Raw genomic sequence first — 55,782 nt, 5'->3', positions numbered from 1 at the left:
GAAGAAACATGCAAGATTTCGTGCATGCGGAAAGGCAACACGGCAGGCATCAAAGTTTTTCGGACAAACTGCCGTCAACAGACTCAGGAGCGCAAGCGACGCGGCGTTCCGCGAGGGAGCTGTATCGAAGTAGCAGAGATGCACACGAGGCGCGGCCCAGGTGAAGGGTCTTGAAATTTACGGTGAAGGCGCCACTTCCTTTTCGAAGCAGTATTCCAGCATAAGGAGTCACTATGAACCTGATCTACAACAGTGAGCAGTACAGCGTCGTCGAATTCGGTGCCGATTCCGACCACGAAGCCCTGCGCTTCGGCGGCTACGAGATCATGGACAAGTCCGGCCAGCGTGAAATCTACATCGATGGCCCGGCGGCCGAACTGTTCCGCAAGGATGTCCAGGAACTGATCGCGTCCGAACCCACCATGGACGATATCGACAACTTCCTGAGCCGTTACGACGTGATGATGCGTCATCCCATGACCTTGCACTGATCGGGTCAAGCACTCCCGCTTTACAGGCAATGACGCCGCGCCCCCCGCGCGGCGTTTTCTTTTGGTCAGCTTGCCATCAGCGGCGCGCACGCGGCGTCCATTAAAATGGCGTTTTGCCGCCTTGACCACCTTGTCGTGAATTCATCCCCCATCAGCAGCGCCCAGACCGGCGTGCATGAGCAACTGGCCACCCTGGTGGCGCGCCACGCCGATCCCGCCCATCCGTTCCGCAAACCCGTCACCGATTACAACCAGCGCGCCTTCGATGCCAGCATGGCGGCCTGGCGCGCCGCAGGCGAGCCGCCGCTGATCCTCGACACCGGCTGTGGCGTGGGCTTGTCGACGCTGCACCTGGCGGCGCGCTACCCGGATCATTTCGTCATCGGCATCGACCAGTCGGCCGACCGCCTGGCCCGCAACACGCATTGGGATGGTCCGGAACCGGCGAATCTCTGCTTCGTGCGCGCCGACCTGGTCGATTACTGGCGGCTGGCGCATGAAACCGGGCTGCGGCCGGCGCGGCACTACCTGCTCTACCCCAATCCCTGGCCCAAGATCGGCCACCTGGCCCGGCGCTGGCAGGGCCATCCGGTGTTTCCCTTCATCGTGGCGCTGGGTGGACAGCTGGAATGCCGCAGCAATTGGCAGATTTATGTCGAAGAATTCACTTCGGCCCTGAACCAGCTATCTGGCGGCACTTTCCGTACCGAAGCCTGGCAACCCGATCAGCCCATCACGCCCTTCGAGCGCAAATATCTCGCCTCAGGCCACACGCTGTGGCGCGTCGTGGCCGATCTGGATGCGCAGGCACTGACGGACCGCAGCGTATGACGCTTTCCGTCATCGCCCTGGTCCTGGCCGCTGCGCTGCTGCACGCTTCCTGGAACGCCCTGCTCAAAAGCAGCCACGACCGCCTGGCGTCACTCTCGCTCATGACCCTGGGCGCGGGGCTGGGCGCGATCCCGCTGGTGCTGTGGCGACCGTGGCCGCAAGCGGAGAGCTGGTTCTACATCCTGCTCTCGGGCCTGCTGCACACCGGCTACAACCTGTTCCTGATCCGCGCCTACCGCATTGGCGACTTCGGCCAGTCCTATCCGATTGCGCGCGGCTCCTCACCCTTGCTGGTGGCGCTGGGGGCGGCGGTCTTTGCAGGCGAGCAGTTGGGCATCTATACGGTGATCGGCATCGCCCTGGTCTCACTGGGCATCGTCAGCCTGGCCAACCTGCACGCCATGCGCCGGCGCGAGCACCTGTCCGGCCCGCTGGCGGCCCTGGCGACCGGGGCCTTCATCGCGGCCTATACCATCACCGACGGCATCGGCGCGCGGCTGGCGGGCGACGCCATCGCCTATGCGGGCTGGCTGTTCGTCGCTGACAGCATCCCGCTGGCCCTGCTCTACCAGTACAAGCATGGACGCTCGCCGGTGGTGCTCTCGCACAAGGACACCTGGATCGGATTGGCGGGCGGCGTGATGTCGCTGCTCGCCTATGGCATCGTGATCTGGGCCGTGACGCTCGCCCCGATGGGCATGGTCTCGGCGCTGCGCGAGACCTCGGTGCTGTTTGCGCTCCTGATCGGCACGCTGTTCCTGGGCGAGAAGCTGACGCTGCGGCGCGTGCTGTCCTGTGCGGTCATTGCGGCAGGAGCCATCGTGCTTGGGGCGCATCACTGAGCCTGCAACGAAAAACGCCGGGATTGCTCCCGGCGTTCTCGTTTGCGGCGTACTGCGTGATGGCTTACAGCACCTTGCGCAGGAAATCGCGCGTGCGCTCATGGACCGGTTCACCCAGCACCTGCTGCGGCGGACCTTCTTCCATGATGACGCCCTGGTCGATGAAGAAGACCCGGTCCGCCACTTCACGCGCAAAACCCATCTCGTGCGTGACCACCACCATGGTCATGCCTTCTTCGGCCAGCTGTTTCATGACGGTCAGCACTTCGCCCACCAGTTCCGGATCCAGCGCGGAAGTGGGTTCATCGAACAGCATCACCTTCGGTTCCATCGCCAGTGCGCGGGCAATCGCCACGCGCTGCTGCTGGCCGCCGGAAAGCTGGTTGGGGAAGGCATCGATCTTGTCCAGCAGGCCGACCTTCTGCAGCAGCTTCTCGGCCACCAGGACCGCGTCGCGGCGCGACAGCTTCCTCACCTGCATGGGCGCCATGATCAGGTTTTCCAGCACCGTCATGTGCGGGAACAGGTTGAAGCGCTGGAACACCATGCCCAACTCCGCGCGCAAGGCATTCAGGTTGACCTTGGGGTCATTGAGCTTGACGCCTTCGATGAAGATGTCGCCATCGCTGACTTCTTCCAGCCCGTTGAGGCAGCGCAGGAAAGTGCTCTTGCCCGAGCCCGAGGGCCCGATCACGCACACCACTTCGCGGGCGCGGATCTCGCAATCGATGCCGCGCAGGATGTGCGCCTGGCCGAAGCGCTTCTGCAGTTGATTGACCTTGATCATCGTGCTCATCGTGCATCTCCCTTGCCGTAACGTGCTTCCAGATGGCGTACCAGCGCCGCCAGCGCCAGCGTGATGACCCAGTAGATCACCGAGATGGTCAGGTACGGCTCCCAGTAGCGCGCGTAGGCACCCGAAACGGTACGCGCCGCATAGGCCAGTTCAGCCAGGCCGATGGCCGAAGCCAGCGAGGAATCCTTGACGATGGCAATCGCATTGTTGCCCAGCGGCGGCAGCATGCGGCGGAAGGCCTGCGGCAGCACCACGCGGCGCAGCGTGCCGAGGTAGCTCATGCCCAGCGAGCGCGAGGCTTCGCTCTGGCCACGGTCGATGGACTGGATGCCGGCGCGGAAAATTTCCGACACATACGCGCCCGAGTTGAGCGTGATGGCCAGCACCGCCGAGGCGAAAGCACCGTAGTGCGAGCGGATCTCACGCGCCAGGTCACCCGAGAGGATCAGGCCGCCGCTGGGGTTGATCAGCATCGGCATGAGCGCGAAGTGGATCAGCAGGATCTGCACGAACAAGGGTGTGCCGCGCAGGAAGCTGACGTAGAAGCGAATCGGCCACTGCACGCAGTAGCACAGGAAATATTTCCAGAAACCATGGCGTGCTTCGGCCAGGCGGCCCACGCCCAGCACCAGGCCCCAGCAGGTGCCGGCGATCACGCAGATGATCGCGGCCTTGAGGGTCATCCAGGTGCCTTCGACGAACAGCGGCGCGTATTCGCCGATGATTTCCCATTGGAAGAAGGAATGCATGATGAATCCGTTCAAACGGAGGTGTTGAGAAAAGCGGAGAAGCGGAAAAAAGCGGAACAGGCGATACCGGCGAACCCGGCAACACCAGCAGCCCACCCCGCAAGACGGCACGGGGCGGCGCTTTCAGGCGAGTGCCCGGCCTCTGGGCCGGTGCACCGGAAGGCTTACTTCAGCGGCAGGGTCGGCACTTCGCCGTCGAACCAGGTCTTGTAGATCTTGGCGTAGGTGCCATCGGCGACAATCTGCTTCAGGCCGGCGTTGATCTTGTCCAGCAGTTCCTTGTTGCCCTTCTTGACGGCGATGCCGAAGTACTGGCGCACGAACTTGGTGTCGCCGACCACCTTGAATTTCTTCTCGGGATGGCTCTTGATGTAGAACTTGATCACGCCCACATCGCCCACGGCCGCATCAACGCCACCGCGATACAGTTCTTCCAGCATCAGCACGGTGTTGTCGAAGCGGTGGATGGCGGTGCTGGCCTTGCCCAGTTCTTCGGAGACCACGATGTCACCGGCGGTGGAATTGACCACGGCCACTTGCGTCTTCTTCAGGTCGGCCAGCGAGGCGATCTTGGCATCGGCGTTGGTGATGATGACTTGTTCGGCCGGGAAGTACGGCAGCGAGAAGTCGACCATCTGGGCGCGCTTGTCGGTGATGGTGATGCCGGAGATGATGATGTCGCGGTCACCCTGGCCGAGGGTGGCGAAGATGCCTTCCCAGGGCGTGCTCACCAGCTGGATCTTGAAGTTGGAAGCTTGCGAGATCGCCTTGATCAGGTCGATGTCGAAGCCGACCAGTTCCTTCTTCGGGGTTTCGAATTCGAAGGGGCGATAGGTACCGCCAGCGCCGACCACGTAGGTCTGGTCAGCTGCGAAGCTGCTGCCGGCAGCACAGGACAGGGCCAGCGCGCTGGCGGCCACGGTGAAGAATTTCTTGAGAGACATGATGACTTCTTTCTGACGGAGGAGTAATCCGGGAGAGCAAGATGCGTGCGCACCCCGCTGTCGCCCCCGGCGTGCGAGTGCTTCCCGGCACGCGGGAATGCGGGGTCATTACCCTGCACCCGCCCACCGGACGCGACAAAACCCTGAATGATCGGGCATTGCCCGCAATCCTTCAACCTCCAATTGCAGACGATGAGAGCCATCAGCCAAACTCAGCGAATCAGTGTGGATTTTCCGAACAGACTTTCGACCAGGTCCACCACCACCTCCGCCGTCTGGTTGCGCACATCGCAGGCCGGATTGAGTTCCATCACGTCCAGTGAAGCGAGGCGGCCGGTATCGGCGATCATCTCCATGCATAGCTGCGCCTCGCGATAGGTCGGCCCGCCCAGCACCGCAGTGCCCACCCCTGGTGCCAGTGCGGCATCGAGGAAATCCACATCGAAACTCACATGCAGATGGGTCTCCGGGCCCATGCCGGCCAGCGCCTCCTGCATGGTGGTTCGCATGCCGTATTCATCGATGTGGCGCATGTCGAAGACGCGCACGCCCAGTTCGCGCAGGTGGCGCTTTTCTTCACGGTCCACGCTGCGGATGCCGATCTGGCAGATCTGCTGCGGCTGCATGGCCGGCGTCTGCCCACCCAGGCGAATGAGCGCTTCGGGCCCCATCCCCAGCAGACAGGCCACCGGCATGCCGTGGATATTGCCGGTCGGGGTGGACTGGCTGGTGTTGGCATCGGCATGGGCATCCAGCCACAGCACGCGCAAGTCCTTGCCATGCGTGCGACAGTGACGCGCCACGGCAGCGATCGACCCGACCGCCAGCGCGTGGTCGCCGCCCATGAGCAGCGGCACTTCACCCTCGGCCAGGCTGCCCGATACCGCATCGAAGACGGCCTGGTTCCACTGCACCACCTGTTCCAGATGGCGCAAGCCCTGTACCGGTGGCTGCTGCGGATTGGCCGGACCGCCCAGGTCACCGCCATCGATGACTTCCAGTCCATGCTGCTGCAGGCTGCGCTGCAGCTCGGCCACGCGCAGGGCGGCCGGTCCCATGGAGGCACCACGGCGGCTGGCGCCCACGTCGGTGGGGGCGCCCATCATCCTGATCTTGTTCATGCGTTTGCCTGCTCCTTGTAGGGAAGAACGGGGATGGCCAAGCCATACAAGTCTTTGGGGTTGTCCAGTACGGGGACCAGATCGATCTGCTGCGCGTGATGCGCATCGATATGGTCATCCAGGTAGCGCAGCGCCGAGAAATCTTCCAGCGCGAAACCGACCGAATCGAAGACCGTCACCTCATGGGCATCGCGGCGGCCCAGCGAGATGTCGGCCAGCACTTCCCACAATTCGGTCACCGCAAAGTCCGGCGGCATCTGCTGCACTTCCCCTTCGATACGCGATTGCGGTGCGAATTCCACCACCACGCGCGCTTTCTCCAGCACGCCGCGATGCAGTTCGGTCTTGCCGGGGCAATCGCCGCCGACCGCATTGAGGTGCATGCCCGCTTCGATCATGTCCGGATGCACGATCACTGCACGGCGCTTGTCGGCCGTCACGGTCGTGACGATGTCGGCCCCGGCCACCGCCTCGGCCGTGCTGCGCGCACGGATCAGCCGCAATGCAGGCCAATCGCGCAGATTACGCATCAGCTTGTCGGTGGCGCCCGGGTCGACATCGAACAGCCGCAATTCCGTGATGCCCAGCCGGGTATGGAAAGCGATGGCCTGGAACTCCGCCTGCGCACCATTGCCGATGAGCGCCATGCTGCGGCTGTCCGGGCGCGCCAGATGATGTGCTGCAAGTACCGAGGTCGCCGCCGTGCGCAAAGCCGTCGTCAAGGTCAGCTCCGAGAGCAGGCGCGGATAGCCGCTGGCCACCTCGGCCAGCACACCGAAGGCGGTAACCGTCAACAAACCCTGCGCCGTATTGGCGGGATGGCCGTTGACGTACTTGAAGGCATACCAGCGTCCATCCGAAATGGGCATCAGCTCGATCACCCCGCGCGCCGAGTGGCTGGCCACGCGCGCGCTCTTGTCGAATTGGGGCCAGCGCAGGAAGTCCTCGCGCAGATACTGCACCATGCCGCCGATCACCTCCGGCAAGGGATGCGTGGCCAGATGGGCTTGCAGGTCCGACGTTCCGATGTACTTGACCATGATGCATCAGCCTCTTGTGCAAAGGCTGCCTCGGCAGTGGCGATGGATGAAATCTTATCCACAACGAAGCGAAACAGGCTTTCGTTTTTCGTCATGATTTGCCATGATGACGAAATATTATTTCGTGGCGATGAATCTCATGGACAAGATCGACATCAAGATCCTGGAACTGCTGCAAGCCGACGGCCAGATCAGCAACGTCGACCTGGCCGAGCGCATCCACCTCTCGCCACCGCAGTGCATGCGGCGCGTGCGTGCGCTGGAGGAGCAGGGCGTGATCCGCCGCTATGCCGCCCTGGTGGCACCGGCCGAGGTCGGGCTCAATGTCACGGCCTTCGTCTCGCTGTCGCTGGACCGGGCGCAATTCAAGCAGGTGCGCGCAGTGGAAAAGGTGATCAAGGCCTTTCCTGAAATCGTCGAGTGCTACACCATCTCGGGCGACTTCGATTACCTGCTCAAGGTGGTCTCGCAGGATCTCAAGAGCCTGTCGCACTTCCTCACCGACCGCCTGATGCAGGTCCCCGGCGTGGCCGGGCTGCGCTCCATGATCTGCCTGGAAGAGGTCAAGCCGACCTCGCCACTGCCCATCACCCTGCCCCCGCGATAGGTCCGGGCACTCCACAAAAAAACAGGGCCGCCCCGAAGGACGGCCCTGTTTCTGCATCACGCGGCGTGTGCTATGCCGCTCAGATCTCCACCTTGGTGCCCAGCTCCACCACCCGGTTGGCCGGGATGTGGAAGAAGTCCGACGGCTTGGCACCGTTCTGGTACATCCAGGCGAACAGGCGCTCCCGCCACAGCGACATGCCCAGCAGCTTGCTCGGTACCACCGTGTCGCGCGCCAGGAAGAAGGAGGTATCCATCAGGTCAAAGTGATGGCCGAACTGCTGCTCGGTCAGCGTCATGACCTTCTGCACTTCCGGTGCTTCCTTGAAGCCGAAGGCGGCGCGCAGCAGGTAGACGTCGCCGCCCAGGTCCTTCATGGTCAGGCGCTCGCTGTCGGCCACGTAAGGCACGTCCCAGATGCTGATCTTCAGGAAGAACACGCGCTCATGCAGGATGCGGTTGTGCTTCAGGTTGTGCAGCAGCGCGACCGGGACGGTAGCGATGTTGCCGGTCATGAAGACGGCGGTCCCGCCCACGCGATGCGGCGGATGCGCCAGCAGGCCTTCGATGAAGGGCTCGATGGGAATGCCGTCATCCTTGATGCGCATGCGCAGCAGCATGCGGCCCGAGTACCAGGTCATCAGCAGGAAGAAGGCCGCGCCGCCGATGACCAGCGGGAACCAGCCACCCTCGGTAAGTTTGAGCAGGTTGGCCGCGAAGAAGGCCACGTCGACCACCATGAAGCAGCCGATGGCCACCACCACGGCCGGCATGCGCCACTTCCAGATGTGGCGCATCACCACGCCCAGCAACATGGTGGTGATCACCATGGTGGTGGTCACGGCCACGCCATAGGCGGCGGCCAGGTTGTCGGATTTCTTGAAGGCCAGCACCACAGCGACCACCAGCACCAGCAGCATCCAGTTGATCAGGGGAATGTAGATCTGGCCCTGTTCATCCTCGGAGGTATGCAGGATGCGCATGCGCGGCACGAAGCCCAGCAGGATGGCCTGGCTGGTCAGCGAGAAGGCCCCCGAGATCACCGCCTGCGACGCAATCACGGTGGCGCAGGTGGCCAGCACCACCATGGGCAGCACCAGCGGATCGGGGATCATCAGGTAGAAGGGATTCTTGATCGCATCCGGATTGGCGATCAGGTTGGCGCCCTGGCCGAAGTAATTGATCAGCAGCGACGGCATGACCGTAAATAGCCACGCGTAGCGGATCGGCTTGATGCCGAAGTGGCCCATGTCGGCATACAGCGCCTCGGCCCCGGTCAGCACCAGCACCACCGAGCCCAGTACGATGAAGGCCTGCAGCGAATGCTCCGCCATGAAGTGCACGGCGTAATACGGATTGATCGCCACCAGCACCTCGGGCGCCTTGACGATGTTGTAGAGGCCCAGCAGCGCCAGCGAGAAGAACCACAGGAACATCACCGGCCCGAAGAAGCGGCCCACCACGCTGGTGCCATGCCGCTGGATCAGGAACAGGATCACCACGATCACCAGCGTGAGCGGAATGACCGCATGCGCCGTACTCGGCGCGGCGATCTCCAGCCCTTCCACCGCAGAGAGCACGGAGATGGCCGGCGTGATGACGACGTCGCCATAGAACATGCAGGCACCGAAGACGCCCAGCATCATCAGCAGCTTGGCGCGCGGCGAACCTGAGATGGCTGAGCGCAGCGACAGCGCCATCAGCGCCAGCACGCCGCCTTCGCCGTTGTTGTCGGCGCGCAGCACGAACATCACGTACTTGATGGTGACCACGATGGAGATCGACCAGAACAGCATCGAGATGATGCCCAGCACCGCGCCCGGAGAAAAGGCGATGCCGTGGTCGGGGCTGAAACATTCCTTCAATGCGTACAGCGGGCTGGTACCGATATCGCCGAACACCACACCCAGCGCGGCCAGGGTAATCAGGTGGAATTTGGTCGACCGGAGGGAAAGGCCTGAATTGGTATGAGATGAACCCATCTTGCTCCCTTTGCTTCTTCAAATAGAGTGCCGGCGGACAGGTTCTGGGGGCAGACGCCACCCTCGGCGGGGAGGGCTGGCCACTGTCCGGGCAGGACGCGTACTTTAGCGCACTCTACCCGTGGTGCGCTCAAAATGCCGCAGACGTCACCCTGACGTTGCGCGCGCGCCTCTCGCCTGGCTTGCGGAACTTGACAGCCGCGCACGGACGCGGTTCCGGAATTGCACTGCCGCAAAAACCTTCATATCGCCTGGAACCGGCGTGGGACAAGGCTTTGCGGCCTATACAGCGGCCGCATATCGATATGCGGTAATCGAGTTTTTCTTTCTCCTCTGCCCTTTATATACTCCGAACGAATAAAGAACCGCGTTTTACCACCATGACGGTTCTAAGCCGAAGCCGCACATCCACTGCCGGATTCTCCACTGAAGCCGGCCGACCTCCACCGCACAGGACACCATGACTACACGACTCTCTTCCAAAGGGCGCCTGCGGCGTCTCTTTACCACCACCCTGGCGCTGTCGCTGCTGGGCGCGCCGCTGATGGCGCGCGCCGAAGGCCAGCTGCGCATTGCCGAGCAGTTCGGCATCGTCTACCTGCTGTTGAACGTGGCCCAGGACCAGCAACTGATCGAAAAGCACGGCAAGACCGCCGGGGTCGACATCAAGGTGGAGTGGCTCAAGCTCTCCGGCGGTTCGGCCGTCAATGATGCCCTGCTCTCGGGTTCGGTCGATATCGCCGGCGCCGGCGTGGGCCCGCTGCTGACCATCTGGGACCGTACCTATGGCAAGCAGAACGTGCGCGGCGTGGCCTCGCTGGGCAACTTCCCCTACTACCTGGTGAGCAACAATCCCAAGGTCAAGACCATCGCCGATTTCGGCGACAAGGACCGCATCGCCGTGCCTGCGGTGGGCGTGTCGGTGCAGTCGCGCGTGCTGCAGCTGGCCTCGGCCAAGCTGTGGGGCGACGCCCAGTACAACAAGCTGGACAAGATCAGCATCGCCGTGCCACACCCGGATGCGACTGCGGCCATCATCAGCGGCGGTACCGAGATCACGGGCCACTTCGGCAATCCGCCATTCCAGGAACAGGAACTGGCCGGCAACCCCAACGCGCACATCGTGCTGAAGTCCTATGACGTGCTGGGCGGCCCCTCCTCGGCCACCGTGCTGTACGCCACCGAGAAATTCCGCAAGGACAATCCCAAGACCTACGGTGCCTTCCTCGGCGCCCTGGATGAAGCGGCCAAGTTCATCAGCGCCAATCCCGAGAAGGCGGCCGACATCTACCTGAAGGTCAACAAGGGCAACACCGACCGCAAGCTGCTGCTGCAGATCATCAAGAACCCGGAAGTGCAGTTCAAGATCGCCCCGCAGAATACCTATGGCCTGGCCGAGTTCATGCATCGCGTGGGGGCCATCAAGAACAAGCCCGCCTCGGTGAAGGATTACTTCTTTGATGATGCGCACGTGCAAGGGGGCAGCTGAAATGGCCATTTCCCTGAAATCATATAAATCATTTACAGTCATGCTGGCCGGCGTCATCGCGCTGGGCAGCGCAGCCTCTGTCCACGCCGAAGGCACGATCCGCATCGCCCAGCAATTCGGCATCGGCTACCTGATCCTCGACGTGGTGCAGGACCAGAAGCTGATCGAAAAATACGGCAAGCAGGAAGGTGTGGACATCAAGGTCGAGTGGACCAGCCTGTCGGGCGCCACCGGCATGAACGAAGCCCTGCTGGCCGGGGCGCTGGACGTGGTCTCGGCCGGTGCGCCGCCGGCCCTGGTGCTGTGGGACCGCACGCGCGGGCGTCAGAACGTCAAGGCGATCGCCTCACTGGGCTCCATGCCCAACTACCTGCTGAGCAACAATCCCAAGGTCAGGACCATCAAGGACTTCAGCGACAAGGACCGCATCGCCGTCCCGGCCGCAGGCGTCGGCTTCCAGTCGCGCACGCTGCAGATCGAGACCGCCAAGGTGTTCGGCAAGGAAGACTTCAAGCGCTTCGACAGCATCAGCGTGAGCCTCTCGCATCCGGATGCCACGGCGGCCCTGATCGCGGGCGGCTCGGAAATCAATGCGCACTTCTCCAGCCCGCCCTTCCAGTACCAGGCGCTGGAAAACAAGAACGTGCACAAGGTCATCAGCTCCTACGACATCATGGGCGGCCCGGCGACCTTCAACGTGCTCTACACGACGCAGAAATTCCACGACGAGAACCCCAAGACCTACCGCGCCTTCTACAAGGCGCTGGTGGAAGCGGCCGAGTTCGTGCGCAACAACAAGGCCAAGGCGGCCGACACCTTCATCCGCGTGCAGAAGTCCAAGCTCTCGCCGGAGTTCGTGCGCAAGATCGTGGAAGACCCGGAAATCAACTTCACCGTCTCGCCCGAGCGCACCTTCGTCTATGCCGAGCAGCTGCATGCGCTGGGCGTGCTGAAGAATCGCGCCAGCAGCTGGAAGGATTACTTCTTCGAGGAAGCGTATGCACAACCCGGCAGCTGAAACCGCCAGCGTGAGCGCCGCAGCCAGCCTGCAGCCGCTGCTGCAGGTGGACCGCGTGAGCCTGCAATACCATACCGCCACGGCCGTGGTGCAGGCCACGCATGAAGTCAGTTTCGACGTGCATCCGGCGGATCGCTTCGTGCTGCTGGGGCCGTCGGGCTGTGGCAAGTCCAGCCTGCTCAAGTCGGTCGCGGGCTTCCTGCCACCGGCTGGCGGCGAGATCCGTCTCGACGGCCAGGTGGTGCATCAGCCGGGGCCGGACCGCATCGTGGTGTTCCAGGAATTCGACCAGTTGCCGCCGTGGAAGACGGTGCTGCAGAACGTGATGTTTCCGCTGCTGGCTTCGCGCACGCTGGGCAAGCGCGAAGCCGCCGAGCGCGCGCGCCATTACCTGGAGAAGGTTGGCCTGGCGCGCTTTGCCGATGCCTATCCGCATACGCTCTCGGGCGGCATGAAGGCACGCGTGGCGATTGCCCGCGCACTGGCGATGCAACCCAAGATGCTGCTGATGGATGAGCCCTTCGCCGCCCTCGATGCGCTGACCCGCCGCAAGATGCAGGAAGAATTGCTGGCGCTGTGGGATGAGGTGCGCTTCACCCTGCTGTTCGTGACGCACTCCATCGAAGAAGCACTGGTGGTGGGCAACCGCATCCTGCTGCTCTCGCCCCATCCGGGCCGCGTGCGCGCCGAGATCAACAGCCATCAATACGACTTGTCCAGCCTCGGCGGCGTGGGCTTCCAGCAGACCGCACAGCGCATTCACCGCCTGCTCTTCGATGAAGGCGGCGAGAACAGCGCGGCCAGCACAGCGGCACCGGTCATCAATTTCAGCGATGTCCGTTTTTCTTACTAAAGACCGAAATACGCCATGCCCCAGACTCCCCCGATCCGCGACGAATACGAACTGCCGCTGACTCCCCTGCCCGGCCTGGTACTGCAGCGCCAGTTCTCGCTGCCGCAGCGCATCTGGCAACAGGGCTGGGTGCGCAAGGGGGCCATCCTGCTGCTGCTGGCGTTGATATGGGAAGTCGTCGCGCGCTGGCAGAACAATGACCTGCTGCTGCCGACCTTCCTGCAGACCGCGCAGGCCTTCATCGATGGCCTCAAGACGGGCGAACTGTTCGGCAAGACCTGGCTGTCGCTGCAGGTGCTGCTGAAGGCCTATCTGCTGGGTATCGTGGCGGCCTTCGTGCTGACCACGCTGGCGGTGTCGACGCAATTCGGGCGCGACCTGCTGGGTACGCTCACCTCGATGTTCAACCCGCTGCCGGCCATTGCGCTGCTGCCCATCGCCCTGCTGTGGTTCGGGCTGGGCGAAGGCAGCCTGATCTTCGTGCTGGTGCATTCGGTGCTGTGGGCGCTGGCGGTCAATACCTATGCGGGCTTCCTGGGCGTCTCGGACACCCTGCGCATGGCCGGCCGCAACTACGGCCTGCGCGGCCTGGGCTTCGTGCTGCAGGTACTGGTGCCGGCCGCCCTGCCCTCCATCCTGGCGGGATTGCGCATCGGCTGGGCGTTCGCATGGCGCACGCTGATTGCTGCAGAACTGGTCTTCGGTGCCACCAGCGGCAAAGGCGGACTGGGCTGGTACATCTTCCAGAATCGCAACGAACTCTATACCGACAAGGTCTTCGCCGGGCTGGCCATGGTGATCCTGATTGGCCTGCTGGTAGAGAACCTGGTCTTCAATACGCTGGAACGCGTGACCGTAAAGAAGTGGGGCATGCAGCGCTGAGCGCGCTGCACGGCCAGGCTGGCTGTTGCTCAGGAGTTAGTTGCGTTTTCGGACTTACAGCAGCGACAGCTGGTTGGGATCCTCGCGCCGCCGCGATTGCGCCTTGCGGCGCGGGTCGATGACCTGGCCGATATCGCGGCCTTCGGTGGAAATGCCCTCGATGGCCAGCAGCAGTTTCTTGACGTGCAGTCCGCCGGCAAAGCCGGTCAGTTCGCCGCCGGTACCGATGACGCGATGGCAGGGCGCGATGATGGAAATGGGATTGCGGCCATTGGCAGCACCCACGGCGCGCACCGCCTTGTCGTTGCCGAGCTGGCGCGCGATATCGAGATAGGTGCGGGTCTGTCCATAAGGGATGTCGAGCAGAGCCGACCATACCTGGCGCTGGAATTCGGTGCCTTCAAAATGCAGCGGGATATCGAAGCTCTCGCGTTCGCCGGCAAAATATTCGCGCAGCTGATGTTCGGTTTCGATCAGGACCGGACGGTCTTCATCTTCCACCATCTCGCCCAGGCGCACGCGCAGGGCATCGTCGTCCTCCCACAGGATGGCCGCCAGGTGATCCCCCTTGGCCACCAGCTTGAGCAAACCGGCCGGGGAGGCCATCAGCTTGTACGCGTATTCCATTGGCATCTCTTTTGTTGCGTTGAGGGGGCTGATTCTACTGTGTTACCGCTTGAGGTCGTCAAGAATGTTCCAGAAACTTCGATGGCGAAATGGATGCTGGCAGTGGATCATCGCATCCTCATATCGCAATCGACACTACGCTCATGGACAAACCCCGCAGGCCGGTGCCCGACCCGTTCGGCATATGGAAATTGCTTCCAACCAAAACTGGCGATTATCAACAAACCCTACGCAGGGAATGGGATGACCGGAGCTTGCTGCAAGCAAAAAAAAAAGCGCCGATAACATCGACGCTTGCTTCACGATATTGAACGGCTTCACACCGTCAACACCGAATGCCCGCTCTCATTCAACGCGTCATACACCCGCGTGCATACGCGGCAAAACAGATGGCTGCGCTTGACATGGTGATGCCGCAGCACCAGCTGCAGCGCCACGCCTTCGCAATGCGGGCAAGCCTCGCGCATCGGGCCCACCGGCGTGACGTCGGCGGCCAGGTAGCCGTTGGGGGTCATGATGCCTTCCACGACTTCGCGCGGATCCAGCTCGACCAGCTTCAACAGCAGCGGTGCCGTGCGCTGGTAAGGGCGCGTGCGTTCGCGCGGGGGAACGAGGGGACTGAAGGGCAGGGGCGGGGACGATCGGACATCCGGTTGCCGGGTGGCCATGCTCATGGGTATCTCCTGGGTGAGAACTGCTGAGACTGTTCGGATCTGCGTGAGAAGGAAGGGCGCGCGCCACTTCCGGGTGCCGCATCCGCGCTGGCTGTTGTCTCCTGGTGGAAGCAGCTGGCGGCGCGACGAGTCTTTACTCTAGTCGGCGCAGCGACGGACTTCAATGGCCACTCGCAAAGAAATTTTGTGTTGTCTGGACTGCAATTGCTCAGGTACTGGTTATCATCGGCCAGGCAAAAAATTACGCGACGGATTTTCGAATTTGCAAGCAGAACGGCCCATGACTTTGCTTTCGCGGCATCCTGAGCGGCTGCATGCCCGAACTGCTACAAATCACCCCATTGGCTCTACAATCTCAGCATGACAACGCTCAACGACATCGAAGCCGCCGCCTTGCGGCTGCAAGGCCAGATCCTGGAGACGCCCTGTGTGGAATCGCGCACGCTGTCCCAGATCGTCGGCGCCCAGGTCTTCCTGAAATTCGAAAACCTGCAATTCACCGCCTCCTTCAAGGAACGCGGCGCCTGCAACAAGATGGTCGACGTCGCCGCCAGCGAAGGCGGTGCGCGCGGCGTGGTGGCCATGTCGGCGGGCAACCATGCGCAGGGCGTGGCCTATCACGCACAGCGGCTGGGCTTGCCAGCCACCATCGTGATGCCGCGCTTCACGCCCGGCGTGAAGATCGAACGTACACGCGGCTTCGGTGCCAATGTCGTGCTGCATGGCGACACCCTGGAAGCGGCCCGCACCCACGCCTACGAACTGGCCGAGAAAGAGGGCCTGACCTTCGTCCACCCCTATGACGACGAAGCCATCATCGCGGGCCAAGGTACGGTTGCGCTGGAGATGATGAAGGCGGTGCCGGACCTGGATTGCCTGGTGGTCTCCATCGGCGGTGGCGGCCTGCTGGCCGGCATGGCCGTGGCCGCGCGCGCCATCAAGCCGGAGATCGAGATCGTGGGCGTGCAGACACGCCGCTTCCCGACCATGTTCAATGCCGTCAAGGGTACGGAACACCCGGTCGGTGCCAGCACCATCGCCGAAGGCATCGCGGTCGGCACGCCCGGCACGCTGACCCGCGCCATCATCGCGCGCGAAGCCGACGAGCTGCTGCTGGTCGATGAAGGCGATATCGAACAGGCCGTGCTGATGCTGCTGGAAATCGAAAAGACCCTGGTGGAAGGGGCGGGTGCCGCCGGACTGGCCGCGCTGGTGCGCTATCCGGACCGCTTCCGTGGCAAGCGCGTGGGGCTGGTGCTGTCGGGCGGCAACATCGATCCGCTGTTGCTGACGGCCATCATCGAACGCGGCATGGTGCGCGCCGGACGGCTGGCCCGGGTCAAGGTCAGTTCACGCGACGTGCCCGGCACGCTGGCGCGCATCACCGGCATCGTCGCCGAGGCCGGTGCCAACATCGATGAAGTCCACCACCAGCGCGCCTTTACGCTCCTGGCCGCACAGAACGTGGATATCGAACTGGTGCTGCAAACCCGTGGCCGTCCGCATCTGGCCCAGGTGCTGCAAGCCTTGCGCGCGGCCGGCTTCGAGGCCGAAGAGCTGCACTGACCGCAAGCCTCGCCGCCGCGCCGGATCCCGGATTCAGCGGCGGCGATGGAACCGGATCTTCTGTTCCAGCGGCGGCAGGGCCTCACCGCTATCGCCACAGCCATCACACGCACCGCCACCACAGCCCCCGCTTTTGGCGGGCGGCAACCAGCGCCGGCCCAGCGCCTGCCACATCCCCGCACGACGACGCATCAGCCAGCTCGCCAGCCGCGCCTGCCAGCGCCAGCTTGCCGAGGGTGCCAGCTTGCGCAGCATGTAGAGCGCACTGGCCGTGACCAGCGCGGCAATGACCGCGTATTGCCACCACAGCGGGTGATTCATGCCAGCCACCTCGCGAGGTTGTAGGTCAGGAAGGACGCGGCATAGGCCAGTACGAACATGTAGCCGAAGGACAGCGCCACCATGCGCCAGGACTGCGTCTCGCGGCGGATGATGGCCAGCGTGGACATGCACTGCGGCGCAAAGGCGAACCACACCATCAGCGACAGCGCACTGGCCAGCGAGATGTGCGCAGCCAGCGCGCTTTGCAGCGCCGCGCCTTCTTCACCGCCCACCGCATAGACGGTGGCCAGCGTGGCCACGGCGGTCTCCCGCGCGGCGAAGGCCGGGATCAGCGACAGGCTGATCTGCCAGTTGAAGCCCAGCGGAGCGAACAGCATTTGCAGGCTGTGGCCGATATAACCGGCGATGGAATAGTCGATGGCGGCGCGGGTCGCGCCCTCCGGTGCCGAGGGGAAAGTGCAGATGGCCCACATCAGTACCGTCAGCGCCAGCATCACGCCGGTCAGGCGCTTGAGGAAGATGGCGCCGCGTTCCCACAGGCCCAGCGCAATATCGCGCCAATTCGGCAGGCGATAGGAGGGCAGCTCCATCAACAGCGCGCGCTCCTGGCGCGCATTGCCGATGCGCTTGGCCACCCAGGCCACCAACATGGCGGCGGCAATCCCCGCCACATAGAGACAGAACAGCGCCAGCCCCTGCAGGTTGAAGATACCCAGCACCGGACGATGCGGAATGAAGGCACCGATCAGCAAGGCATACACCGGCAGGCGCGCCGAACAGGTCATCAGCGGCGCGACCAGAATGGTCGCCAGCCGGTCACGCGGATCGGTGATGCTGCGCGTGCCCATGATGCCGGGAATGGCACAGGCGAAGCTGGAAAGCAGGGGAATGAAGGAACGTCCCGACAAGCCCACCGAGACCATCAGCTTGTCCAGCACGAAGGCCGCGCGCGGCAGGTAGCCGGATTCCTCCAGCAGCAGGATGAAGAAAAACAGCACCAGGATCTGCGGCAGGAAACCCAGCACCGTGCCCAGCCCGGCCAGCAGGCCATCGGTGACCAGCCCGCGCAAGGGCCCCTCCGGCAGCCACTCGCCGACCACGCCGCCGAGCGTGCCGAAACCATCGGCAATGGCGTCCGTCATGGGCTTGCCGATGGCATACACCGCCTGGAACACCAGGAACATGGTCAGCGCCAGCAATAGCACCCCGAACATCGGATGCAGGGCCACGCGGTCGATCGCATCATCGCGGCGGTCTGTCGGGGCCGGCATCACCACGGTATCGGCCAGCAGCGCGCGCACTTCCACGTGCAAGTCATCCGGTTCTTCGGCGGCCGGGGAGGGCACGGGGGCCTGCGTATCGATGGCCGCCACCAGCGCGCGCGTGCCGCCGCGCCTGACCGCGATGGTCTCGATCACCGGCATGCCCAGCCGCTGCGACAGCGCCGCCACGTCGATGCGGATACCGCGCCGGGCGGCTGCATCCATCATGTTCAGCGCCAGCACCATGGGCCGGCCCAGGCGGCGCACTTCCAGCACGAAGCGCAAGTGCAAGCGCAGGTTGGTGGCATCGGCCACGCAGACGATCAGGTCCGGCACCGCCTCGCCGGGATAGCGGCCAGCCAGTACGGCCTGCGTCACGCGTTCATCGGGGCTCACGGATTGCAGGCTGTAAGCGCCCGGAAGATCCACCACGCGCACATGGCGTCCGGAAGGGGCGGTGAAGGCACCCGACTTGCGCTCCACGGTCACGCCCGCGTAGTTGGCGACCTTCTGGCGCGCGCCAGTCAGCTGGTTGAAGAGGGCGGTCTTGCCGCAATTCGGATTGCCCACCAGGGCGATGTTGAGGGCGGCGCTGCTCATGCCGCCGCTCCCGCAGCCAGCGTCACGCGCTCGGCTTCGGCACGGCGCAGGGCAAATCGCGTCGAGCCGATCTGGACCACGATGGGATCGCCGCCAAAGGGCGCGCTGGCCACCACCCGCACCGGTTCACCGCGCACGAAACCGAGGTCGCGCAGGCGCGCTGCCACGGCATCGGCGGGTTGAAGGTCAGTCACCTGGTCGACGATGGCACCGACCCCCTTGGCTAGTTCAGTAAGACGCATGGTTTTTCTTCTGATCAGGATTCAGGAACGATTCTCATTATATTGCTTCACCCTGATGAACGCCTGACGGCTGCTGACCGCCAGCGCCCCGCCCGGCCTTGTCCGGCGCGGCTGCGGCGATATGCCACAGCCGCCGCCGCGCAATCCTCTCCAAAGTGTTGGATTAAAGATAATGAAAGAAACGCAACTTCATCATTTTCTTTTATCATCTGAACAATAATTTCGGCAATCATGTCGCTTCTTCGCCGAATCCCGTTGAAATTTCCATGCGTAAATTTTTGCAGCGCACTATACTTATTTTTGTTTCCACAGGGAAATGCATGACCGGCTGCGCAGGCCGGATGACTGGGAGCCGGAAGGGCCGCGTGGGGGTGGCCGGGCCGGTGCGATCGATTCAAGCAGCTTGCACGGGAGCAGGCCTGTCGGCCTGAGTGACAACAACAAGATGATTCCACATCCAGCAGGGCCCGCCGGATCCGACATGCCGCAGCCGATGCCGCTGCGCACGTTGCTGGCTGAAATCAGCGCATTGACGCTGCACGTACAGCAACTGAGCCGCATGGCCGGCGAGGCCAGCGCACTGATCGACAACAGCCAGAGGCCGGCACCCATTGCCCCGTCACCCTCAGGAGTCAGCAGCCAGGATGACGAGGCCGATGCCAGCCCCGCCCATCCATCCCCCTCGGTAGACCTGGAAGACGCCATCCTGCGCATCTTCGACGAGACCTTCGGGCCGCGCACCGACACCCTGGAACGCCAGATGAGCATGAGCCTGATCGCCGAGATCGGCCCGGCCGCCTTCGTGCAGAAGGTGCTGTGGGGCGAGGAGATCAGCGACATCGCGCTGACCATCGCGCTGGAGCGCATGCTGCCCGCGCTGGAACTGCTGGTGGAGGCGCATCCGCGCGCCTTCCTGCGCCAGGCCAACTCGGTGCTGGGGCGCTTCAAGTCCAACTAGGACGTTTATTCAACTCACTTGTCCGGCGCGCTGCGCTTGAGCGAACGCTGCAAGTGCGCCGCAAAGCGCGAGGCCGCAATCGACTGCCGGTGATAGGCCAGCGACAGCTGCGCGCGCGGTGCCGGCTCGCGGATGTCGATGTAGCGCACCTGGGCCAGCTGCACCTGTTCGATCGCCTCGGGCACGATGGAGATGCCCAGCCCCGCGGCCACCAGATTGATGGCCGAGGTCAGTTGCGGGGCCAGCTGGATCACCTGCGGATCGAAGCCGGCCGCCTGGCAGGCGCTGAAGATGTTGTCATAGAGCGCCGAGCCCTTGCCGCGCGGGACCATGATGAAATTCTCCCCGGCCAGATCCTGCAAGTGCAGCGACTTGCGCCGCGCCAGCGGATGAGAACGCGGCAGCGCCACCTTCAGTTTTTCCGCCGGCAGCTCGACCACGCCCAGCTCCGTCGAAGGCGTGGTGACGATCCGCACGAAGGCCGCATCCAGTTGTGAGGCGGCGATATCGGCCAGCAGCTGTTCGGTGATGCCTTCACTCAGGGAAATTTCCAGCTTGCGATGGCGTTCGCGGAATTGCTGCAAGGCGTGCGACACCAGCGGATGAAACACCGCCGACGAAGTAAATCCCATGCGCAACAACCCCACTTCGCCACTGGCCGCCTGCTGCGCGGCACGCAAGGCCTGCTCGGCATCGTCCACCGCTTTCTGCGCGTGCGGCAGGAACACGCGGCCGACCTCGGACAGCTCCACGCCGTGCGAGGTGCGCAGGAAGAGGGCACCGCCGATCTCGGCTTCCAGATCCTTGATCTGCATCGACAGCGGCGGTTGGCCGATGCCGACCTTCTCGGCGGCGCGCGTGAAACTGCGCTGTTCGGCCACGGCCAGGAAATAGCGGAGGTGTCGGAGTTCCATGTCGGGCGCCCTGTGAAGAGTGGCTGATATCTGTTTTATAGATGGCAAGCGTGCGTGCCATATATTGGACAATATAGCCGAATTATTCCAGACTGCCTCCCTCCACAACACACCCCGTGCGCCGGCCCATCCCTGGCGCGCGCATCGCCATGCAGTCCGTCTCCGATACCTCCACCACCGGCAGCAGCGCCCTCCACGGCAAGCCGGTCAAGCAACCCGCCACCGTTCTACCGCGCGGGGCCGTGCGCGGATCAGCCGCCTATCGCAACATCGTACTGGCCTTGTTCTGTTCCGGTTTCGCCACGTTCTCGCTGCTGTATTGCGTGCAGCCGCTGCTGCCCGCCTTCGCGCAGGAATTCGGCATCGGTGCCGCGAGCGCATCGCTGGCACTCTCGCTGTCGACCGGTTTTCTGGCGGTGTCGATTCTGCTGGCGGGCATGGTGTCGGAACGCTATGGCCGCAAGGAACTGATGTTCGCCTCGCTGGCCACCGCGGCCTGCTGCAACCTGCTGGCCGGGGTGGCACCAAACTGGGAACTCATCCTGGTGGTGCGTGCGGTGGAGGGCATCGCACTGGGTGGCGTACCGGCGGTAGCGATGGCCTATCTCGCGGAGGAAATCGATGCCAGCGGGCTGGGCTATGCGATGGGACTGTACGTGGGCGGCAATGCCTTTGGCGGGATGGTGGGGCGGGTGGCGATGAGCACCCTGTCCGAGCACATCGGCTGGCGTCATGCCATGCTGGCCATCGGCGCGCTGGATCTGGCGCTGGCGGTGGCCTTCGTGCTGATGCTGCCGGCCTCGCGCAACTTCGTGCGCAACGGCACGATGCAGTTGCGCGATCACGTCGCGCTGTGGAAGCGCCATCTCGGCCATGCGCGCCTGCCGCTGACCTTCGGCATCGCGGCGCTCAACATGGGCATCTTCGCCACGTCGTACAACTATGCGGGCTTCCGTCTGATGAGCCCGCCGTTCTCGCTCTCGGCCACGCTGACCGGGCTGATCTTCAGCGCCTACATCTTCGGCATCGTGTCCTCTTCCTGGGCCGGTTCGCTGGCCGACCGCTATGGCCGCGCACCGCTGGTGGCGGCCGGCATCGCCACCTCGTGCGCCGGACTGTTCCTGACCTGCACCTCGTCACTGGCGCTGGTGATCACGGGCATCGTGCTGCTGACCATCGGTTTCTTCACCACGCATTCGGCCGCCAGCAGCTGGGTCGGACGCATGGCCAGCAGCGGCCGCGGCCATGCGGCCTCGCTCTATCTGCTGTCCTACTACCTGGGCGGCAGTGTCCTCGGTTCGGCCGGTGGCTGGTTCTGGGAACACTCGGGCTGGAATGCGGTGGCCGCCTTCATGCTGTTGCAGGTAATGACGGCGGCCTGGCTGGCGCGGCGTCTGTGGCGGCAGGGACGCAATTGAAAAGGCCACCACGCAAGAAGACCCGGACAAAAAAAATCCCCGGCCGCAGCCGGGGATAATCCTCAAGACCTCAGTCTGTCAAATTACGGAGTCTTGTCAGTCGGGGTGGCCGGCGAAGTGGCCAGGGCTTCATTGCGCTGGGCAGTGGAGTCCTTCTTTTCCTGCTTCAACTGGGCCTTGGCGGCCTTCTTGTCGGCCTTGTACTCCTGCTTGGCAGCCTTCTTCTGCGCCTTGTACTCGGCCTTGGCGTCGGCATCAGCCTGACGCTTCTGAACGAACGGGTCGTTCGACGGCACAGCCGACGGCGTGGTCGCGGTGGCGCTCATCGGCGCAGTCGGTGCAGCACCCACGGCGTTGCCGTTGGTCGGTGCATTCTGGGCCATGGCGCTACCGGCCAGGGCCATGAACAGGGACGAAATCAGGATGTGACGAGTCTTCATGCTTACCTCCTTGCGTTGTGTTTATCAAAAAGCCCGAGGCTTTCAGTAAGGTCGGGTCGCTGGATCGTTGATCCATGTCCATCACTATAGGCAGGCTTGCTGTTGCGCTATGTCGGACAAGGTCTGATTCTCAGCTTCCCCGATGCCGCAAATTGATGAGCGGTTTCGTGACCTGCCGCTCAGCTCGGTTTGCGTCATGCCTGATGCTCTGAACGCATCCCGCACAACAAGGTTCGGAGGAAAGTGCAAGCGTCAGTGAGCGTTGCAAGCAATCGTAACAAGCGGGAACTGCCCGCCCGGCAAGGCTTGTACTCACTTTCCGGCGGGCATCACGGCAGCTTCGTTCAACGGTCCGCGCGCACCACCACCTTGCCGAAGGGCCCACGCTCCAGATGCGCCAGTGCCTCGGGCAACTGCGCGAATCCATATTCCTGTTCCACCACCGGCACCAGGCGCAGGTGATCCACGGCACGCACCAGGTCTTCCAGCGCACGGCGGTGTCCCACGCCGATGCCCTGGATGGTGTGGCGACCCAGCAGCAACGGGAAGATCGAAGTCTGCAACTGCGCATCGCCCAGCAAGCCGATGACCGACAAGCGGCCGCCTTGCCTGAGGGCCTGCAGCGAGCGTCCGATGTTCTCGCCGCCCACCAGTTCCAGCACATGATCGGCACCCCGTCCTTCCGTCAGGGCCCGCACCTCGTGCTGCCATTCCGGATGCTGGCTGCGCAGCAGGCCGTGCGTGGCACCCAGCGCCCGTGCGCGTTCCAGCTTGCCGGCATCGCCCGAGAGGATGATGGTGCGCGCGCCATGCGCCGCCGCCAGTTGCACACCGAACAGCGCCACGCCGCCCGTGCCTTGCAGCACCACCGTCTGCCCGGCGTGCAAGTGACCTTGCTCCACCAGCGCCATCCACGCCGTGAGACCGGCGCAGGGCAGGGTGCTGGCCTGCGCATCCGTCAAGTGCAATGGCGCGGCGACGGCCCAGTCTTCCTGCAGCAGCACGTACTCGGCCAGCATGCCGGGACCGGGCGCGCCCAGTGCCAGCGTGCCCTGCGGCCAGGGACCATCGAGCCAGCCGCCCCAGAACGTGGAGATCACGCGCTGGCCCGCAATGAAACGCTGCACACCGTCTCCCACCGCCACCACCTCGCCGGCCATGTCGGAAGCGGGCGTGAAGGGCGGCTGCACCTGCGCGCCGCCGGTGCCGTTGTCGATGTTCATCTTGTCGCGATAGTTGAGGGCGACGGCGGTCACGCGAACCAGGATCTGGCCGGGGCCAGGCCGGGGAATGGCGACGGTCTGCAATTGCAGGTGTTGCTTGCCGAACTGGCCGAGATGCCAGCGGCGCATGGTGTGGTCCATGGTGGCTCCTGATGATCGAGAGAAAAAGAAGAGCGCCAGTGTAGAAAAATTGCGCCCCGGCTTGTGGCGGCACTTTTTCTCTTGCTTGTAGAATCAGATTCACCAATCACCTGGCACTGCGGACAAGTTCCGGGCGCTCAAAGGAAACACATGGACAGCTTCAGCGGCATCTCGGTCTTCATTCAGGCGGTGGAGGCGGGCAGTTTCATTCGCGCGGCAGAACGCCTGCACCTGACGCGCTCGGCGGTCGGCAAGAGCATCGCGCGGCTGGAAGAACGGCTGGGCGTGCGCCTGTTCCAGCGCAATACGCGCAGCCAGAGCCTGACCGCCGAGGGACGCGCCTACTATGAACGCTGCCTGCGCGCACTGGAAGAACTGGAAAGCGCCCAGGCGTTGGTCGGCGATGGCCAGCGCGAGCCCGCTGGCCAGGTGCGCATCAGCACACCGGTCCTGTTCGGGCGACTGTGCGTAGCCCCGGTGCTGGTGGAACTGGCGCGGTGCTGGCCGCAGCTGGACATCGTGGCCTCCTTCACGGACCGCCGTGTGGATCTGATCGGGGAGGGGGTGGACCTGGTCCTGCGCAGCGGTCCCATGCCCGACACCAGTGACCTGGTCGCCCGCAGGATGGGCGCACAGACCATGATGCTGTATGCCTCGCCGGACTATCTCGCGCAGCATGGCCGGCCGCGCCACTTCAAGGATCTGGCGCGGCATCACGGCATCCTCTACGGCAAGACCAGCGGCTGGCCCATCCGCGATGAAACGGGCGAAGTGCGCATCGCCACCGTCAGCAGCCGGCTGCGTTTCGACGATCTGGAAGCCATTGCCGATGCCACCGTCGCCGGGGCCGGGCTGGCCCACCTGCCGTGCTGGCTCATCCGCGACCACCTGAAGGCCGGCCGGCTGGTGAAGCTGATGCCCGAAGCTTCCTTCGCCACCATCGACATGCACCTGGCCTGGCCGCCCACGCGCCACCTGCCGCTGCGCGTGCGCACCGTGATCGATGCGCTGGCCGCAGCACTGCCACCGCTGCTGCGGGTCGACCGTCGCAAGATCACCGCGGCCGCCGCGCGCTGAGGCCTCAGGCGCGGCGTTGTTCCGCTGCCGGGGAGTGAGCGGGCAGGCTCTCCAGCCAGCCTTGCCAGAAGCGCCGTACCGCCCGCTCGAACTGGCGGCCATGGCGCTGGGCATCGGCGCGCAGGGTGGCCAGGCTGAGGTTGCGGGTGTGGGCGATCTCGTGGGCGTGGCTCACCAGCCAGTGTTCGACCGTGCGCATGTCCACCTCGGGATGGAACTGCAGCGCCAGCCCATGTCGCCCCCAGGCGAAAGCCTGGTTGGGATACAGCGCCGACGACGCCAGATGACGCGCCCCCGGCGGCAGGTCGAAGGTGTCGCCGTGCCAGTGCAGCACCGGGGTCTGCTGTTCCACCAGTTCCTGCAGCCAGGGGGTCTCGGCCAGATGCTGGCCCGCCTGCAGGCTGGCCCAGCCAATCTCCTTGCCGCAGCTGCCCGGGTACACGCGCGCATGCAAGGCCGCCGCCATCAGCTGCGCGCCGAGACAGATGCCCAGCGTCGGCAGATCTTCCAGCAAGCGTGCCCGCAGCCAGGCCACTTCCGCGCGCAGCCAGGGATAGGACTCGCTGTCATACACCGCCACCGGGCCCCCCAGCACGATGACCAGTTCGGCATCCAGCGGCGAAACGTCAATGAAGGACTCCACCCCGACATCGAAATAGCGAATCTGGTAACCGCCGGCAGTGAGCAGCGGGGCCAGCTGGCCCAGGTCTTCGGTGGCAACGTGACGCAGGGCGAGGGCGGTTTTCATCGGGCTGCTCCTGTGAGTGATATGAAGGGAAAAGCTGGAGAATCCGGATTCGCTATATCGTATCGTATACAGCGACTGCCTGAAAAACTTGCTCAAATTTGTTGAACAAGTCATTGGTATTCTCTATTGATGAAATAGAAAAAGCTTTGCGGCGGCGCAAAAGATGGAGGGGCAGCTAAAAGGTCGATATGAAAGGAATTTCGCCTTAGCCCTTTTAATTCAATAACTTGAGACCAATATCCAAGAAGAAGAAATGCAACTTCTTGTCAAAATCCCATGTGCAGTTGCGGCGTGAAATCGCCGGTACAGCCTCGAAAAAACTGATTGTTCGCATATCTGGAATGATGTATTCCGCTTTATCCGGTTTTTCCCGGCGGCGGAAATCCCTAAACTGGGTTCCACGATGACAGCACACAACGACTGAACCACAAGGGTAGTCACAGGTTGCAGTGCTCATCTTCTTACTCACAAAGGAACGATCATGAACACCAAGAATATTGCCAAGAACCTGTTTGCCGGTCTGCTGCTCACCTCCGCCGTTGGCGCCGCCATGGCCGAGGCACCGTATCCTGCCGAGACCCAGATCGTCTCGACCAAGAGCCGCGCTGAAGTGATCGCCGACCTGCAACAGGCCCGCGCCAACGGCGAGCTGCTGGTCACCGACCAATATCCGGTCGACAAGCCCTTCGTCTCCACCAAGACCCGCGCCGACGTGGTCGCCGAGCTCAAGCAAGCCCGCGCCAATGGTGAACTGCTGGTGAGCGATCAATATCCGGTGGAAAAGCCTTTCCACTCGACCCTGACCCGCGCGCAGGTGCAGCAAGAGCTGCAACAAGCCCGCCAGGACGGCACCGCCGTCAGCAACACCCAGGCACCTTCGCTGTAACCCGCACCATCCCGGCCTACGCGCCAGGCCAGGGCCGCAGCAAACGCACCGGCGATCCCGGTGCGACAGTCTCTCCCCAGGCGGGCCTCATGAAAGCGACGTTCTCTCCCCTCGGTCGCCGGTAGTGCGGCCCGCCTGCCTTTTCTGCCTGCGGCCACCGGTCGTCAACAGGCCTCTGCGGATCTGCATGGATGCGATTTCGCCACCACGAATCCGCCTGCTTCATTCATCCCGTTTTCTAAGTTTTCTGCAAGGCGATTTGCCTCGTCTCGAAGGGCATTTCTCCTATGAAGAAGCACTTAAAACGACAATTTCACGACCGTCATAAAACTTAAATTTCGACTTTTACATTTATAAGTTTTGCGAATATCAAGTTATAAGTTTTTCTGCATCCGCTTGTTCTGTATTTCGGAATGATGAATTCCGTTTTGGCCTCTTTATCGATTTGCTGCAGATGCCTACACTGGATTCCAAGATGACAGCACACAACGACTGAACCACCAACGTCGGCCCAGGTTGACGTGCTCATCTCCTCACTCACCAAGGAACGATCATGAACACCAAGAACATTGCAAAGAATCTCTTCGCCGGCCTGCTGTTGACCACCGCCGTCGGTACCGCCATGGCTGAAGCCTCGCGCGTCCCCGACACCAAGTTCGTCTCGACCAAGACCCGCGCCGAAGTCATCGCCGAACTCCAGCAAGCCCGCGCTACCGGCCAGCTGCTGGTGACCGACCGTGACCAGGACGTCAAGGCCGTGGCCTCCGCCAAGACCCGCGACGAAGTGCGCGCCGAACTGGTCCAGGCTCGCAACAATGGTGAACTGGCCATCTCCAACCAGTAAGCCCTGACGCATCAGTCTCCGTATCGGCATCACTTCGCACCGGCCACGCCGGTGCCAGCGTTTCTCCCCAGGCGGGCCTCTTGAAAGCGACGTTCTCTCCCCTCGGTCGCCGGTAGTTTGGCCCGCCTGCCTTTGCTCCTCCGCATTCCTCCCTTTATTGCCTGCTGGCCATTTTCGTGAAACAGCATGCAGTCCCATTTACTTAGTTTTTGGTGCAACAATGTCTTAGAAACGTCCATTCCTGTTTCTAAGTTTTTCTTGCGCGACTGCCTCGATCATTTGGCTCTCATTCATCAGTCAGGTATGTGACCACGAGGTGATCGCTGAAGAAATCGAATTGTTAGTATTTTGCGGAACAATGAATTCCGGTTTTTCACCTTTTTCCCGGAGCCGTGTTTCCCTAAACTGGGCACCAAGATGACAGCACGCGATGACTGATCCACCACCACCGGAACGGGTTGACGTGCGCATCCTCTCTCACGAAAAAGGAACCCATCATGAACACCAGGAACATTGCCAAGAACCTGTTTGCCGGCCTGCTGCTGACCACCGCCGTCGGTGCTGCCATGGCTGAAGCCCAATACCCCGCTGAAACCCGCTTCGTCTCCACCAAGACCCGCGCCGATGTCGTGGCCGAGCTGCAACAGGCCCGTGCCAATGGCCAGTTGCTGGTGAGTGAACGTGACCAGGACGTGAAGGTCGTGGCCTCCGGCAAGAGCCGTGATGAAGTCCGCGCCGAACTGGTCCAGGCCCGCGCCAATGGCGAGCTGGCCATCTCGAATCAGTAAGTTGCGGTCGCAAAAAAGGCGCCCCGGACCAGCCGGCGCGCCAGATTCCCCTCCAGGCGGGCCCCACGCAAGTGCGGCCCGCTTCGTTTTGTTCAGCCGGTTTTCTCTCCCGGCGCGCCATCGATGATGGTGTCCAGTGCCTCCGGCTGGTTGCGCGACGATACCTCGGCGCGCAGGCGGGGCAGGGCTTCCGGATAATTGCTGGCGATGAAGCCGATCATGTGCTCGCGGATCTGGCAGCGCAGGTCGAAGGCCGAGCCCGAATCCCGGGCCGAGACCAGCAGGCGGATCTGCATGTTGCGTTCGCTGGTATCGGTCACGTGCATCACGCAGACGCGCTTGTCCCACAGCGGCAGGGTCTGGCAGACGCGCTCGAATTCGGCGCGGATGGCGTTCGTCGGCACGGCGAAATCCAGCCACAGGAAGACCGTGCCGAGGATGGTGGAGGAGGTGTGGGTCCAGTTCTCGAAGGGATTCTCGATGAACCATTGCAGCGGCACGATCATGCGCCGCTCATCCCAGATCCTCACCACGACGAAAGTGCCCGTGATCTCTTCCACACGGCCCCATTCCCCCTTGACGATGAGCACGTCATCGATGCGGATCGGTTGCGAGAAGGCAATCTGCAGGCCGGCGAAGAAATTGCCCAGCACCGGCTTGGCCGCGATACCGGCGACGATACCGGCCACCCCGGCCGAGGCCAGCAGGCTGGCGCCGAACTGGCGCGCACCGGGCAAGGTCAGCAGCACGAAGGCCAGGCCCAGCAGGGCGATGATGAAGTAGGCACTGCGCGAGAGCACGCGGGTCTGGGTCAGGATGCGGCGTGCCTTGAGGTTGTCGGCCACATCATAGGGATTGAGATTGACCACCGTGGTGCTGACCGATTTCACGCAGCGCATGAGGAACCAGGTCAGCGCCAGGATGAAGGCCACCGAGGTCAGGTAGGAGATGCGCGTGAGGCCGGGGGTATTGTCCGGCGCACCGGCCAGCACCAGGCGCAGCATGAAGAGGATCACGCAGGTGCGGCTGGCATTGAAGGTGACGGTCGTGGCCGTGGTGGTAAAGGGCCGGCCGCGCGCCAGGCGTCGTACCAGGGCGATGCCCATGCGGTGCAGGACGATGCCGACGACCACCGCCACCAGGGCCACGCCCAATACGATCAGGCCGGAGCGCAGCGGCCCCTCGTTCATGTTGTACAGAAAATCGAGATCCAGGCTCATCCGTTCCCTTCCATCCAGAGTGTTGTTGAAGCGGTACGCGCGGGGCGCTTTTTCCGGTTCGAACAGGGATGGGGGAATTTGTTTCCGTCAATTTCCTGGCATGGGCCCGCTTGATGCGGCCGAACCGGTAGCGGACGTGGCCTCCAGCGCCGCCACCAGCAGGCAGGCGGTCTCCACCGCCGCCGCCTGGGCCAGCTCAACCGGGGCCGGCCGCTGGCGCGTGAGGGCGTGCAATGCGGCAGCATCCTGTTCCTGCAGGGCTTGCGCCAGGGCAAGCAGCCAGGCCGGCAGGGACGCTTCGACCGGCTGCGGATGCGCCCACAGATGGCTGGCCGCCGCAGCCAGGCGGCGCGACAGGGCCACCGCCGTGCGGCCGCGCCCGTGATCGCGTTCGGGCCAGCCGCGTTCACGCGCCAGGCGTTGCAACAGCAGACCGGCCTCGACGTTGGCCACGCAGGCCGCGCGGCGATGCGCATGCAGCGACGACAGGCGGGCCTTGTCGGCTGCCGTGTCGTGCACCGCCAGTGCCGCCGTCAGATAGGCCAGATTGAGACCGGCCATGGTGCGCAACTGGCCCTGCGGATCGGCCTCGTGACGGCGCGGCCAGAACAGGTAACTGGCCAGCACCGCCACCAGCGCGCCGATGACATTGTTGCCCGCGCGCAGCGCGGCATTGGCCAGCTCATGCGCGGGATCGCCACCGACATCGGCCACCAGCACGAATACCGGCGTGAGAAAAGTCGCATACAGCCCATAGCTCACCGGGCGTAGCGCCATCGTCAGTACCGTCAGCGGGAACACCAGCAGCGCCAGCCCCAGCGGCGAATGCACCACCAGGCAGACGGCCACGGCCAGCGCGCCGCCGACCACGCTGCCGACGGCGCGCTCCATGCTGCGCGACCAGCTGTCGGCAATGCTGGGCTGCATGACCAGCATGGTGGCCATGGTGGCCCAGTAGCCGAAAGGCAGTTCCAGCAGATGCACGATGAGGTAGGTCGCCCCGGCCGCTGCCGCGCAGCGCCAGGCGTGATGCCATTCCGCCGATCCGGCGCGCACGTGCAGCGCGGCCTTGCGCCCCAGTGCGCGCAGGCGGTGCAGCAGGGCAGACATGCCGTGGCGCGCCTGATGTCCGGCGCGGGCGGCCTGCTTGAGGCGGGCCGGATCGTCCGCGCCCAGGGCCAGCGGGGTATCGAGCTGCTGCAACAGCCGCCCGGTGCCGCTGGGCAGGCGCGCCACCAGCTGGCGCAGGCGCAGCATGATGCGCGCATCTTCATCGGCGGCAATCGCCTCGCCGCGCTGCATCTCGCGCTGCATGGCCTGCAGCTGGCGCGCAATCGCACCCAGCACGCGGGCACTGCGCAAGCGCGCTCGCAGGGGCTGGTAATGCGTCAGCTGCAGATCGGCCAGCACGGTGATGCCATCGAGGAGAGCGTCGGCGCGCGCCAGCCGCACCAGCAGATTTTCGTAGAGGCGACGGGACTCGGTGCGTTCGACCGCCACCGCATCGAGCGTGCGATGGGCAGCGGCCAGATCGAAGCGCGCATGGCGGCGGGTGTGGGCCGCCAGATCGGCGGCATGCACGGCATAGGCGGGATCGGCGGCATCGGTATTGGCCGCGAGGGCGGCCAGCTCGGCCAGCGTGCCATAAGCGCGTGCCACCGCCTGGCGCGCCGGTGCGAAGGGATGGATGCGCCACACCGTCAAGCCCAGCAGCAGCGCCCACAGGCAACCGGCGAAATAGATCAGGACATGGCTCTGCGCCAGCGGCCACAGCACCACCGGCGCGTCGGCCATGATGGCGGAGACGCCCGCCGCCAGCATCAGCACCAGACCCGCTGCGGCGCCGTAGATGCGCGAGAAGCCGGCCACGCCGGCGCAGGCCATGATGGTCAGCAAACCCGCTTCCACGCGCCAGCCGGCGGCGCTGGCGGCGATCATGCCGCCCAGCGTCGAGGCCAGCGCGAAGCCACCCATGGAGGCCAGGCGCGCGCGATTGGAACCGGCGCTGTCGGCCAGGCTGGTCAGGAAGGCCCCGATGGCCGCCCACGAGAACAGGGGATTGCCCAGCCATTCGCCCAGCAGCAGCATGGCCGCCGCTCCGCAGGCCGCACGCAGGCCCTCGGAGAGATTGGCGTGGCGCAGCGGGAACTGCAGGCGCCAGCGCTCGACACGGGTGCGGCAGCGCCGGCAGTAGTGCAGCAGCAGGAATCGATAGAGGGAAAAACGGACGGAAAAACGCGACGACAAGAGCGGCGGCATGATCGTGCTGGCGAGCGGGCAGGTGGAGGAGGGCAGAGCACTCGTGGAGAGTGCCGACACCTGCGCACTCACGGCGTCAAGACGTCATTCCGGTTCCGAATTCACGAGTGAGGAGGGGCGGCAGGTATCGGCAGGTCCAGTATAGGAATCTGGCTGTATTCATGGCATGACTTAAATTCACCGATTCCATTCCAAAATGGAATGCTGACGCTTTTTGCACCGAGGCGCTCCGGTACGCTCTTTTCTCTTTACCTGCGCACGCGGCCACCCGCAAACAATTCCTCGCTCAAGGCCATCCACGCCCGCGCCGCATGCGAGAGATACCCGCCGCCGCGTGTGACATAGGCGACCTGCCATTGCACTTCCGGCTCCACCAGTCGCACCGCCTGCAGCTGGTCGGTGGCGAGGCGGTGGATGAAGGGTTCGGGCAGCAGCGCCGCCCCCATGCCGGCCAGGGCCATGGCCACCAGCCAGTCCCACTGGGCGCTCTGGGCCACGATCTCGGGCCGGATGCCCAATTCCCCGAACATGCCGCGCAGGCTGCGGGTGAGGCCGAACTCGTTGTTGAGCAGCACCAGCGGCATGCCATCGAGCTGGGCGCAGCGCAGGGTGGCGCGGTTCCTCTGGAAGCGGCCGGCCTGGGCCACGGCCCACATGGGATAGCGCGCCACCGGCAGGGTCTGCAATTCCAGTTCCGGATCAGCGGGCAGGACCGTCATGCCGATTTCCAGTTCGCCATTGGCCACGCGCTCTTCGATCTGCGGGCCGGTATCTTCCTTCAGGACGATGGCGATCTCGGGATGGCGCTCGCGGAAGGCCTTCAGCACCGGGGTGCAGAGGATGTTGATCATGGGCGGGATGCCGATCTCCAGACGGCCGCAGCGCAGCGCCTTGGTATCGCGCACCTCGGCGTCCAGCCGCTGCATGGAGGCCAGGATCTGCTGCCCCTGCTCATACACCACGCGTCCGGTATCGGTGAGCTGCAGGCGGCGGCCATCGCGCACCAGCAGCGGGGCGTCAACCTCGTCTTCCAGCTGGCGCACCATCTTGCTGACGGTGGACTGGGTCACGTGCAAGGCATCGGCGGCGCGGCTGAAGCTGGCCAGGCGGACCGTCTCGGTGAAGTAGCGCAGGGCGCGGATGTCCATGGCAGCGGCTTTCGGCGGTGTTTCAGGGTGGCAGGGAAGTATGCATTTTCCGACTGGAACGACGGAATTTTAATCATACAGTGCATACCTGCCGGCTCCTATACTTGGGACAAACAAGATGCAAGAAGTCCGTCAAGGATGCACTTCACGTCCCCTAAAGAACCCGAGCAGGAGCACACTCTCATGGATAGCCAGCGCATTCGCCAGCCCGCCTTGGCCGGCAAAGTCATGTCCGCCGCCGAGGCGGCCACCTTCTTCCGCAACGGCATGACCATCGGCCTGAGCGGCTTCACCCGCGCCGGTGACGCCAAGGCCATGCCACGCGCGCTGGCCGACCGCGCCACGCAGGAAGAGCTGCATTTCACCGTCATCACCGGGGCCTCTCTGGGCAATGGCAGCGATGGCCTGATGGCCGAGGCCGGCCTGCTGGCGCGACGCCTGCCGTTCCAGGTCGACCCCACGCTGCGCAAGAAGATCAATGCGGGCGAGGTCATGTTCATCGACCAGCACCTCTCGGAGACGGCCGAGCAATTGCGCAGCGGCACGCCCTCGCGCATCGACATCGCCGTCATCGAAGCTGCGGCGATTACCGAAGAGGGTATCGTACCGACCATGTCGGTCGGCAATTCGGCCAGCTTCGTGGAGCAGGCGCGGCATATCGTGATCGAACTCAACACCAGCATGCCGCTGGCGCTGGAGGGCCTGCACGACATCTACCTGCCGGCCGCACGACCCGAGCGCAAACCCATCCCGCTGACGGCAGCGGGCGATCGCATCGGCCATCCGACCATTCCCTTCGATCCGGAAAAGGTGGTGGCCATCGTGCTCACCGAGACGCCCGACAGTCCCTCCTCGGTGCTGCCGCCGGACGATGAGACGCGGGCCATTGCGCGTCACGTGATCCATTTCCTCGAATGCGAAGTGGAAGCCGGGCGTCTGCCGCATACGCTGGCGCCACTGCAGGCAGGCATCGGCACCATCGCCAATGCGGTGCTGCACGGGCTGGTGGAGTCACCGTTCCGCAATCTGGTGATGTATTCGGAAGTGCTGCAGGACAGCGCCATCGATCTGCTCGACTCGGGCCAGCTGGCTTTTGCCTCGGCCTCCTCGATCACGCTGTCGCAGGCCAAGTATGCGCATTTCCTGGCCAACCTGGATCGCTATCGCGACAAGCTGGTGCTGCGTCCGCAGGAGATCAGCAATCATCCGGAACTGGTGCGCAGACTGGGCATCATCGGGCTCAATACCGCGCTGGAATTCGACATCTACGGCAACGTCAATTCCACCCACGTGGGCGGCACCCACATGATGAATGGCATCGGCGGCTCGGGCGACTTTGCGCGCAACGGACAGCTATCGATCTTCGTGTCGAAGTCGGTGGCCAAGGACGGAGCCATTTCCAGCGTGGTGCCCATGGTCTCGCATGTGGACCACAGCGAACATGATGTGGACGTGCTGGTCACCGAATGGGGACTGGCCGACCTGCGCGGCCTGGCACCGCGCGAGCGCGCGGTGAAGGTGATCGAGCAGTGCTGCCATCCGGATTACCGGCCGCAGCTGCGCGACTATTTCGAACGCGCCTGCCGGGCCGGTGGCCATACGCCGCATCTGCTGGGCGAGGCGTTCTCCTGGCACCAGCATTACGCGCAACAGCGCACCATGCGGATGGATCAGCGTCAGGCTTGACGTGCACCACGCGCCATCAAAAAAAAATGCCTGCGTGATGCAGGCATTTTCACGTTGATACGCGGGCCCGTCAGCGGGACAGCCCCTCAGAAGGTTTCCCAGTCGCCCTCGCCCGCATCCTTCTTGTAGGAGGAGGAAGGGCCTTGCCCGGCAGCCGGTTGTGCCTTGGCGGCGCGCGCAGGTGCCACCGCAAGCGACGGCCTGGACACGGCCTTGGGGGCGGGCTTGGCGGCAGCAGCCGCAGGCACCACCGGCACTGGCCGCACCACGCCGCCGGCGGTCTTGAAGATCCCCACCGCACTGCGCAGTTCGGTTGCCTGTTCAGACATGGCCTGGGCCGCCGCAGCTGCCTGCTCCACCAGTGCCGCATTCTGCTGGGTGACCTGGTCCATCTGGCCGAGCGCCTGGTTGACCTGCTCGATGCCGGCCGTCTGTTCCAGCGAAGCGGCGGAGATTTCGTTCATGATCTGCGTGACGTTGCGCACCGCCTGCACCACTTCATCGATGGTGCCGCCCGCTTCGCTGACCAGGTGAGTGCCGCGTTGTACGCGTTCCCCCGACAGCACGATGAGATCCTTCACATCCTTGGCGGCGGCGGCGCTGCGCTGGGCCAGCGAGCGCACTTCGCTGGCGACCACGGCAAAGCCGCGTCCCTGCTCACCGGCGCGTGCCGCTTCCACGGCCGCATTGAGCGCCAAGATATTGGTCTGGAAGGCGATGCCTTCAATGACGGTGATGATCTCGGACACCTTGCTGGAACTGTCGGAAATCTCGTTCATGGTGGAGATGACGCGGCCGACCACTTCGCCACCCTTGAGGGCCAGCGCGGAAGCATCCTCGGCCACGACGTTGCCCTGCCGGGCGTTGTCGGAATTCTGGCGCACGGTGGAGGTCAGTTCTTCCATGCTCGACGCGGTTTCTTCCAGCGATGCCGCCTGCTGCTCGGTGCGTTGCGACAGATCGGTATTGCCGGTGGCGATTTCGCCTGCGGCCACCGAAATCGATTCCCCCGAGGTCTGGATGCCACGCACGATGGTGGTGAGCTGCTCGCGCATGCTGGCCAGCGAGGCCATCAGGCTGGTGCGGTCATTGTGCTTCAGGGGAACCGGCACCGTCAGGTCTCCCGCGGCGATATGCTGGGCGACCAGCGCGGCGGCGGCCGGCTCTCCGCCGAGGGCCTTGAGGATACTGCGGGTGATGGCAAGGCCGGCGACGATGGCCAACAGCACGGTGAGCGCGCCACCGCCGATGAGCACTGCGAAGGTAGCGCTGCTGAGCTCACGGACCTGCTCGCCGCGTTCCTTGAGCAGCGATTCTTCGGCCTTCACGAATTCACTCTGCAGGCCGCGGAAGCGGTCCATGAAAACCTTGTCGTGGGTCGCGCCGAAGTAGGTTTGCAGGTCTTGGGTGGAGGCGCTGGCATTGGCTTGCTTGCGCAACTTGATCAGGGTCTGGTCGACCTCTTCGATCTTGTTGGTCAGCTCCAGCATCTCCGTCAGCCGCTTCTGCTGGACCGGGTTGTCGGCGGTCAGCGCCTTGGCCTGATCGAATGCCTTGCTGAACGCCTTGCGCCCACCCAGGTAGGGATCGAGAAACGCCTCGTTGCCGGAGGCCACGTAACCACGAATGCCGGTCTCGATGTTGACCATGTTGATCAGCATGTCGTCGGCCGCGCCCATGACCTCATAGGTATGGACATTCATGGCACTGGCCCCTTCGAGCCGGTTGAAGTTGAACAGCGAGAGGCTGCTTACCGCCAGCGACACCACCACCATGCTGAGAAAGGCCAGCCCCAGTTTTCGACCGACGGTCATTGATCCAAACATTTTCCTTACCCCATTGTTGCCAGCGCATCGCTGGTAGGTTTTCATGTCATTACGTTGAAATGCCGCGCACCGGAATGCGCGACAGCGTACCCGCAGCGCTCTGCACGAGGCGGCGGGGTCGTTGATGCAAACAGTTAAAAGAAGTGCGAGCGCGTACCCGATGCGCACCGGCATCAGGTCTTCATGGCCTTGGCAATGGCATCAGCAGCCTGGGATTTGAAAGAATCCCCGGTCCGGATGTCGGCATGAAGTGCCATCTCTTCAAACGTCGCTGTGAGGGTTTCCATGATCTGCTCAAGCCGGTTGAGCTGGTGGATCAGCGATCGGGAATGATGCTCAGCAAGAGCGTCATCCTCTTTTTCGATGGCCATTTTCTGGTTCCCCGCTTTGGATGATCGATACGAATGCGCGTCTGCGCGCCTGTGCGCGGGGACATCATTCCTGTCCAACGTTGTCCGGGCCGGAAGCCGCCATTGGCATTCACGGCCGCGCAGGACTAGATGTTGAGCCCACTATAAGCGGATAACTCATCCTTGAACCTCAGGCATTTCCCTAGATGACAACATCGCTGCCTGGATGGAGCGCCTCGGGACCAATGTTTCATAGGCAGCGGCCATCACCCCTGCAGCGCACCCCGTCCCACGGCCTGGTGCACCACGGAGGGCATCGCTTCCTTCATGGTGTCGATGAAGTGGCGCAGCCGGGCCGGGTAGAAACGTGCATAGGGGTACATCAGCGACACCGGCAGCGGTGCCGGCTCCCACTCCGGCAGCAATTGGACCAGGCGGCCGGCGGCCACATCCTCGGCCAATACCCATGATGAGCCTACCGCCACGCCCATGCCTTCGATGGCGATATTGCGCAACGCATACAGGCTGTCGGTGACCAGCTGCGGACGGAAAGCCACCTGGCGCTGTTCGCCGCTGGTGGCGTGGGTGAGCGTGATCTCGCGGCGGTAGAAAGCCGGAATGGCGATCCACGGGAAATCCGCCAGCTCTTCAGGCTGGCGCGGCAGGGCGCGGCCCTCCAGCAGCGCGGGGGCCACCACCGTCATGCGCGGCACCTCGGCCAGGTGGATGGCGACCACCGAGGGATCGTTGACTTCGCCGACCTGGATGGCGCAATCGATGCCCTGGCTGATGAAATCGGCGGCACGGTCATGCAGCAGCCATTCCACAGTGATGCGCGGATGGCGCTGCATGAACTGCAACAAGGGCGCGATCAGCTGCTTCTGCCCGAAGGCGTGCGGCACCACCACCCGCAGCGTGCCTTCAGCATGCTGGCGGGCACCGCGCAATTCGCTTTCGAACTCATCCCAGCCGGCCAGCAATTCCTTGGCGCGCTCGTAGCAGCGTTCGCCATCCTCGGTCATCTTCATGGCGTGGGTGGAACGCTGCAGCAGGCGCACCCCCAGCGAGCGCTCCAGCGCCTGCAGGCGGCGGCTGACGGTGGGTTGCGTGGTCGCGAGCTGGGCCGCTGCTGCCGACAGGCTGCCGGCCTCGACGATGCGCACGAAGGTCTGGATCAGCTCGATGCGGTCCGTCAGGCCGGTGGCGGAGAAACTGGGGGCAGGGGAGAGGGGCTTGGTCATACGGCTAACGTATAACAATTCTGCCGCAGGCGCTACTACCAGATGCGAGCCGGGAAGCGGACAATCCGTTCCAACGCTGGCAGAAAGGGGATTTTTCCGGGCCGGCAGCCAGACTCACTTATTGAGGTTCCATCATGAACAGCATTCCCAAACCGCATACAGCCGCTCCCGCTGCGGCTTCCTCTCATGCCCACGGCCTGTCGACCGGGCTGATCGGCCTGCTGGCCACCGGTGCCGGCCTGGCCGTGGCATCGCTCTACTATTCGCAGCCCATGCTGGGCGTGCTGGCCGATGACATCGGGGCCTCCGAGCGCGCCGTGGGCATGGTGCCGATGTCGACCCAGCTCGGCTATGCACTGGGTATCCTGCTGCTGGCACCGCTGGGCGACCGTTATGACCGCCGCCGCATCATCCTCATCAAGGCGGCCATCCTGACGGTGGCGCTGCTGCTGGCCGGTGCGGCGTCCGGCATCGCTACCCTGCTGGCCGCCAGCCTGGCCATCGGCCTGACGGCCACGCTGGCGCAGGACATCGTCCCGGCCGCCGCCACCCTGGCACCGGAACAGCATCGCGGCCGCATCGTCGGTACCGTCATGACCGGCTTGCTGCTGGGCATCCTGCTGTCGCGCGTGGTCAGCGGTTTCGTCGCCGAGCACTTTGGCTGGCGCGCCATGTTCGTGGGGGCCTCGGCCAGCATCGCGCTGATCGGCCTGGCCGCGTGGCGCGGGCTGCCACGTTTCCATCCGACCACGCATCTGTCGTATGGCGCACTGCTGGGCTCGCTGGGTACGCTGGTGCGCAAGCATGGCGCGTTGCGCCGTGCGGCGCTGGCCCAGGGCTTGCTGTCGGTCGGGTTCTCGGCCTTCTGGTCGACGCTGGCGGTGATGCTGCATGGCGCACCGTTCCACCTGGGCAGTGCGGCGGCCGGTGCCTTCGGCCTGGCCGGTGCCGCTGGTGCGCTGGCAGCGCCCCTGGCGGGCCGCATCTCGGACAAGAAAGGTCCGGAGCTGGTGACCCGTCTGGGTGTGAGCCTGGCGGCGCTGTCCTTCGCCTCGATGGCCCTGTCGCCGTGGTTCTCGACGCAAGGTCAACTGGTCTTGCTGGCGCTGGCCGCCATCGGCTTTGACCTGGGCGTGCAGGCGACGCTGGTGGCGCATCAGACCATCGTCTACAGCATCGAACCCGGTGCCCGCAGCCGTCTGAATGCGGTGCTGTTCGTGGGCATGTTCATCGGCATGGCCGCCGGTGCGGCGCTGGGCAGCCTGGCGCTGGCACAGTGGGGCTGGATCGCGGTGGTGGCACTGGCAGTGGCGGCGGCCGTGCTGGCCCTGGTGGTACGCATGTGGCCGGGGGCAGCCAAGGCCCGTTGAATTGTCGCCCTGCGGTGGTCTTGCCAAGGACAACGGTCCCGGCGTTTGCCGGGACCGTTTTTTTTATATTTTTTCCACAGGCCGGACCATTTTTGCCGGATGGGAAGATGTGCTGCCGGCTCCCTCCCCGGGTCCACATCTTTTATAATCCGGGGCAGGAGACAACCCATCGCCAGCATGTTGCCCGCCCATCAATGCGCCCTGCGGCGCTGCCCGGCGGCCATGCAGCGAAACACAAAGCAGGGTGAACGGCATGGCACTGTATTTCAAGAACAAGCGACAGAAGACCTTCCTGGGTGCGCCCGTGGGGTGGCCATTGATGTTCCTGATGGCGGTCGACCTGTGCATTGCCGCGCTGATGTTTCTGTCGGACCATGACTGGAGCGGCCTGATCCTGCTGTATCCGCCATTGGCATTGGCCCTGGCCATGCTGGCCGATGCCCGCAAGGAAAAGCAGGCCGCCGAGGAAGCCAAACGCCAGGCGGCGCGCCGCCAGCGCTCCTGAGCGCCATCCGCTCTCCCTTCGATTCCCCACGCCCCTCACCGATGACCCAAGTTTCTGACCGCGCAGCGCTGCTGCTGGTATCGCGCCTGAATTTTTCCTATCCCGGCCTGGACCTGTTCCAGGACTTCTCGGCCCGCATCACGGCCGGCGTGACGCTGGTGCGCGGCGGCGATGGCCGCGGCAAGACCACGCTGCTCAATCTGCTGGGTGGTTTGATGCCGGCGCGCGATGGCGTGCTGGAGTTGAATGGTCTGCGACTCGATGGCGAGCCCGAGAATTACCGCCGGCAAGTGTTCTTCATCGATCCGCGGACCGAGGCCTATGACCAGATGACGCCGCCGGAAGTCTTTGCAGCCCTGGCGCAACGGTATCCGCATTTCGATCATGGCTTGTTGCCGGCTCTCACCGAAGGTCTGTCACTGACGCCGCACCTGGAGAAAAAGCTCTTCATGCTCTCCACCGGCAGCAAGCGCAAGGTCTACCTGGCGGCCGCCTTCGCGGCGCACGCCACGCTGACCTTGCTGGACGATCCCTACGCCAGTCTGGATCGTGCTTCCATCCAGTTCGTTGCGGCTACGCTCAATGCGCATGCCGCTGATGCCGATCAGGCCTGGATAGTGGCGATGTATGAGACGCCGGAAGCGGTGCGGTTGGCGGGGACGATCGATCTGGGGGACTGAGAACCACCAGGGCCTGCCTGCTATGATCCACGGCATGGACACTACCTCACCCGCCGCTGCCGCCGACTGGCAGCACCATGAACATCCGATTGATCCGCAGATCCGTGCCGAGATCGACAAGACGCTTGCGCGCATCGAATCCGAGCATCAGGTGCGCGTGCTGTTCGCCTGCGAATCAGGCAGCCGCGGCTGGGGATTTGCCTCGCCGGACAGTGACTACGATGTGCGCTTCATCTACGTACACAGGCCCGACTGGTATCTCACCGTCTTCCCCGGCCGCGACGTGATCGAATTGCCCGTCAATGCCACCTATGACGTCAGCGGCTGGGACCTGCGCAAGACGTTGGCACTCCTTCACAACGGCAACGCCACGGTGGTGGAATGGCTGTCGTCGCCGGTGGTCTACCGGGCCGACGTCAGCTTCGTCGACAAGATCAATGCGGCGGCCGACCTGGTACATCGCCCGGATCGCGTGTTCCATCACTACCTGCAGATGGCGCGCAAAAATTATCGCGGGTACCTGCAGGGCGAGCGTGTCCGCCTGAAAAAATATCTCTACGTGCTGCGGCCGCTGATGGCAGCGCTGTGGGTGGAGCAGCAGCGCGGGCCCGTGCCGATGCGTTTCCTCGACCTGGTCGAGGCGATGGTGAGCGATGCGGCATTGCGCGCGGCCATCGATGCACTGCTGGTCATCAAGCGGCGCGCGGGCGAGGCCGAAGAGGGCGCGGCCATCCCCGAGATCAATCGTTTCATCGAACTGGAATTGCAGCGGCTGGAGCACGTGCCCACGCCCCGGAAGGATGAACGGGGTGAATATTCGGTACTGGATCGTTTGCTGCGGGATGTGGTGATGCAGGGGCAATGACTTTGCCGACCGCATCACATCGTGCTTTGGCTTGTGTCACTACGCCACATCATCCCAAGCCAAGCCGAAGCGCGCCAGATATTTCTTGAGCCGATCCGCATCATTGGGTTTTGCCTTGGCATCCCGCGAGACCGCGAAGAGCGTGCGTCCCGCTTCCGACAGCGAGCGCGAACGGCGGCACACGGCGACCACGGCGCGCAACTGCACCGCATCGAAGAGATCCAGCGCTTGCGCGTGCTCACCCAGCAAGGCGTCCAGATCAACGTCCTGCTCCCCCGACGCAGGCTGCGCACTGGCGCGCCATTGACGCTGCAGGCGCGCAGTCTCTTCCTCCACCAGCGCATCGTTGATGCGCCCCGCATCGGCCAGCGTGGCCATGCGCACGACGGACGCCGACAGGTCGCGGAAATTGCCCGGCCAGCTGGCCGCCGATGACGCGGCAAAGGCCAGATAACGCATTCGCGCCTCCTTGTTGAAACGCACCACCTGTCCATGCTCGGCGCTGAAGCGTTCGAGCAGGTAGTCGAGGTTGGGTTCGATGTCTTCGCGGCGCTGGGCCAGGCCGGGCAGGGCATAGGTCCACAGGTTAATGCGGGCAAACAGGTCCTCGCGGAAGCGGCCCGCCGCGACCTCGCGCGCCAGGTCGCGATGGGTGCCGGCAATGAGCTGGAAATCGCTCTGCGCCTCGACATCGGCACCCACCGGCAGAAAGCGCTTCTCTTCGATAGCCTTGAGCAACATGGCCTGTTCATCCAGCCCCAGTTCGCCGATCTCGTCGAGGAACAGCAATCCCTTATGCGCCGAACGCAGCAAGCCCGGACGATCATGGGCTGCGCCCGTAAAGGAGCCGCGCACGTGACCGAACAAGGTTGAGGCCGCACCGTCGCCCTGCAGCGTGGCGCAATTGATGTCGACAAAGCGGCCCTCCAACTGATGCCGCGACTTCTTCAGTTCGTAGATGCGCCGCGCCAGGAAGGACTTGCCGGCCCCGGTCGGCCCCATCAGCAGCATCGGCGCGCGCGAGCGGATGGACACGCGCTCGATCTCCTCGATCATGTGGTTGAAGTGCGCATTGCGCGTGGGGATACCGGACTTCAGCAAGGCCAGCGCTTCACGCTGTTCGCTCGAAAAGCGCTGCGCGATCAGGTCGTAACGCGACAGGTCGAGGTCGATGAGGGCATAGCTGCCAGGAGAGCCCGCCGCCTGCCGGCGCGGCGGTGAGGTCTGCAACAGTACGCCGGGCAGGTAACGCGCCTCGGTCATGAGGAACAGGCAGATCTGGACCACGTGGGTGCCGGTGGTGATGTGGATCCAGTATTCCTCGTTGTCAGTATCGAAAGGATAGGCGCGCGCGAAGTCGAGCAGGTTGGCGTAGACCTCCCCGAAATCCCAGGGGTCCTGGATCGGCAGATCATGCGGCCGCACGACGGTATCAGGCGAGACGCTGGCGATGTCGCGACCGATCTGGCCGACCAGCCCCAGATGGCGCTCGCCGATGTAGAGCAGTTCCAGACGGTCGATGACCACGTCCGGGTACTGCGTCAGCGCGATGGTCGGACGCCATTTTTCCCAGCGCGGCGCGCCACGTCCGTGGTCGAGCTGGGTACCGACGAAACCGATGACGACTTTTTTCTTTGCCATATTTTTTTTGGATAAATTCTTATCTTGATAGATAAATTATCCTGTTTTTCTCGGGTACAGGCAAATCTCGGGAGATCAGGCCAAAATCAGATTTATTCAATCAATTCAATGAGTTAAAAGGAGTTTCCGCACATCTCGTCCGAGCTGGCACACCCGTTGCAATACAGGGAACAAGACCAAGCGATCAACGAGGAAAAGAAAATGGCGAATGTGCAACTGTTCCAGACCCTGAAGCGCCGCCTGCTGCCGGCAGCCGATGCGATGAATCACGCCGGCGGCGCTGCCTATGCCCTGAGCAAGGAGCACATCCTGGCGCAGTAGGCGGCCACCGGCTGTCTGAACCGCACCTTCTACGCCAGTGCCGAAGCGCAACTGGCCACCGTGCTGGAACTGAGCCAGGACATCGCCCCGCGCTTCATCGCCCAGACCGCGCTGTACGCTCGGCGCCGCAGCTACATGAAGGACATGCCGGCGCTGCTGCTGGCCGTACTGGCGGCCCATGGTGCCGATGAACTGGCACCGGCATTTGCCGGCGTGGTGGATCAGGGCAAGATGCTGCGCAATTTCGTACAGATCCTGCGTTCCGGCGTGACCGGCCGCAAGTCGCTGGGCACTCGTCCCAAGAAGTTGGTGCAGGCCTGGCTGAACCAGGCCACGGAGCAGCAACTGCTGGCCGCCTGTGTAGGGCAGTCGCCATCGTTGGCGGACGTGGTCCGCATGGTCCACCCCAAGCCGGCTGAAGCGTGGCGCGCCGCGTTCTTCGCCTGGCTGATCGGCCGTCCGTTTGATGAGGCCGCGCTGCCGCCGCTGACGCGTGCCCTGCGGGCCTACCAGCGTGACCGCAGCCAGCCGGTACCGGCGGTGCCATTCCAGTTGCTCACTGCCTTGCAGCCGGGTGTGCAAGAATGGGCCGGGATGGCGCGGCAGGGTGGCTGGCACATGGTGCGCATGAACCTGAACAGCTTCGCGCGCCACGGCGTGTTCGAGCTGCCCGGCATGACCGAGCTGATCGCAGCCAAGCTGTGTGATCCGCAGGCCATTGCCGCGGCACGGGTGTTCCCGTATCAGCTGATGGCCGCGTGGCAGGCTGCTGCCGGGGCAGTGCCGGAGCTGGTGCGTGACGCCTTGCAGAGCGCCATGGAAATCGCGCTGGCCAATGTGCCGGTGCTGGAAGGCTCGGTCGTGGTCTGCCCGGATGTGTCGGGGTCCATGTCGAGCCCGGTGAGCGGCATGCGTGCCGGTGGGACCAGCGCGGTGCGATGCATTGACGTGGCGGCATTGCTGGCCGCGGCCATCGTGCGCAAGAATCCTGCGGCCTGCGTGCTGCCGTTCGAACAGCGCGTGGTGCCTTGCCCGCTGGTTCCCCATGACAAGGTCATGGCCAACGCCGCGCGGCTGGCGCGTATCGGCGGGGGCGGAACGGACTGCAGTGCGCCGCTGCGCTGGCTGAACGAACGCCAGCAGCGCGCGGATCTGGTGGTGCTGGTGTCGGACAACGAGTCCTGGCTGCGCCATCACGCCAGCGGCGCGACCGAAACGATGCGCCAGTGGCAGCAGTTCAAGCGCCGCAATCCGAAGGCGCGCCTGGTCTGCATCGATCTGGCGCCGTACGCCACCAGCCAGGCACCGGAGTCGGACGATATCCTCAACATCGGTGGATTCTCCGATGAGGTCTTCAAACTTCTGGCCAGCTTTGCGGCCGGACAGATGCAGGCGGGACACTGGGTGCAGGAGATCGCATCCACACCGCTTTGATGGTGCAAGACAGGTTGCCATTGCCGCCCGAATGCCGTTGCGATTACATCTCCGTATCGCGCACATTCTGGTCGGGCGGACGTGGTCCTGATCATTCCGAATGCTGGCAGGATTACATTGGGTAGCCCGGTTCAACTCCGGGGCGGCGGTTCGCAAGAATCGGCGCAAATCCTGCCGATCTGGTCGGAATGAAGCGGGCGGCCCGGAATTGCCGGGCCGCCGAGGGGCAGGAGCCCCGACTTTTTCAGGTGAGGCGCGAATGCGCAAGCGACTACCTTCACGGAAAACCCGTCGCTGGCACTCTTGTCGCGTCTCCCCTTCCCTCATGTTCAGCAAGAAAGTAACGAAAATGGACAAACTCGACAACATCGCACCAGCGTCCTACGACACCCTGGCCACCGGGCAGGGCAAGCCGGTCAAAATGTGGACCCGCGGTGTGCCGGTGGAAGCTGAGGCAAAAACCCAGTTGGGCAATACGGCCAAGATGCCGTTCATCTACAAGCACATTGCGGTCATGCCGGATGTGCACGTGGGCAAGGGCTCCACCATCGGCAGCGTGATCCCGACCCTGGGCGCGATCATTCCCGCCGCCGTGGGGGTCGATATCGGCTGCGGCATGATGGCGGCCAAGACCACCCTGTGCGCCGCCGACCTGCCGGACAACCTGGGTCCCTTGCGCAGTGCCATCGAACGCGCCGTGCCGCACGGTTCCTCGCCGCGCACGCGCAGCCATCGCGGCCGCGATCAGGGTTCCTGGGAACATCCGCCGGCACCGGTCGATACCGCATGGCAGACGCTGAAGGATGAGTTCGACGTGCTGTGCCAGAAGACCCCCAAGCTGGAGAAGACCAACCACTACAAGCACCTGGGCACGCTGGGGTCGGGCAATCACTTCATCGAGATCTGCCTGGATGAAGAGGGCGCGGTCTGGTTCATGCTGCACTCGGGTTCGCGCGGCGTGGGCAATGCCATCGGTACCCACTTCATCGAACTGGCGCAGCAGGACATGCGCAAGCACATGGTCAACCTGCCGGATCGTGACCTGGCCTATCTGAAGGAGGGCAGCACGCACTACGACGACTATCTGCAAGCCGTGGGCTGGGCGCAGAAATTTGCGCGCATGAACCGTGAAGTGATGATGCAGAACCTGATCGCCGCCGTACGCAGCGTGATCGCCAAGCCTTTCCAGACGCACGTGGAGGCGGTGAACTGCCACCACAATTACGTGCAGAAGGAACATCACTTCGGCCAGGATGTGCTGGTCACCCGCAAGGGTGCAGTATCGGCCCGTGCCGGCGAACTGGGCATCATTCCCGGCTCGATGGGGGCCAGGAGCTTCATCGTGCGCGGCAAGGGCGAGGCCGAGAGCTTCCACAGCTGCAGCCACGGTGCGGGACGCACCATGAGCCGTACCGAGGCCAGGAAGCGCTTCTCGGTAGAGGATCACATCCGCGCCACCGAAGGTGTGGAGTGCCGCAAGGACGAAGCCGTCATCGACGAAATCCCGATGGCCTACAAGGACATCGATGCCGTCATGGCGGCCCAGCAAGACTTGGTGGAAGTGGTGCATACGCTGCGCCAGATCGTCTGCGTGAAAGGCTGAAATACAGCGCGCCGAGAGCGTATTACGCACTGGGTGCGCTGCCTGTGAGGCCCGCTCGCGCACAGCAACAAAACGCAACATACGAAGAAAGAAAAGAACAAACATGTCCTCTCCTCTGACCCTGGATGGCCGCCATGGTGGCGGCCAGATCCTGCGCAGTGCGCTGAGCCTGGCGATGATCACCGGCCGTCCGTTCGAGCTCGGCGCGATCCGCGCGCAACGCCCCAAACCCGGTCTGATGCGCCAGCACCTGGCCGCCGTGACGGCCGCCGCCACCTTGTGCGACGCCGTCGTGGAAGGTGCCGAGCCCGGCAGCAGCGCACTGCGCTTTGTGCCCGGTGCGCTGCGCAGCGGCGATTTCCGTTTCGCCATCGGCTCGGCCGGCAGTACCACGCTGGTCCTGCAAACCCTGCTGCCCGCCATGCTGGCCGCGCCAGCGGGGCGCTTCTGCATTGAAGTCAGCGGCGGCACGCACAATCCCCTGGCCCCATCGGCCGATTTCCTGCAGCACTGCTTCCTGCCGCTGTTGCGGCGAATGGGGGCCGCGGTCACGCTGGAGTTGCTGCGGCACGGATTCCATCCGGCCGGTGGCGGCCAGGTGCGCCTGCAGGTGGAGGCGGGCCATGGCTTGCAGGGATTGGTCCTGGAGGAGCGCGGCGCGCTGCTGCAGACGCGGGCGCGCGCCCTGGTGGCCAATCTGCCGAGTGCCATCGGCAAGCGGGAGTTGCAGGTCCTGGGCGAAGCCGTGGAGGGCTTGCAGGATCATTGCAAGGTGATCGCCCTGAGCGACTGCGATGGTCCGGGCAATCTGGTCGAATTGCATGTGACGCATGCGCATGTGGACGAGTTGTTCTGCGGCCATGGTGCCAAATCCCGGCCGGCCGAACAGGTTGCTCTGGATGCCCTGGGACCCATGCAGCGCTATCTGCAGAGCAATGCGGCGGTCGGCGAGCATCTGGCCGATCAACTGATGCTGCCGCTGGCACTGGCCGGCGCGGGGCGCTTTACCACCACGCAACTAAGCCCGCACATGGCCTCCAACGCCGAGGTGATCGAGGCCTTTCTGCCAGTGCGCTTCGGTTTTTCTCCTGCGCCGCAAGCGCTACGGGTGGAGGTCATGGCCGCGCCGGGCTGAGACCAGCCGCACTCCTGCTGCGTGGCATCGGCCGCGCTTGGATTCCTCCCTCCCGTCACCTATGCTGAAGCGGGCAGGCCGCAACTTGTTGCCACGCATTAGTTGCTTTCCAGTTACGCCGCGCCAGTGGCTTGCCTGCCGACAATCAACGATAACAAGGGGGAATTCCATGCAACTTTCCAATGTGACCATTCGTGCGCGCCTGTGGCTGGGCTTCGCCCTGCTGATGGTCCTGATGCTGGCCATGGCGGCCAGCGGCATCGCCCGCCTGGCGCAGCTCAACGGGCAAATGAAGGATGTGATCCACGACAAGTATCCCAAGACCGTAGTGGCGGGCGATATCGTCGACCAGCTCAACCTGATCGCGCGCTCGGTACGAAACATTCTGCTCTTGAAGCGGGAACCGCAGATCAAGAGCGAATACGACCGCATCACCGGTGCCGACCGTGCCATTCGCGAGGACCTGGCACAGCTGGAGAAGCTGCTTACCGACGAAGACAGCCGCACCGCACTGAAGAAGCTGGTAACAGCCCAGAACGCCTACTTCGAAAAACGCGACAAGGTGCTGGCCATGGTGCAGCAGGGCGGCAAGGAAGGTGCGATCGACATGCTGATCGACGAGGTGCGGCCCGTGCAGAGCGCCACCATGAGCGCCGCCGACGCCCTCATCAAGCAGCAGCACGACATGATGAAGAGTGCCGGCGATGAAGTCGAAAGCAATTACGTTCAGGCCCGCACGCTGCTGCTGGCGCTGGCGGCCGCCGGGCTGGCTGCTGCTGCGGCGATCGCCTGGATGATCACACGCAGCATCACCGCGCCGCTGGATCGCGCGGTGCGCGTGGCCGAGACGGTGGCGGCCGGTGACCTGACCTCGGCCATCGAGGCACAAGGCCGCGATGAAACCAGCATGCTGTTGCGTGCGCTCAAGAAGATGAATGACCGCTTGCTGGACATCGTCAGCCAGGTGCGGGTCTCGACCGATACGATTGCCACGGCCAGCAGCGAGATTGCGCGCGGCAATCTGGATCTCTCCTCGCGTACCGAAGAGCAGGCGGCCTCGCTGGAGGAAACGGCCTCGTCGATGGAGCAGCTCACCGCCACCGTCAAGCAGAACGCCAGTCATGCCGGCCAGGCCAACCAGCTGGCCGGATCGGCCTCCGATATCGCGCGCCAGGGCGGCGAGGTGGTCAGCCAGGTGGTCGATACGATGGGGGCCATCGATGCGTCCTCCAAGAAGATCGTGGACATCATCGGGGTCATCGACGGGATCGCCTTCCAAACCAATATCCTGGCCCTGAATGCCGCAGTGGAAGCGGCGCGCGCGGGCGAGCAGGGACGCGGCTTCGCGGTGGTGGCCTCGGAAGTGCGGGCGCTGGCGCAGCGCTCCGCGACCGCCGCGCACGAGATCAAGGGGCTGATCGCCGACTCGGTGGCACGGGTCGGCAATGGCAGCCGGCTGGTGGAGCAAGCCGGACGCACCATGCAGGACGTGGTGCAAAGCGTGCAGCGGGTCGGTGAAGTGGTCACCGAGATCAGCGCCGCCGGGCAGGAACAGAGTGCAGGCATCGAACAGGTCAACCTGGCCATCGTGCAGATGGATCAGGTGACCCAGCAGAACGCCGCGCTGGTCGAGCAAGCCGCAGCCGCGGCACAATCCTTGCAGGATCAGGCGGCGCAGCTGGCAAGGCTGGTGTCGGTGTTCAAGCTGGAGGGCGGGGCACCGGAGCACAAGCGCGTTGCGGCACCCACGGCGGCGCGGCTGGCCTGTGCGTGAGCCCGTTCACGCAAGATCGCACGAAAGGGATGCTGCTATTGCGCGCTGAAATTGCCGGCACTGGCGATGAGCGTGGCACCGCAGCTGGTCTTGTGGCCGTCGTAGGCGACGGCGATGCCATCGATCTTGTGGTGAGGGTGTCCCTCGGCAATGGTGCAGTTGTCGTGCCCCTGCCGGGGGCAACTGCAGGCATCGCCGACCCGCGCGACCGGCAGACCGCCTACCTTGAAATGGGTCGCGCTCACTTGCGTGACCTTGCCGCCGTGGGAAGTGGCGTCGCCGAGGCGGATGATGTTGGACATGGTGGATTTCTTTCAAGCAGGGTAGGAGTGGAGGCGAGACCAGGGCGAACCTCGGGCGATGGACCCGAGACCTTGCTGCAGGCGGCTATGGCGGCGTACCTGACGTGGTTGATGCTGGCGCTACCTGCGTTGGCCGCAGCCGGAAGCTCGTCAGCACGGCATTCCACAGCTGCAGCGCTTGCGCATCGTTCAGTGTGGTTCGTTGCGCATTGCTGTTCTGGTCGTGATGGCCGGTGGTCAGTTCGATCTTGATGGCGGGGGTATCGAGCGTGCCCTGGCCTTCGGTTTCCCAGATGAAGCTGTGGCTGCGCCCGCCGCCACTGTTGGGGACGGTGACCAGGAATTCCTGGCCCTGGTAGGGACCGATCTGGCGGTTTCCCTTGCTCAGCACGCGCACGGCAGTGGCCAAACGGCCCAGGGTCTGCAGTCCGCTATGCATGCGCTCCAGCAACGGACGGTCGTGCTTGCTCATCGCCAGGGGATAGAACCAGACGGACACGAAGGCATCCGGGTGGCCGGCAATGTCGATATCGATGCCGGCTTCTTCGTTTTCCCATTCGGGGTTGGCGATGAAGCCGCCTTCGAAGCAGTAGCCGGGGTCGGTGGGGATGTTGTTATCGGAGCGAGAGTGCAATCGGCCGAGAAGCTCATGCATTGCTTTCAAACCTTCGGCCTTGTGATCGTCATCAACCTTCATCGCGAACGAAAAAGCGAGACCTTCAATCCACCGGTGCCCTGTCATCGACATCATGGAAGTGCTGGCATCATGATTCCACGACACCAGAATCGCGCTTTGCTCATCCGGCCGAATAGCTTCGACCAACATCGAAGCCCCTGAATCATGCCTCGTTGTTTGCAGCAGTGTTTGACGCGCGCGAATATCTCTTTCGAAATCATCCTTGCTCATCGGCTTGGGCCGATCAATATGCGCGAAGTCATAACGATAGTTGCCACCACTCGATAGTGATCCTGCGGGAAGGTCAATCAGGAACCTGCCTGTACAGAATGTGGTAACAGGGTTTGTGGTCTTGCTGTTCGAGCTGTCGTGCATTGTGATTGGTCCTGATAGCGCAGAGTGAAGATAGAGTGGTCTTGTAGTACTAAGGCACAAAGAGGCCAATACAAGAATGACGAAATTGCGAAAGCTCATGACTCTGTGAAAGCGTGTTTAATCAGGTCTGATTCCGCCACCATCTTGACGATGGAGTAAAGACAGACTGATTGAGCGATCGGAGCGTTGTACGAGTATTGATGTTCGTAGCTGTCATGCCCATTGGCTTTGCCTCCATGCTTGAACATCTGAATCACATGTTTTGTCGCGCTTTCAGCCGACTCGGCGGGCACGGTTCCATCACCTTTCCCCGTCCCCTCCTGTATTCGAAAAGTACGTCGTTTCCCTCCGTCGAAGAGCAATGTGACGGAACCGTTCAAATCATCGGCTACCAGCTTTCCGTTCGCGGGATCCTTTGGCACGGAGGACCGAATCTTCCAGTGCACTTCATTCCACGCCGGCTGCTCGGGATCGCTGGCGTAATACGCATAAGTATTTGCGTGATAGCGATCTTTGATCAGCGAATGAAGCTTGGCGGCGATTTCCAAGTTGTCGCGAAATCTCTTGAAGTCCGATGAGTAGGCGTTACCCGTGACCTGCTTTCCCTCGCGCGAGGGTACGCGATCCTCCTTACCCGCCGGATCAATCAAATCCTCCCGAATCAGCTTCCACCAATCCGACGAATTGTTGAGATAGATGTGGCGGTAGGGATCGCCCTCGCCCAGAAAGTTTTCCATTTCCTCAGCCATTCCACGCTGCCCGATACCCACGTAACTCACCCGCAGCCAATGCCGTTCCCCGCGATTGCTCCACGTCTTGTATTGCGCCGTCGGCAGCAATTCCAGTGGCCCGGGGGCATTGGCCATCACTGCCGTGCACTCGGCGGCATTGCGTCCCAGGACGACCTGCCCGGCTCCCTCAAAGCCCGCCCGGATGCGCTTGTAGGTCGCCGGCGCACCGAGGGCCGGCATCACGCCGTGCACCACGCCCAGGATGCGCTCGGCCATTTCCGGCAACTGCGCGCAGGCGCGGGCGACCAGACCGCCCATGCTGTGCGTGACCAGGATCACCTGCTCGCAACTTCTTCCCTTGCTGCGGTAATAGGCGGTGATGCGTTCGATTTCCTTGGCCAGTCGCTGTGCCGATACCTTGTTGCTCTGCAGCCAGTTGTAACCCACTGCGTGCACCGGATAGAGCAGTTCAGCAGCCTCCCGCAGCTGCTTTTCCTGCAGCGGCGTGAAGGGCTTCTGCGCACCCAGCTTGCCTGCATCCTGTCGTGCCATCACGAGTTCCTGCCAATGTGAAGTGAGCTTCTTCCCCTGGCTTGCAGGGTCGAAGATCAGGGCCATGCTGGTCTCCAGCAGTGAAAGAATGGGCAGATAGCTGTCCGCGTGGAGTTGCCCCCAGCCGCGCCATTTGATGCGCTCGGCGTCGCTCTTGCCGGGGGCGAAGGCCAGCAGTGTCTTGCTGATGTCGTCGGGAAAGGCCGGGCCGTCTTCGTCTACCTCGGTACTATCGGGATTGAGCAATCGCTGTCGGTCCGCCGCCGTGCGGACGACATGCTTGAGCGCCAGCGCCAGGGTTTCCCATCCGCCCTCCGGAGGAAACCACGCCGGGCCCTTGTCGCGACCTTTGAGCTTGAGTCGTGTGCCCATGATGCCGGGTACGAATACGATGGGCATGACAATGTCCGGAGTGGTCAGGCACAGGGCTCGTACCTTCATGCGCTGGCCTGTCAGCACCGACTGGGCGATCTCGTTGCCTTGCTCGTCCCATGCGGTCGGGACCAGGCGCGTTGGCGCGGGTCCCTTGACCGGAGCAATCATGGCCGACTCCTTTGGGGATCCAGCACGGGGCGCAGCCGGAAGCTGTTGAGCACATCGTCCCACAGCTTGATGGCCTGTTCATCGCTCAGCCTGGTTTGTTGCGGATTGCCGTTCTTGTCGCGATAGCCTGTGGTGAGTTCGATCTTGAGCGCAGGCGTGTCGAGCGTGCCGTCGCCTTCGGTCTCCCAGATGAACTTGTGGCCGCGCATGCCGCGACTGCTGGGGGCGCTGGCGAGGAATTCCTGGCCCATATAAGGGCCGACCCGTCGCTCGCCCTTGCGCAATACGTGCACTGAGGTCGCCATCTGGCCCAGCGTCTGCAGCACGCCGCCCATGCGATCCAGCAGGGGCTTGCTGTGGGCACTCCTTGCTAGCGGGTAGAACCAGACCGAAACGAAGGCATCGGGATGGCCGGCGATGGTGATGTCAATGCCGGCTTCTTCCATTTCCCATTCGGGGTTGGCGATGAAGCCACCCTCAAAACAATATCCGGGCTCTTTGGGTATTTCATGCGTTGATCGTTTGCGCAGCCCAGCGAGTATTGCTTGCATACGCTCAATGGCGTCTTCTTGATAGCTTTTCGTGCCAGTAGGTGGCTTGCTCATGCCTGCCTTACTTCTGAAGAGAAACCTTGTTCCATCAATCCAGCGATATCCGTCAACTAACACTATGTATTCGCTGAAGTTGTGTTCCCAATGGGCGAATATCCACGAATGCCGATCAGGTTTGACTAACAAGCGCAACAAGCTCGGCTCGGTTTCATGCTTCGTGGATCTGAGGGTCTTTTCCTTTTCAGCCATTTCTGTTTCGAACTCTTCATGGCTCATGAATTTAGGCGCATCAAGTCGCGCATAGTCGTAGCGATAATTGCCTCCGCTGACGACCGAGCCTGCTGGCATATCAATTTGAAAATGACCGGTGCAAAAAGTTGAAACGACAGGAGCAGACTCAATTGCCTGAGCTGTGTTCATGATGTGCAATCCTTGTTGAGATGAGAAGTCGCCAGCTAAAAATAGCCAGACCATGAGGGCCGATGCGGTGATAAAACGGAGCGGATTTTTCATGTGCATTTTTCTCCAGGAATTTTTTTCAAGTTCGCAGAGGCGTTGACGATCCTGATGATGGAATAGAGGGTGACGGCTCGGGCAATCGTGGCGTTGTAGGAAAACTGATGGTCATAGCTGTCATGAGATCTCAGCTTTCCTTCGTGCTTGAATATCTGTAGAACGTGAGGTTTCGGTGCACCACCCGATTCCGCCGGGACCGTGCCATCGCCCGGGCCAGTACCGCTCTGAAGAGAGAAGTAATGGACGGAATGCTCTCCGAAGCGCAGTTCCAGCATCCCGTTCAGATCATCTTTTTCCAGTCGCGCCTGAGCGGGATCGCCTGGCACCAGCGGCCTACACTTCCAGTTGATCTCGTTCCATGCAGGTTGTTGTGGGTCCGCGGCGTAATACGCGTAGGTATTGGGGTGATAGCTGTCTTGAAGGAGCTGATGAAGATTTCGAGCCAATTTCATGTTCTCTGCAAATTGGCAAAAATCCGGCATTGGGCGCTTTTTCGAGGCGAGGACGTTCCCCTCCCTTTCAGCGCGTTCGCGATCCTCCCTCCCCGCCGGATCAATCAAATCCTCCCGTGCCAGCTTCCACCAATCCGACGTATTGTTCAGATAGATCTGCGCGTAGGGATCCCCCTCGCCCAAAAAGCTGTCCATCTCCTCAGGCATCCCGCGCTGGCCAATAGCCCGATAGCTGGCGCGCAACCAGTGCCGCTCTCCTTGATTGGTCCAGGTCTTGTATTGCGCAGTCGGCAGCAGTTCCAACGGCCCCGGCGCATTGGCCATCACCGCCGTACAGTCAGCCGCATCGCGTCCCAGTACCACCTGCGCCATGCCTTCAAACCCGGCCCGGATGCGCTTGTAGGTAGCCGGCGCGCCAATGGCCGGCATCACGCCATGGATGACGCCCAGAATGCGTTCAGCCATTCCCGGCAGCCGCGCACAGGCACGTGCCACCAGGCCGCCCATGCTGTGCGTGATCAGGATCACGCCCTCACAGCGCTTTCCCTTGCTGCGGTAATACGCCGTAATACGCTCGATCTCCTCAGCCAATCGTTGCGCCGAGACCAGATTGCTCTGCAACCAGTTGTAGCCCACCGCATGCACCGGATAAAGCACCTCTGCGGCATCTCTCAAGTCTTCGTCCGAAATTGCAACAAAGGGCTTCTGCGCGCCCAGCCTGGCTGCATCCTGCCGATCCATCACCAGCTCCTGCCAGTGCGAGGTGAGCCGGGTGCCCTGGCTCGCAGGATCGAAGATCATCGCCATGCTGGTCTCCAGCAGCGAAAGAATGCCGAGATAGCTGTCTGCATGGAGCTGTCCCCAGCCGCGCCATTTGATACGCTCGGCATCGGTCTGGCCGGGAGCAAGCGACAGCAGGGTCTTGCTCGTGTCATCAGGAAAAGCCGGACCGCCATCATCCACCTCAGTGGTCTCCGGATTGAGCAAACGTTGCCGGTCTGCCGCCGTGCGGACCAGATGCGTGAGCCCCAGCGTGATCGTCTCCCAAGTGTTCTCGGGTGGCAGCCAGGCCGGCCCCTGGTCGCGTTTGCTGACCCTGAGCCGCGTCCCCATGATGCCCGGCACGAACAGAATGGGCACCACCACCTCCGGCGTGGTCAGACACAAGGCCCTGACCTTCTGGTTCTCTCCGGTCAGCACCGATTGCGCCACATCATTGCCGTCTTCATCCCAGGCGGTGCCGACCAGCCGGGTCGGTTCTGCCGCCTGCTCCGGCAGGGAAGATTGCTTCATCCTCTACTCCTTCACGATCCGCAGCCGCGCGATACGCAGGGCCTGGTCCTGGCTCAAGGCCGTACGTCCCTGTTCATCAGTGACGCCTTCAATGACGCTGCCGTCATCGAGCTCGATGCGATAGCGCTGCCGCACATGCGGCCGGCCACTGCCGCGCCGGGCCAGGATGAAACGTTCGTCAGTACGCATGGCGCTGGCCGGCAGTTCCACGCCCGGAGGCGCACTGTCCGCACCGCTTACATGATGGAAATTCGCCGAGCGGATGATGTGATCCGCGCTGCTCTGCTGCGTGATCGCGCCGCCCCCCAGATCAATCTGCGCACCCTGCGCCAGCAGCTTCAGCCGGGGAGCCTGGAGGACGATTTCATCAACAGCCGTCAGGATGATGCGGCGCGCTGA

The 55,782-nt window shown here is 63.4% G+C and carries 54 protein-coding genes (1 of these 54 only partly in view); 24 read left to right on the top strand and 30 right to left on the bottom strand.

The genetic code is table 11. The annotated features are described in order from the left end of the window. Nucleotides 1–233: 233 nt before the first annotated feature. The 3 genes from MKD49_RS23570 (at nt 234) to MKD49_RS23560 (ending at nt 2,164) form a co-directional block, all read left to right on the top strand. On the top strand, nt 234–491 hold the full coding sequence (locus tag MKD49_RS23570; RefSeq protein WP_034332163.1) for a DUF3567 domain-containing protein: 258 nt from the start codon (nt 234–236) through the stop codon (nt 489–491). Between the two features lie 135 nt (nt 492–626). Then, entirely contained in the window at nt 627–1,322 is a 696-nt protein-coding gene (locus MKD49_RS23565; protein WP_252697528.1) for a methyltransferase domain-containing protein, read from the top strand. Next, a complete protein-coding gene (locus tag MKD49_RS23560; RefSeq protein ID WP_252697527.1) occupies nt 1,319–2,164 on the top strand; it encodes a DMT family transporter in 846 nt (281 codons plus the stop codon). Before MKD49_RS23565 ends, MKD49_RS23560 begins: the two co-directional genes overlap by 4 nt. 64 nt (nt 2,165–2,228) lie before the next feature. Here the strand turns inward: MKD49_RS23560 and MKD49_RS23555 are convergent, their stop codons facing one another. The 5 genes from MKD49_RS23555 to MKD49_RS23535 form a co-directional block, all read right to left on the bottom strand. Continuing rightward, entirely contained in the window at nt 2,229–2,951 is a 723-nt protein-coding gene (locus MKD49_RS23555; RefSeq protein ID WP_034332173.1) for an amino acid ABC transporter ATP-binding protein, read from the bottom strand. 5 nt (nt 2,952–2,956) lie between these two features. Next, complete coding sequence (locus tag MKD49_RS23550) at nt 2,957–3,709, bottom strand: amino acid ABC transporter permease (RefSeq protein WP_034332175.1); 753 nt, start codon at nt 3,707–3,709, stop codon at nt 2,957–2,959. Between the two features lie 164 nt (nt 3,710–3,873). Beyond that, on the bottom strand, nt 3,874–4,653 hold the full coding sequence (locus MKD49_RS23545; protein ID WP_034332167.1) for a basic amino acid ABC transporter substrate-binding protein: 780 nt from the start codon (nt 4,651–4,653) through the stop codon (nt 3,874–3,876). 212 nt (nt 4,654–4,865) lie between these two features. Then, on the bottom strand, nt 4,866–5,774 hold the full coding sequence (rocF, locus tag MKD49_RS23540; RefSeq protein ID WP_252697526.1) for an arginase: 909 nt from the start codon (nt 5,772–5,774) through the stop codon (nt 4,866–4,868). Further along, nucleotides 5,771–6,814: an ornithine cyclodeaminase gene (locus MKD49_RS23535; protein WP_252697525.1), complete on the bottom strand. Its 1,044-nt coding sequence runs from the start codon at nt 6,812–6,814 to the stop codon at nt 5,771–5,773. Before MKD49_RS23535 ends, rocF begins: the two co-directional genes overlap by 4 nt. Nucleotides 6,815–6,953: 139 nt before the next feature. On the opposite strand from MKD49_RS23535, the gene MKD49_RS23530 reads away from it, so the two are divergent. Next, on the top strand, nt 6,954–7,421 hold the full coding sequence (locus tag MKD49_RS23530) for an Lrp/AsnC family transcriptional regulator (protein ID WP_083859554.1): 468 nt from the start codon (nt 6,954–6,956) through the stop codon (nt 7,419–7,421). Nucleotides 7,422–7,500: 79 nt separating this feature from the next. Here the strand turns inward: MKD49_RS23530 and MKD49_RS23525 are convergent, their stop codons facing one another. Next, on the bottom strand, nt 7,501–9,402 hold the full coding sequence (locus tag MKD49_RS23525) for a potassium transporter Kup (RefSeq protein ID WP_134221000.1): 1,902 nt from the start codon (nt 9,400–9,402) through the stop codon (nt 7,501–7,503). Between the two features lie 460 nt (nt 9,403–9,862). Here MKD49_RS23525 and MKD49_RS23520 point away from each other — a divergent pair, with 460 nt between their 5' ends. From MKD49_RS23520 to MKD49_RS23505, 4 genes are read left to right on the top strand one after another with little or no spacing between them, the layout of a single operon-like run. Beyond that, nucleotides 9,863–10,891 (top strand): ABC transporter substrate-binding protein, encoded by a 1,029-nt coding sequence (locus tag MKD49_RS23520; RefSeq protein ID WP_121037278.1) that lies wholly within the window; start codon nt 9,863–9,865, stop codon nt 10,889–10,891. Between the two features lie 40 nt (nt 10,892–10,931). Beyond that, nucleotides 10,932–11,909 carry an ABC transporter substrate-binding protein gene (locus tag MKD49_RS23515; protein WP_199724986.1) on the top strand — a complete coding sequence of 326 codons (978 nt, stop codon included), beginning with the start codon at nt 10,932–10,934 and terminating at the stop codon, nt 11,907–11,909. Then, nucleotides 11,890–12,762 carry an ABC transporter ATP-binding protein gene (locus MKD49_RS23510; RefSeq protein WP_252697524.1) on the top strand — a complete coding sequence of 291 codons (873 nt, stop codon included), beginning with the start codon at nt 11,890–11,892 and terminating at the stop codon, nt 12,760–12,762. The genes MKD49_RS23515 and MKD49_RS23510 overlap by 20 nt, the downstream gene beginning before the upstream one ends. Before the next feature lie 15 nt (nt 12,763–12,777). Further along, on the top strand, nt 12,778–13,644 hold the full coding sequence (locus tag MKD49_RS23505) for an ABC transporter permease (RefSeq protein WP_252697523.1): 867 nt from the start codon (nt 12,778–12,780) through the stop codon (nt 13,642–13,644). 54 nt (nt 13,645–13,698) lie between these two features. On the opposite strand, the gene MKD49_RS23500 is transcribed toward MKD49_RS23505, so the two are convergent. Then, on the bottom strand, nt 13,699–14,271 hold the full coding sequence (locus tag MKD49_RS23500) for a methylated-DNA--[protein]-cysteine S-methyltransferase (protein WP_034332298.1): 573 nt from the start codon (nt 14,269–14,271) through the stop codon (nt 13,699–13,701). 317 nt (nt 14,272–14,588) lie between these two features. Beyond that, nucleotides 14,589–14,945 carry a hypothetical protein gene (locus MKD49_RS23495; RefSeq protein ID WP_252697522.1) on the bottom strand — a complete coding sequence of 119 codons (357 nt, stop codon included), beginning with the start codon at nt 14,943–14,945 and terminating at the stop codon, nt 14,589–14,591. Nucleotides 14,946–15,305: 360 nt separating this feature from the next. Between MKD49_RS23495 and MKD49_RS23490 the strand changes: the two genes are divergently transcribed. After that, nucleotides 15,306–16,511, top strand: a complete 1,206-nt coding sequence (locus tag MKD49_RS23490) for a threonine ammonia-lyase (RefSeq protein WP_039782897.1) — start codon at nt 15,306–15,308, stop codon at nt 16,509–16,511. Nucleotides 16,512–16,544: 33 nt separating this feature from the next. Here the strand turns inward: MKD49_RS23490 and MKD49_RS23485 are convergent, their stop codons facing one another. The 4 genes from MKD49_RS23485 to MKD49_RS23470 are packed head-to-tail and all read right to left on the bottom strand — an operon-like array spanning nt 16,545 to nt 19,130. Beyond that, nucleotides 16,545–16,832, bottom strand: coding sequence for a DUF6587 family protein (locus MKD49_RS23485; RefSeq protein ID WP_252697521.1), 288 nt, complete (start codon nt 16,830–16,832; stop codon nt 16,545–16,547). Then, nucleotides 16,829–18,655, bottom strand: coding sequence for a ferrous iron transporter B (locus tag MKD49_RS23480; RefSeq protein WP_252697520.1), 1,827 nt, complete (start codon nt 18,653–18,655; stop codon nt 16,829–16,831). The genes MKD49_RS23485 and MKD49_RS23480 overlap by 4 nt, the downstream gene beginning before the upstream one ends. After that, nucleotides 18,652–18,897, bottom strand: a complete 246-nt coding sequence (locus tag MKD49_RS23475; RefSeq protein ID WP_034332290.1) for a ferrous iron transport protein A — start codon at nt 18,895–18,897, stop codon at nt 18,652–18,654. The genes MKD49_RS23480 and MKD49_RS23475 overlap by 4 nt, the downstream gene beginning before the upstream one ends. A gap of 47 nt (nt 18,898–18,944) precedes the next feature. Then, entirely contained in the window at nt 18,945–19,130 is a 186-nt protein-coding gene (locus tag MKD49_RS23470) for a hypothetical protein (protein WP_252697519.1), read from the bottom strand. Nucleotides 19,131–19,378: 248 nt separating this feature from the next. On the opposite strand from MKD49_RS23470, the gene MKD49_RS23465 reads away from it, so the two are divergent. Beyond that, nucleotides 19,379–19,855 carry a hypothetical protein gene (locus tag MKD49_RS23465; RefSeq protein ID WP_252697518.1) on the top strand — a complete coding sequence of 159 codons (477 nt, stop codon included), beginning with the start codon at nt 19,379–19,381 and terminating at the stop codon, nt 19,853–19,855. A 14-nt stretch (nt 19,856–19,869) separates the two neighbouring features. On the opposite strand, the gene MKD49_RS23460 is transcribed toward MKD49_RS23465, so the two are convergent. Next, nucleotides 19,870–20,769, bottom strand: coding sequence for a LysR family transcriptional regulator (locus MKD49_RS23460; RefSeq protein ID WP_252697517.1), 900 nt, complete (start codon nt 20,767–20,769; stop codon nt 19,870–19,872). A 149-nt stretch (nt 20,770–20,918) separates the two neighbouring features. On the opposite strand from MKD49_RS23460, the gene MKD49_RS23455 reads away from it, so the two are divergent. After that, nucleotides 20,919–22,187, top strand: coding sequence for an MFS transporter (locus MKD49_RS23455; protein WP_204726353.1), 1,269 nt, complete (start codon nt 20,919–20,921; stop codon nt 22,185–22,187). Nucleotides 22,188–22,270: 83 nt separating this feature from the next. Here the strand turns inward: MKD49_RS23455 and MKD49_RS23450 are convergent, their stop codons facing one another. Both MKD49_RS23450 and MKD49_RS23445 read right to left on the bottom strand, forming a co-directional pair. Next, on the bottom strand, nt 22,271–22,627 hold the full coding sequence (locus MKD49_RS23450; protein ID WP_034332285.1) for a hypothetical protein: 357 nt from the start codon (nt 22,625–22,627) through the stop codon (nt 22,271–22,273). A gap of 344 nt (nt 22,628–22,971) precedes the next feature. Then, nucleotides 22,972–23,991, bottom strand: a complete 1,020-nt coding sequence (locus MKD49_RS23445) for an NAD(P)-dependent alcohol dehydrogenase (RefSeq protein WP_252697516.1) — start codon at nt 23,989–23,991, stop codon at nt 22,972–22,974. A gap of 150 nt (nt 23,992–24,141) precedes the next feature. Here MKD49_RS23445 and MKD49_RS23440 point away from each other — a divergent pair, with 150 nt between their 5' ends. Next, nucleotides 24,142–25,068, top strand: a complete 927-nt coding sequence (locus MKD49_RS23440) for a LysR family transcriptional regulator (RefSeq protein ID WP_252697515.1) — start codon at nt 24,142–24,144, stop codon at nt 25,066–25,068. A 4-nt stretch (nt 25,069–25,072) separates the two neighbouring features. Here the strand turns inward: MKD49_RS23440 and MKD49_RS23435 are convergent, their stop codons facing one another. Beyond that, nucleotides 25,073–25,816, bottom strand: coding sequence for a glutamine amidotransferase (locus MKD49_RS23435; RefSeq protein WP_204726264.1), 744 nt, complete (start codon nt 25,814–25,816; stop codon nt 25,073–25,075). Nucleotides 25,817–26,030: 214 nt separating this feature from the next. Next, the gene (locus MKD49_RS23430; RefSeq protein ID WP_252697514.1) at nt 26,031–26,273 is read right to left on the bottom strand and encodes a hypothetical protein; all 243 of its coding nucleotides are present in this window, start codon (nt 26,271–26,273) and stop codon (nt 26,031–26,033) included. 24 nt (nt 26,274–26,297) lie between these two features. On the opposite strand from MKD49_RS23430, the gene MKD49_RS23425 reads away from it, so the two are divergent. The 3 genes from MKD49_RS23425 (at nt 26,298) to MKD49_RS23415 (ending at nt 28,334) form a co-directional block, all read left to right on the top strand. After that, on the top strand, nt 26,298–26,702 hold the full coding sequence (locus tag MKD49_RS23425; RefSeq protein WP_204726266.1) for a DUF4148 domain-containing protein: 405 nt from the start codon (nt 26,298–26,300) through the stop codon (nt 26,700–26,702). A gap of 553 nt (nt 26,703–27,255) precedes the next feature. Continuing rightward, entirely contained in the window at nt 27,256–27,546 is a 291-nt protein-coding gene (locus MKD49_RS23420) for a DUF4148 domain-containing protein (protein ID WP_034332278.1), read from the top strand. Nucleotides 27,547–28,043: 497 nt separating this feature from the next. Next, nucleotides 28,044–28,334 carry a DUF4148 domain-containing protein gene (locus MKD49_RS23415; protein WP_252697513.1) on the top strand — a complete coding sequence of 97 codons (291 nt, stop codon included), beginning with the start codon at nt 28,044–28,046 and terminating at the stop codon, nt 28,332–28,334. Nucleotides 28,335–28,426: 92 nt separating this feature from the next. Here the strand turns inward: MKD49_RS23415 and MKD49_RS23410 are convergent, their stop codons facing one another. From MKD49_RS23410 to MKD49_RS23400, 3 genes are all read right to left on the bottom strand, one after another. Next, on the bottom strand, nt 28,427–29,554 hold the full coding sequence (locus MKD49_RS23410) for a mechanosensitive ion channel family protein (RefSeq protein WP_121037321.1): 1,128 nt from the start codon (nt 29,552–29,554) through the stop codon (nt 28,427–28,429). A gap of 87 nt (nt 29,555–29,641) precedes the next feature. Further along, nucleotides 29,642–31,885, bottom strand: a complete 2,244-nt coding sequence (locus MKD49_RS23405; RefSeq protein WP_252697512.1) for an FUSC family protein — start codon at nt 31,883–31,885, stop codon at nt 29,642–29,644. A gap of 176 nt (nt 31,886–32,061) precedes the next feature. After that, on the bottom strand, nt 32,062–32,961 hold the full coding sequence (locus MKD49_RS23400; RefSeq protein WP_252697511.1) for a LysR substrate-binding domain-containing protein: 900 nt from the start codon (nt 32,959–32,961) through the stop codon (nt 32,062–32,064). 183 nt (nt 32,962–33,144) lie between these two features. Here MKD49_RS23400 and MKD49_RS23395 point away from each other — a divergent pair, with 183 nt between their 5' ends. Next, a complete protein-coding gene (locus tag MKD49_RS23395; protein WP_252697510.1) occupies nt 33,145–34,647 on the top strand; it encodes an acetyl-CoA hydrolase/transferase family protein in 1,503 nt (500 codons plus the stop codon). An 86-nt stretch (nt 34,648–34,733) separates the two neighbouring features. Here MKD49_RS23395 and MKD49_RS23390 read toward each other — a convergent pair whose 3' ends face one another. The 3 genes from MKD49_RS23390 to MKD49_RS23380 form a co-directional block, all read right to left on the bottom strand. Further along, nucleotides 34,734–36,473, bottom strand: coding sequence for a methyl-accepting chemotaxis protein (locus MKD49_RS23390; RefSeq protein WP_252697509.1), 1,740 nt, complete (start codon nt 36,471–36,473; stop codon nt 34,734–34,736). A gap of 173 nt (nt 36,474–36,646) precedes the next feature. Next, nucleotides 36,647–36,844, bottom strand: a complete 198-nt coding sequence (locus MKD49_RS23385; protein ID WP_227022839.1) for a hypothetical protein — start codon at nt 36,842–36,844, stop codon at nt 36,647–36,649. Between the two features lie 245 nt (nt 36,845–37,089). Further along, nucleotides 37,090–38,064, bottom strand: coding sequence for a LysR family transcriptional regulator (locus MKD49_RS23380; protein ID WP_134220984.1), 975 nt, complete (start codon nt 38,062–38,064; stop codon nt 37,090–37,092). Nucleotides 38,065–38,198: 134 nt separating this feature from the next. Here MKD49_RS23380 and MKD49_RS23375 point away from each other — a divergent pair, with 134 nt between their 5' ends. The 4 genes from MKD49_RS23375 to MKD49_RS23360 all read left to right on the top strand — a co-directional run bounded on the left by MKD49_RS23375 (nt 38,199) and on the right by MKD49_RS23360 (nt 41,484). Continuing rightward, the gene (locus MKD49_RS23375) at nt 38,199–39,434 is read left to right on the top strand and encodes an MFS transporter (protein ID WP_209569935.1); all 1,236 of its coding nucleotides are present in this window, start codon (nt 38,199–38,201) and stop codon (nt 39,432–39,434) included. A gap of 253 nt (nt 39,435–39,687) precedes the next feature. Then, nucleotides 39,688–39,939, top strand: coding sequence for a hypothetical protein (locus MKD49_RS23370; protein WP_034333872.1), 252 nt, complete (start codon nt 39,688–39,690; stop codon nt 39,937–39,939). Nucleotides 39,940–39,980: 41 nt separating this feature from the next. Continuing rightward, the gene (locus MKD49_RS23365) at nt 39,981–40,619 is read left to right on the top strand and encodes an ATP-binding cassette domain-containing protein (RefSeq protein WP_252697508.1); all 639 of its coding nucleotides are present in this window, start codon (nt 39,981–39,983) and stop codon (nt 40,617–40,619) included. 34 nt (nt 40,620–40,653) lie between these two features. Continuing rightward, on the top strand, nt 40,654–41,484 hold the full coding sequence (locus MKD49_RS23360; protein ID WP_252697507.1) for a nucleotidyltransferase domain-containing protein: 831 nt from the start codon (nt 40,654–40,656) through the stop codon (nt 41,482–41,484). 39 nt (nt 41,485–41,523) lie between these two features. Here MKD49_RS23360 and rtcR read toward each other — a convergent pair whose 3' ends face one another. Beyond that, the gene (rtcR, locus tag MKD49_RS23355; protein ID WP_121037338.1) at nt 41,524–43,125 is read right to left on the bottom strand and encodes an RNA repair transcriptional activator RtcR; all 1,602 of its coding nucleotides are present in this window, start codon (nt 43,123–43,125) and stop codon (nt 41,524–41,526) included. Between the two features lie 381 nt (nt 43,126–43,506). On the opposite strand from rtcR, the gene MKD49_RS23350 reads away from it, so the two are divergent. From MKD49_RS23350 to MKD49_RS23335, 4 genes are all read left to right on the top strand, one after another. Beyond that, complete coding sequence (locus MKD49_RS23350; RefSeq protein ID WP_252697506.1) at nt 43,507–44,880, top strand: RNA-binding protein; 1,374 nt, start codon at nt 43,507–43,509, stop codon at nt 44,878–44,880. A gap of 349 nt (nt 44,881–45,229) precedes the next feature. After that, the gene (locus MKD49_RS23345; RefSeq protein WP_305882140.1) at nt 45,230–46,483 is read left to right on the top strand and encodes an RtcB family protein; all 1,254 of its coding nucleotides are present in this window, start codon (nt 45,230–45,232) and stop codon (nt 46,481–46,483) included. A gap of 103 nt (nt 46,484–46,586) precedes the next feature. After that, nucleotides 46,587–47,618 (top strand): RNA 3'-terminal phosphate cyclase, encoded by a 1,032-nt coding sequence (gene rtcA, locus MKD49_RS23340; RefSeq protein ID WP_121037345.1) that lies wholly within the window; start codon nt 46,587–46,589, stop codon nt 47,616–47,618. A gap of 169 nt (nt 47,619–47,787) precedes the next feature. Next, complete coding sequence (locus MKD49_RS23335; protein WP_252697505.1) at nt 47,788–49,392, top strand: methyl-accepting chemotaxis protein; 1,605 nt, start codon at nt 47,788–47,790, stop codon at nt 49,390–49,392. A gap of 35 nt (nt 49,393–49,427) precedes the next feature. Here the strand turns inward: MKD49_RS23335 and MKD49_RS23330 are convergent, their stop codons facing one another. The 6 genes from MKD49_RS23330 to MKD49_RS23305 all read right to left on the bottom strand — a co-directional run. Then, on the bottom strand, nt 49,428–49,694 hold the full coding sequence (locus MKD49_RS23330) for a PAAR domain-containing protein (RefSeq protein ID WP_134220976.1): 267 nt from the start codon (nt 49,692–49,694) through the stop codon (nt 49,428–49,430). Nucleotides 49,695–49,779: 85 nt separating this feature from the next. After that, nucleotides 49,780–50,745: a T6SS immunity protein Tli4 family protein gene (locus tag MKD49_RS23325; protein WP_252697504.1), complete on the bottom strand. Its 966-nt coding sequence runs from the start codon at nt 50,743–50,745 to the stop codon at nt 49,780–49,782. A 95-nt stretch (nt 50,746–50,840) separates the two neighbouring features. Then, nucleotides 50,841–52,571, bottom strand: coding sequence for a triacylglycerol lipase (locus MKD49_RS23320; RefSeq protein WP_252697503.1), 1,731 nt, complete (start codon nt 52,569–52,571; stop codon nt 50,841–50,843). Beyond that, complete coding sequence (locus MKD49_RS23315) at nt 52,568–53,635, bottom strand: T6SS immunity protein Tli4 family protein (RefSeq protein ID WP_252697502.1); 1,068 nt, start codon at nt 53,633–53,635, stop codon at nt 52,568–52,570. Before MKD49_RS23315 ends, MKD49_RS23320 begins: the two co-directional genes overlap by 4 nt. Continuing rightward, nucleotides 53,632–55,383, bottom strand: coding sequence for a triacylglycerol lipase (locus tag MKD49_RS23310; protein ID WP_252697501.1), 1,752 nt, complete (start codon nt 55,381–55,383; stop codon nt 53,632–53,634). Before MKD49_RS23310 ends, MKD49_RS23315 begins: the two co-directional genes overlap by 4 nt. Before the next feature lie 3 nt (nt 55,384–55,386). After that, nucleotides 55,387–55,782: the 3' end of a type VI secretion system Vgr family protein gene (locus MKD49_RS23305; protein WP_252697500.1), read on the bottom strand. Its footprint extends 2,340 nt past the window's final position; only the last 396 of its 2,736 coding nucleotides appear in the window; its start codon lies beyond the right edge, outside the window — the gene reads right to left on this strand; it ends in the stop codon at nt 55,387–55,389.

Source organism: Herbaspirillum sp. WGmk3 (genome assembly GCF_023952535.1).
In the GTDB taxonomy this organism is placed as follows: domain Bacteria; phylum Pseudomonadota; class Gammaproteobacteria; order Burkholderiales; family Burkholderiaceae_D; genus Herbaspirillum; species Herbaspirillum huttiense.
The sequence above is the reverse complement of the archived record's forward strand: the minus strand, read 5'-3'. Positions and strand labels throughout refer to the sequence as shown.

Bases quoted from the DNA above. Each gene is read 5' to 3' on its own strand.
- MKD49_RS23570 (WP_034332163.1), top strand. From the start codon at position 234: ATGAACCTGATCTACAACAGTGAGCAGTACAGCGTCGTCGAATTCGGT.
- MKD49_RS23425 (WP_204726266.1), top strand. From the start codon at position 26,298: ATGAACACCAAGAATATTGCCAAGAACCTGTTTGCCGGTCTGCTGCTC.
- MKD49_RS23395 (WP_252697510.1), top strand. From the start codon at position 33,145: ATGGATAGCCAGCGCATTCGCCAGCCCGCCTTGGCCGGCAAAGTCATG.
- MKD49_RS23440 (WP_252697515.1), top strand. From the start codon at position 24,142: ATGGACAGCTTCAGCGGCATCTCGGTCTTCATTCAGGCGGTGGAGGCG.
- MKD49_RS23560 (WP_252697527.1), top strand. From the start codon at position 1,319: ATGACGCTTTCCGTCATCGCCCTGGTCCTGGCCGCTGCGCTGCTGCAC.
- MKD49_RS23420 (WP_034332278.1), top strand. From the start codon at position 27,256: ATGAACACCAAGAACATTGCAAAGAATCTCTTCGCCGGCCTGCTGTTG.
- MKD49_RS23555 (WP_034332173.1), bottom strand. From the start codon at position 2,951: ATGATCAAGGTCAATCAACTGCAGAAGCGCTTCGGCCAGGCGCACATC.
- MKD49_RS23345 (WP_305882140.1), top strand. From the start codon at position 45,230: ATGGACAAACTCGACAACATCGCACCAGCGTCCTACGACACCCTGGCC.
- MKD49_RS23450 (WP_034332285.1), bottom strand. From the start codon at position 22,627: ATGAAGACTCGTCACATCCTGATTTCGTCCCTGTTCATGGCCCTGGCC.
- MKD49_RS23480 (WP_252697520.1), bottom strand. From the start codon at position 18,655: ATGAGCAGCGCCGCCCTCAACATCGCCCTGGTGGGCAATCCGAATTGC.
- MKD49_RS23445 (WP_252697516.1), bottom strand. From the start codon at position 23,991: ATGGACCACACCATGCGCCGCTGGCATCTCGGCCAGTTCGGCAAGCAA.
- MKD49_RS23360 (WP_252697507.1), top strand. From the start codon at position 40,654: ATGGACACTACCTCACCCGCCGCTGCCGCCGACTGGCAGCACCATGAA.
- MKD49_RS23415 (WP_252697513.1), top strand. From the start codon at position 28,044: ATGAACACCAGGAACATTGCCAAGAACCTGTTTGCCGGCCTGCTGCTG.
- MKD49_RS23375 (WP_209569935.1), top strand. From the start codon at position 38,199: ATGAACAGCATTCCCAAACCGCATACAGCCGCTCCCGCTGCGGCTTCC.
- MKD49_RS23325 (WP_252697504.1), bottom strand. From the start codon at position 50,745: ATGCACGACAGCTCGAACAGCAAGACCACAAACCCTGTTACCACATTC.
- MKD49_RS23315 (WP_252697502.1), bottom strand. From the start codon at position 53,635: ATGAAAAATCCGCTCCGTTTTATCACCGCATCGGCCCTCATGGTCTGG.
- MKD49_RS23370 (WP_034333872.1), top strand. From the start codon at position 39,688: ATGGCACTGTATTTCAAGAACAAGCGACAGAAGACCTTCCTGGGTGCG.
- MKD49_RS23460 (WP_252697517.1), bottom strand. From the start codon at position 20,769: ATGGAACTCCGACACCTCCGCTATTTCCTGGCCGTGGCCGAACAGCGC.
- MKD49_RS23545 (WP_034332167.1), bottom strand. From the start codon at position 4,653: ATGTCTCTCAAGAAATTCTTCACCGTGGCCGCCAGCGCGCTGGCCCTG.
- MKD49_RS23485 (WP_252697521.1), bottom strand. From the start codon at position 16,832: ATGAATCACCCGCTGTGGTGGCAATACGCGGTCATTGCCGCGCTGGTC.
- MKD49_RS23410 (WP_121037321.1), bottom strand. From the start codon at position 29,554: ATGAGCCTGGATCTCGATTTTCTGTACAACATGAACGAGGGGCCGCTG.
- MKD49_RS23335 (WP_252697505.1), top strand. From the start codon at position 47,788: ATGCAACTTTCCAATGTGACCATTCGTGCGCGCCTGTGGCTGGGCTTC.
- MKD49_RS23490 (WP_039782897.1), top strand. From the start codon at position 15,306: ATGACAACGCTCAACGACATCGAAGCCGCCGCCTTGCGGCTGCAAGGC.
- MKD49_RS23530 (WP_083859554.1), top strand. From the start codon at position 6,954: ATGGACAAGATCGACATCAAGATCCTGGAACTGCTGCAAGCCGACGGC.
- MKD49_RS23390 (WP_252697509.1), bottom strand. From the start codon at position 36,473: ATGTTTGGATCAATGACCGTCGGTCGAAAACTGGGGCTGGCCTTTCTC.
- MKD49_RS23465 (WP_252697518.1), top strand. From the start codon at position 19,379: ATGCCGCAGCCGATGCCGCTGCGCACGTTGCTGGCTGAAATCAGCGCA.
- MKD49_RS23320 (WP_252697503.1), bottom strand. From the start codon at position 52,571: ATGATTGCTCCGGTCAAGGGACCCGCGCCAACGCGCCTGGTCCCGACC.
- MKD49_RS23510 (WP_252697524.1), top strand. From the start codon at position 11,890: ATGCACAACCCGGCAGCTGAAACCGCCAGCGTGAGCGCCGCAGCCAGC.
- MKD49_RS23430 (WP_252697514.1), bottom strand. From the start codon at position 26,273: ATGAGCACTGCAACCTGTGACTACCCTTGTGGTTCAGTCGTTGTGTGC.
- MKD49_RS23330 (WP_134220976.1), bottom strand. From the start codon at position 49,694: ATGTCCAACATCATCCGCCTCGGCGACGCCACTTCCCACGGCGGCAAG.
- MKD49_RS23475 (WP_034332290.1), bottom strand. From the start codon at position 18,897: ATGCGTCTTACTGAACTAGCCAAGGGGGTCGGTGCCATCGTCGACCAG.
- MKD49_RS23550 (WP_034332175.1), bottom strand. From the start codon at position 3,709: ATGCATTCCTTCTTCCAATGGGAAATCATCGGCGAATACGCGCCGCTG.
- MKD49_RS23495 (WP_252697522.1), bottom strand. From the start codon at position 14,945: ATGAGCATGGCCACCCGGCAACCGGATGTCCGATCGTCCCCGCCCCTG.
- rtcA (WP_121037345.1), top strand. From the start codon at position 46,587: ATGTCCTCTCCTCTGACCCTGGATGGCCGCCATGGTGGCGGCCAGATC.
- MKD49_RS23525 (WP_134221000.1), bottom strand. From the start codon at position 9,402: ATGGGTTCATCTCATACCAATTCAGGCCTTTCCCTCCGGTCGACCAAA.
- MKD49_RS23400 (WP_252697511.1), bottom strand. From the start codon at position 32,961: ATGGACATCCGCGCCCTGCGCTACTTCACCGAGACGGTCCGCCTGGCC.
- MKD49_RS23365 (WP_252697508.1), top strand. From the start codon at position 39,981: ATGACCCAAGTTTCTGACCGCGCAGCGCTGCTGCTGGTATCGCGCCTG.
- MKD49_RS23515 (WP_199724986.1), top strand. From the start codon at position 10,932: ATGCTGGCCGGCGTCATCGCGCTGGGCAGCGCAGCCTCTGTCCACGCC.
- MKD49_RS23435 (WP_204726264.1), bottom strand. From the start codon at position 25,816: ATGAAAACCGCCCTCGCCCTGCGTCACGTTGCCACCGAAGACCTGGGC.
- MKD49_RS23500 (WP_034332298.1), bottom strand. From the start codon at position 14,271: ATGGAATACGCGTACAAGCTGATGGCCTCCCCGGCCGGTTTGCTCAAG.
- MKD49_RS23520 (WP_121037278.1), top strand. From the start codon at position 9,863: ATGACTACACGACTCTCTTCCAAAGGGCGCCTGCGGCGTCTCTTTACC.
- MKD49_RS23505 (WP_252697523.1), top strand. From the start codon at position 12,778: ATGCCCCAGACTCCCCCGATCCGCGACGAATACGAACTGCCGCTGACT.
- rtcR (WP_121037338.1), bottom strand. From the start codon at position 43,125: ATGGCAAAGAAAAAAGTCGTCATCGGTTTCGTCGGTACCCAGCTCGAC.
- MKD49_RS23470 (WP_252697519.1), bottom strand. From the start codon at position 19,130: ATGATTGCCGAAATTATTGTTCAGATGATAAAAGAAAATGATGAAGTT.
- MKD49_RS23455 (WP_204726353.1), top strand. From the start codon at position 20,919: ATGCAGTCCGTCTCCGATACCTCCACCACCGGCAGCAGCGCCCTCCAC.
- MKD49_RS23310 (WP_252697501.1), bottom strand. From the start codon at position 55,383: ATGAAGCAATCTTCCCTGCCGGAGCAGGCGGCAGAACCGACCCGGCTG.
- MKD49_RS23385 (WP_227022839.1), bottom strand. From the start codon at position 36,844: ATGGCCATCGAAAAAGAGGATGACGCTCTTGCTGAGCATCATTCCCGA.
- rocF (WP_252697526.1), bottom strand. From the start codon at position 5,774: ATGAACAAGATCAGGATGATGGGCGCCCCCACCGACGTGGGCGCCAGC.
- MKD49_RS23535 (WP_252697525.1), bottom strand. From the start codon at position 6,814: ATGGTCAAGTACATCGGAACGTCGGACCTGCAAGCCCATCTGGCCACG.
- MKD49_RS23380 (WP_134220984.1), bottom strand. From the start codon at position 38,064: ATGACCAAGCCCCTCTCCCCTGCCCCCAGTTTCTCCGCCACCGGCCTG.